Here is a 45,265-nt window from a genome sequence, read left to right as displayed (position 1 = left end):
AGCAGACAAGACAGCTCTGACGAATGCGAATAATGCCTTAGGAAGCGAAATCACAAGTGTACCAACAACAGCTGACAAGCCAGCAAGCAAAGTGACTGCCTATAACGACGCTAAGACAAAAGCAGAAGCAGCTAAGCAAGCAGCGGAAGCTGTAATAGCGGACGATAATGCGACACCAGAAGCTGTTCAAGCAGAGCTAGCGAAAGTAAACGCAGCCAAAGACGCGTTGAAGAAAGCAGAAGATGCAGTAACCGCAGCAGCTACAGAAACAGCGAAAGCTAAATTAGCAGAAGACAACGCGAAGTTAGATGAAGCCGTAAGTACAGAAGGTAAGACACCAGAAAGTATTAAAGCTTACGAAGCCGCTAAGAAAGAAGCAGAAGCCGAAGTTACAGCAGCTAAGCAAGCAGCAGAAGCCGCAAAAGCTAAAGGTGCCGATGCGACAGCAGCAGAAGTTCAAGCAGCGCAAGAAAAAGTAACCGCAGCTCAAGGTAAGTTAGACAAAGCGAAAGAGAAGTTAGTCGATAAAGCAGACAAGACAGCTCTGACGAATGCGAAAGAGGACTTGGAAGCAGCCCTTACTCCAGGAGCATCAACATCTGGTAAGACAGAAGCAAGTAAGAAAGCTTATGAAGACGCGAAGGCAAAAGCTCAAGAAGCTGTAACCGAAGCTGAAAAAGTGATTGCGAACGCGAACGCAACGGAACAAGACGTAGCGGATGCGAAAGCGAAAGTGGATGAAGCGAAGAAAGAACTTGATAAAGCCAAAGAAGGCTTGGTAGATAAACCAACTTCTGTACCAAGTAATGATGGTAACACTAACAATAGTGCTAACACCAACAACGGTGATAATACCGACAATAGTAGTAACAGCAATACTAGTGGCGACACTAATAACAGTGCTAACACTAACAACGGCGCTACTACCACCCCTGCTGACAGCAATAGCAACAGTGCGACACCAGGTAACAGTGGCAACACTCCAGCCTCTGGTGTGACGACAGACGATAGTAGTAATAGCAATCCTGCTACTCCATCGTCTACTGTTGGACAGGCTCAAGCAAGTACTCCAGTTCAGGAGACTCCAGTTTCTACATCGACTCCAAACAATTCAGGCGATACAACAACTCCTAGCGAGACTCGTCCTGTTGACAAGTCTGAACTTGCTCGATTGGTTGAAGAATTGGAAACTCGTTTGAAAGACTTGGATGGTATTGATCAATCTGTCATCGACGCTGCGAAGATTATTCTCGGAGAGGGTCAAGAAGCCCTTAGAAATGCTAACTTGACAGAGACAGGCTTGAGAGAGATTACTGTCAAGGTCAAAGAAGCACTCGAATCCTTGAAAGGCAAGCAAGCGACTAAGGATGAAGAAGAAACGAAAGAAACAAGGAAAGAGCAAGGTCATCTTCCATACGGTACGATGATTGGCAGCCTTCTCGCTCTTCTTGGTCTCCTTCTCTTCCTCATCGCGCGTCGTAAGAAAGAGTCAGAACTCAAGAAATTGACCAAGGAATTGACTAAGGTTCTGCAAGATGGCGACCTTACAAGTGTAGATGCGAAAGTCCTTGACCAAGCACGAGAAGCTCTCGCTCAAGCAGTTGCCTTCCTAGCCAATGAGAAAGAGTCTGAGCACACAGAAGATGAGTTGATTGAGAAACTCAAAGCTATTCTTGCTCAGTTAAGATAAGCGACATGTGAAATATCGCAGGCGACCATAGAAGTTACTACATTGCTGGATAATAACGATAGGAAAAGTTAGTAGCAAACCTGTAGTGGGAATATACCAGTTTCTAGCGGGGAAATGGTTCTGGGGACAGGACACCGTCTTTTGGATGGGAATGCTTCCTCCTTAGTATCAGTAGAAGTCTTCGATGGCAGAGTAAGATAAAGAAGAAACACGAGACAAGTAAGATAGTTCATGAAATGGAACTGAGAATTGCTGGTGTGGACTCTTGAAGGAAGTAATGGATAGAAAGAAGTTGAGAAGCGTCTTTCTATCCATCTTTCTTTAGGAGTGTATGTAAGCGCTTTAAAAATAGAAAGGGTAATGGAATGGGGAAACATGAAAGTAGAAAAAACAAACCTATTTTATTAGTAGGGAATGGAATCAATAGATTATTTGCAAGCGAGCCAGAAAATGATGATTTCTTTAATGTCGACAAGTTTAGAGGTGAAAAAGAGGCGGAGAAACGTTCATTACATGCTGAGATAAGCGATTCTTTAAGTTTTCCGATGAGGATTTCAGTAAACTATGAGGGGAAAGAAGAAACTGTCGCAGAGGAACTAACTGATTTTTTGAAGGATAAGATGACGATTTCAAAAAGAAAGAAAGAGTTTCTTGAGGACTTATTAACGTTAGAAGTAGAGAATATTTTGACGACGAATTACAGCTTTGAATTTGAAAAAACAATCTGTACTAATCCATCTATTGGAAAAATCTTAAATCTATATGGATATGGGAAGGAGGGTGAAATCAGTAAAAAGGAAAAGGAGCTAGGAATTTACCAGTATATAAAATTAGGTGATCGAAAAAAACTATGGCATATACATGGAATAGCAACCAGAAAAAAGTCTATTATACTAGGACAATACTATTATGGCTATTTGCTTTCGCAGGTGATAGGATATACGTCTGAATTATTAAGGAGATGGAATTCTAAAAATGATTTTTATCATCATTCATGGATTGATTGTTTTGTAAGCAATGATGTTCATATCCTTGGTTTTGCTTTAGATTTAGCTGAAATCGATTTGTGGTGGCTACTCGCATACAAGAAGAAACATTTTGAATTTACAAAGGTATATTTTTACTCTAAAGTTGGAGACTTAGATGTTACTGTGAGAATACTCTTGTGTACATATGGCGGTATTATAAAAGAAATAAATACGGCTGACTATCATGATTTTTATAATCAAGCTATTACTGAAATAAGAAATAGGATAAAAATGGATAGAGATGTTACATAAGAAATTGTAAGAGGTCTGTTCCCTCTTGATAAAATGACTCTCATTTGACTTTTTGCACCAAAAATAGCATCATATTCGGTGCAAAGGAGGCGTGATAGATGAACTATAAGCAGGAAATAGTAAACAGGATAGAAAATTTTGAATCGAATCAAGTTTTTATAGCAAATGATTTCTTTGATATTGCAGGATATGAAACTGTTCGTAGTACATTAAATCGTCTTGTAAAAGACAAAAAGGTTACTCGCATTTTGAAAGGTATTTATTATAAACCAAAATATATAGAACTGATTGGAGAGTATGCAATGGCGTCTGTGGATGAAGTTGCTGATGCTATTGCTAGAAAATATAATTGGACCATTGCTCCATCGGGAAACACAGCCCTGAATTTACTTGGTTTATCTACGCAGGTACCAGCAAAATGGACCTATATATCAGATGGAAGGTATGCCAGTTTTAATGTTGGTAAGGCAAGGATAGAATTTAAGCATAGAAATAATGGAGATATTTCAAATATGTCAACCTTAACTGCAATGGTGATACAATCTGTCAAGGCAATGGGGAAAGAGAACATTACTTCTCAGCAGATTGACTACTTACGGAAAAAATTATCTGAAGAAGAAAAGTCAACATTACTAGCTGAAGGTAAAACTACAAGTGTCTGGGTATATAGTATTATCAAGAAAATATCAGAGGTGTAGGGATGTTTGAGGATAAATAGATTGAGAAAAATAAATCAATTTCTCAGAATGTTTTTAGAAGTCACGGTGTCTATTCTAGCTTCAATCCACTAGAAATTCCATAGATAGAAAACTACATAATCTCTACAGATAGGGCTGATCGAGTTGATGTGAGATGATTTGGCTTTCTAGGGGAATTGTGGATTGCCAAACTGTATCATTGAAATTATTGCTCAAATTTGTTATGATATAAATATGAATAAAAGTAGACTGGGACGTGGCAGACACGGGAAAAAGAGACATGTATTATTGGCTTTGATTGGTATTTTAGCAATTTCTATTTGCTTATTAGGCGGATTTATTGCTTTTAAAATGTATCAGCAAAAAAGTTTTGAGCAAAAAATTGAATCGCTCAAAAAAGAGAAAGACGATCAATTGAGTGAGGGAAATCAGAAGGAGCATTTTCGTAAGGGTCAAGCCGAAGTGATTGCCTATTATCCTCTCCAAGGGGAACAAGTGATTTCGTCTGCTAAGGAGCTGATAAATAAAGACATTAAGGACAAGCTAGAAAGTAAGGACACTCTTGTTTTCTACTATACAGAGCAAGAAGAGTCAGGTTTAAAGGGAGTCGTCAATCGTAATGTAACCAAACAAATCTATGATTTAGTTGATTTTAAGGTTGAAGAGACTGAAAAGACCAGTCTAGGAAAGGTTCACTTAACAGAAGATGGGCAACCTTTTACACTTGACCAACTGTTTTCAGATGCTAGTAAAGCTAAGGAACAGCTGATAAAAGAAATCACCTCCTTTATAGAGGATAAAAAAATAGAGCAAAACCAGAGTGACCAGATTGTAAAAAGCTTCTCTGACCAAGACTTGTCTGCATGGAATTTTGATTACAAGGATAGTCAGATTATCCTTTATCCAAGTCCTGTGGTTGAAAATTTAGAAGAGATAGCCTTGCCAGTATCTGCTTTCTTTGATGTTATCCAATCTTCGTACTTACTTGAAAAAGACGCAGCCTTGTACCAGTCTTACTTTGAAAAGAAACATCAAAAAGTTGTCGCTCTAACCTTTGATGATGGTCCAAATCCAGCAACGACCCCGCAGGCATTAGAGACCCTAGCTAAATATGGTGTTAAAGCCACTTTCTTTGTGCTTGGGAAAAATGTTTCTGGGAATGAGGACTTGGTGAAGAGGATAAAATCTGAAGGTCATGTTGTTGGAAACCATAGTTGGAGCCATCCGATTCTCTCGCAACTTTCTCTTGATGAAGCTAAAAAGCAGATTACTGATACTGAGGATGTGCTAACTAAAGTGCTGGGTTCTAGTTCTAAACTCATGCGTCCGCCTTATGGAGCTATTACAGATGATATTCGCAATAGCCTCGATTTGAGCTTTATCATGTGGGATGTGGATAGTCTGGACTGGAAGAGTAAAAATGAAGCAGCTATTTTGACGGAAATTCAGCATCAAGTAGCTAACGGCTCTATCGTTTTGATGCATGATATTCACAGTCCGACAGTCAATGCCTTGCCAAGGGTCATTGAGTATTTGAAAAATCAAGGTTATACCTTTGTGACCATACCAGAGATGCTCAATACTCGCCTAAAAGCTCATGAACTGTATTATAGTCGTGATGAATAAGCAAGAAAAAATAGGTCTGTCAGATATGTGATAGACTTATTTTTTACAGAAGATAGTACTAATTAGTAAAAAAATTTATGCTATAAATGATAAATAATACTCAATGAAAATCAAAGAGCAAACTAGGAAACTAGCCGCAGGTTGCTCAAAACATGGTTTTGAGGTTGTGGATAGAACTGACGAAGTCAGTAACAATACCTACGGCAAGGCGACGTTGACGTGGTTTGAAGAGAGTATAAAATAGAAGGAGAAGCATATGAATACCTATCAATTAAATAATGGAGTAGAAATTCCAGTATTGGGATTTGGAACTTTTAAGGCTAAGGATGGAGAAGAAGCCTATCGTGCAGTGTTAGAAGCCTTGAAGGCTGGTTATCGTCATATTGATACGGCAGCGATTTATCAGAATGAAGAAAGCGTTGGTCGTGCCATTCAAGATAGCGGAGTTCCACGAGAGGAATTGTTCGTAACTACCAAGCTTTGGAATAGTCAGCAAACCTATGAGCAAGCTTGTCAGGCTTTTGAAGAGTCTTTAGAGAAGCTGGGATTGGAATATTTGGATCTGTATTTGATTCATTGGCCGAACCCAAAACCACTTAGAGAAAATGACGCATGGAAAACTCGCAATGCGGAAGTTTGGAGAGCGATGGAAGACCTCTATCAAGAAGGGAAAATCCGTGCTATCGGCGTTAGCAATTTTCTTCCCCATCATTTGGATGCCTTGCTTGAAACAGCAAAAATTCTTCCAGCGGTCAATCAGGTTCGCTTGGCACCAGGTGTCTATCAAGAGGAAGTCGTAGCTTACTGTCGAGAAAAAGGAATTTTATTGGAAGCTTGGGGACCTTTTGGTCAGGGAGAACTGTTTGATAGCAAGCAAGTGCAAGAAATCGCAGCAAATCACGGAAAGTCTGTTGCTCAGATAGCCTTGGCCTGGAGCTTGGCAGAAGGATTTCTACCACTTCCAAAATCTGTCACAGCCTCTCGTATTCAGGCTAATCTTGATTGTTTCGGAATTGAACTGAGCCAAGAGGAACGAGAAACCTTAAAAATGATAGCGGTTCAGTCGGGTGCTCCACGAGTTGATGATATGGATTTTTAGAAAATCATAAAAAGAATTGTACATTATTCTAATTTTTGATATAATAGTCAACAGGAAAGAAAGTCTTATGGCGTTCTTCAAGCGAGCTTGGGATAGTGGGAGCCAAGTAGAACAAAATCAAGAGCTGGCGCTTTCTGTAGTATTTTCAAAAACAATGAAGTAATAAATTAGGGTGGAACCGCGTTTCTGACGCCCCTAGGTTAAATCAACCTAGGATTGTCGGACGCGGTTCTTTTGCTTATTCAGTCTATTGTGTGAAAGAAAGGAGAGACGTGGAAAACCTTTATCTTGTAAAAGACGATAGTCAACTAGCTGCATTTCGTGATTTTGTAGTAAGAAATACTGAAAAGTTGAAAGATTATCAATCTTTTTTAAAGAATGAACTTGCAGTCTGTGATTTACCGCAAGCCGTTATTTGGTCAAGTTTTAATGCTGCTACACAGATTATTAGGGAAAGCGCTGTTCCAGCCTATACAAATAATAGACGAATGGTTATGACGCCTGATTTAGCTGTTTGGAAAGAGTTGTATTTGTATCAGTTGATGGGCTACGAGTGTTCTGAGCAAACTCAAGCAATAGAAAGTCACTATCATTCTTTATCTGAAAATTTCCTCTTACAGATTGTAGGACATGAGTTAGCTCATTGGTCGGAGCATTTTTTAGATGATTTTGATGGTTACGACTCTTATATCTGGTTCGAAGAGGGGATGGTTGAATATATTAGTCGCAAGTATTTCTTGACAGAAGAGGAATTTTAAGCGGAAAAAATTTGTAATCAATCTCTCGTAGAACTTTTTCAGAAGAAGTATGGTTGGCATTCATTGAATGATTTTGGTTCTTCGACTTATGATAAGAACTATGCAAGTATTTTTTACGAATACTGGCGTAGTTTTTTGACAATAGATAAGTTGGTAGAGAATCTAGGTAGTGTACAAGCGGTCTTTGATTCTTATCATCTATGGGCAAATACAGATAAAACTCTTCCCTTGTTGGATTGGTTTGTTCAGCAGAAATTAATTGAAAAAGAAATATAAAAACTAAAGGAGTAAACAATGTCTAAAAAATTAACATTTCACTGCGTCAGTGGCAGAAACCTCCTTACAGCCGGACTGCTCCACGCTCAGCACTAGAATGCCTGAGCTAGAAGCAGTACTAACTCGTCTTGCCTCGTATGATCGACGAGGCAGACTCGTGTCGCAAGAAATCATTTTTTATTAAGGAGTATTCAATATCTAAGAAATTAACATTTCACTGCGTCAGTGGCAGAAACCTCCTTACAGTCGGACTGCCCCACGCTCAGCACTAGAGTGCCTGAGCTAGACGCAGTACTAACTCGTCTTGCCTCGTATGATCGACGAGGTAGACTCGTGTCGCAAGTAATTTATAAAAAAGGAGTATTCAATGTCTAAAAAATTAACATTTCACTGCGTCAGTGGCAGAGATCTCCTTACAGTCGGGCTGCTCCACGCTCAGCACTAGAGTGTCTGAGCTAGACGCAGTACTAACTCGTCTTGCCTCGTATGATCGACGAGGCAGACTCGTGTCGCAAGTAATTTATAGAAAAAGGAGTAAACAATGTCTAAAAAATTGACTTTCCAGGAAATCATCCTTACTTTGCAACAATTTTGGAATGACCAAGGTTGTATGCTCATGCAGGCTTATGACAATGAAAAAGGTGCGGGAACCATGAGTCCTTACACTTTCCTTCGTGCTATCGGACCTGAGCCATGGAATGCAGCGTATGTAGAGCCATCACGTCGTCCTGCTGACGGTCGTTATGGGGAAAACCCTAACCGTCTCTACCAACACCACCAATTCCAAGTGGTCATGAAGCCATCTCCATCAAATATTCAGGAACTGTACCTTGAGTCTTTGGAAAAATTGGGAATCAATCCTTTGGAGCACGATATTCGTTTCGTTGAGGACAACTGGGAAAACCCATCAACTGGTTCAGCTGGTCTTGGTTGGGAAGTTTGGCTTGATGGGATGGAAATCACCCAGTTCACATATTTCCAACAAGTAGGTGGATTGACAACTGGCCCTGTGACTGCGGAAGTCACCTATGGTTTGGAGCGCTTGGCTTCTTATATTCAGGAAGTGGATTCTGTCTATGATATTGAATGGGCTGATGGTGTAAAATACGGAGAAATCTTCATCCAGCCTGAGTACGAACACTCAAAATATTCATTTGAAATTTCGGACCAAGAAATGTTGCTGGAAAACTTTGATAAGTTTGAAAAAGAAGCTGGTCGTGCATTAGAAGAAGGCTTGGTGCACCCTGCCTATGACTATGTTCTCAAATGTTCACACACCTTTAACCTGCTTGATGCGCGTGGTGCCGTATCTGTAACAGAGCGTGCAGGCTATATTGCTCGTATCCGTAACTTGGCCCGTGTCGTAGCTAAAACCTTTGTCGCAGAACGAAAACGCCTAGGCTACCCACTTTTAGATGAAGCAACACGAGCTAAACTCTTAGCAGAAGACGCAGAATAAAGAGAGTGACAAATTACGAAAATGGGCGAACAGTGTGAGCCCTGAACCAGTTGCCGCAGTGATGAAGGTATCCTTAGTGAAGCTAAGGATACTAGGCAAAATTGGAGACTTTTGGCTCCAATTTTAGCAATGAAACAACGAAGTTGGTTGCTTGCGTGCCAATCACATAAGGCAAACTGGAAAATAAAAAGATATTTTTCGGAGAAAAAACATGACAAAAAACTTATTAGTAGAACTCGGTCTTGAAGAATTACCAGCCTATGTTGTCACACCAAGTGAAAAACAACTAGGCGAAAAAATGGCAGCCTTCCTCAAGGAAAACCGTCTGTCTTTTGAAGCTATTCAGACCTTCTCAACACCACGTCGTTTGGCTGTTCGTGTAACTGGTCTTGCAGACAAACAGGCTGATTTGACAGAAGATTTTAAGGGGCCAGCAAAGAAAATTGCCTTGGATAGTGATGGGAACTTCACCAAAGCAGCTCAAGGATTTGTCCGTGGAAAAGGCTTGACTGTTGAAGATATCGAATTCCGTGAAATTAAGGGTGAAGAATATGTCTATGTTACCAAGGAAGAAATTGGTCAAGCAGTTGAAGCCATTGTTCCTGGTGTTGTAGATGTCTTGAAGTCATTGACTTTCCCTGTCAGCATGCACTGGGCTAACAACACCTTTGAATACATCCGCCCTGTTCACACTTTAACTGTTCTTTTAGATGAAGAAGAGTTTGACTTAGATTTCCTTGATATTAAGGGAGGGCGTGTGAGCCGTGGCCATCGTTTCTTAGGAAAAGAAACCAAGATTCAGTCAGCTTTGAGCTATGAAGAAGACCTTCGTGCACAGTTTGTAATCGCGGATCCACGTGAACGTGAGCAAATGATTATTGACCAAATTAAGGCAATCGAAGCTGAACACAGTGTATGTATCGAAATTGATGCTGATTTGCTGAATGAAGTCTTGAACTTGGTTGAATACCCAACTGCCTTTATGGGAAGTTTTGATGCCAAATACCTTGAAGTTCCAGAAGAAGTTTTGGTGACTTCAATGAAAGAACACCAACGTTACTTTGTTGTTCGTGATCAAGATGGTAAACTCTTGCCAAACTTCATTTCAGTCCGTAACGGAAACGCAGAGCATTTGGAAAATGTCATCAAAGGTAATGAAAAAGTCTTGGTAGCCCGCTTGGAAGACGGTGAATTCTTCTGGCGTGAAGATCAAAAATTGGTCATTTCAGATCTTGTTGAAAAATTAAACAATGTGACTTTCCATGAGAAGATTGGTTCCCTTCGTGAACACATGATTCGTACGGGTCAGATTGCTATTCTCTTAGCAGAAAAAGCAGGCTTGTCAGCGGATGAAACGATTGACCTAGCCCGTGCAGCAGCCATTTACAAGTTTGACTTGTTGACAGGTATGGTTGGCGAATTTGACGAGCTTCAAGGAATTATGGGTGAAAAATATGCCCTTCTTGCTGGGGAAACTCCAGCGGTAGCAGCTGCTATTCGTGAACACTACATGCCTACATCAGCCGAAGGAGAACTTCCAGAGAGCAAGGTCGGCGCAGTGCTTGCCATTGCAGATAAATTGGATACGATTTTGAGTTTCTTCTCAGTAGGCTTGATTCCATCAGGTTCTAATGACCCGTATGCCCTTCGTCGTGCGACCCAAGGTGTGGTTCGTATCTTGGATGCTTTTGGTTGGCACATTGCTATGGACGAGCTGATTGATAGCCTTTATGCTCTAACATTTGACAGCTTGACTTATGAAAATAAGGCAGAGGTTATGGACTTTATCAAGGCTCGTGTTGATAAGATGATGGGATCTACTCCAAAAGACATCAAGGAAGCCGTTCTTGCAGGTTCAAACTTTGTTGTGGCGGATATGTTGGAAGCAGCAAGTGCTCTCGTAGAAGCAAGCAAGGAAGAAGACTTTAAACCATCTGTTGAATCACTTTCTCGTGCCTTTAACTTGGCTGAGAAGGCAGAAGTAGTAGCTACAGTTGATTCAGCTCTCTTTGAAAATGAAGAAGAGAAAGCCTTGGCAGAAGCAGTAGAATCACTTGTTTTGTCAGGGACTGCAAGTCAACAATTGAAACATCTCTTTGCGCTTAGCCCTGTCATCGATGCCTTCTTTGAGAATACTATGGTTATGGCTGAAGATCAGACTGTTCGACAAAATCGTTTGGCAATCTTGTCGCAATTAACCAAGAAAGCAGCTAAACTTGCACGTTTTAACCAAATCAATACCAAATAAAATCTGTTAAACGGATTAAATCTTATCATAAAGGAGAGAAACATGGATCCTAAAAAAATTGATCGTATCAACGAACTTGCTAAAAAGAAAAAAACAGAAGGCTTGACCCCAGAAGAAAAAGTAGAACAAGCCAAACTACGTGAGGAGTACATCGAAGGTTATCGTCGCACTGTTCGTCATCACATTGAGGGAATCAAAATTGTAGACGAAGAAGGGAACGATGTTACACCAGAAAAACTACGCCAAGCCCAACGTGAAAAAGGGTTACATGGCCGTAGTCTTGATGACCCAAATTCATAATAAGTATTCTTTCTTTTAACAAGGATAGGTGAAATAATAATCAAAAGACTAGCAGATACAAACTGCTAGTCTTTTTTAACTAAAAAAGGAACCAAAATGGTTCCTAAAACTATCATTAGTAACTTGCACCAGCTGTAGCGTCTGCGCCACCACCGTGACCTCCAGCATCACTTGAATCAGAAGCTCCAGATGTAGCATCTGCTCCGCCATGTCCTCCAGCAGGAGCTGCAGCATTTCCACCAACTAGACGTTGACCAGTTGTTTCCAAGTACCAATCGAGCCATGGTTGGAAATTGAAGATGATTTCATTGATTCCAGCATATGAACCATCTGGATAGTACATTGCCTTGTAGTTATGTGTATTGATAACACCTTCAGGTGTTCCCGGCACAATTGTACGGACATATTCTTGATCTCCGTTACGTAGTACACCGACAACCCATTCAACGTTTTTCATTCTTTCAGGTGGTAGGGAAGCATGTACTGTTCCTAGTCGGCTACCTGCTTGAACGCGCACACGTTTACCATACATTGTATTTGGATCTTGATGGGCGTTATTATAGTACAAGAATTGGTTATTATCATCCGCATATGTCAACTCAAATGGCATTGCTTTCAAGAACATATCAATTTGGTTAACTGTCAAGATACCGTGGTCTAATTTAACGTAAGTATCTCCTGAAACAGCTCCAACAAGCTCAGCTGCTTTTTCTACCCATTCAGGATCATCAGGGTCAACACCTTGAATTGTAGTTGCGATTGGTTTTGTACAATATAAATCTTCTGGTGCGATTGGTTTTGGTTTTTTCAATTTTGAAACGACTCCCACATATTTTACAAAGTTGTCTAAACATGTTTCAAGGAAATTAACAGTTCCTTCATTTGTTATATTCCCATCAACATCAAAAGCTTCTTTGGCTTTACCAAGAAGGAATTCATTTCCTGGAAGAGTGTAGGCATTGACACCTGGAGCGTCAAGAATCTTACGAAGGTGAACTTGGGCACGAGAAGTACCTTGGTCGTAGTAAGAAGCTCCCACAATCATAACTGGTTTGTTTTCAAATGGATGAACTTCGTATGAAAGCCATTCAAGAACCGATTTTAGAGAAGCTGAGATTGTGTGGTTGTGCTCAGGAGTAGCAATAATGACACCATCAGCACGAGTAATTTTGTTATATAAATAACGTAATTGGAAACTTTCATCCCATTTTTCGTCTTGGTTAAACATTGGAACTTCATCAATTTCGAGAACTTCTAATTCAAATTTGAGTTTGAAGTGACGACGGATGAATTCCAAGAGTTTACGGTTATATGATTGATCGTAGTTTGATCCTACAAGTCCAACAAATTTCATTCTTTTTGGTCTCCTATCTTACAAATTTTCCCAGTCAAAGTCTTCAGCATCTTTGCGAAGTAGGGCTTGTGCGTTGCGCAATTTTTCTGTGATTTTTACAAAGATACGGAAGTCGTCAAAAGTGGCATCCAGTTTTTTAATAACATCAAGATCTACTAGATCTCCACTTGGATTAAAGGCTTGAAGAGAATGTGAAAGCAAGAATTCATCTGGAAGGACACTTGCTTTGATTTCTGGAGCATTCAAGATTTGGCGAAGTTGCATTTGAGCACGTGATGAACCAAGCGTACCGTAAGAAGCACCTGTAATCATGATTGGTTTGTTCAAGAGTGGGTAAATACCATAAGACAACCAAGCAAGAGCGCTCATCAAAACAGCTGGGATAGAGTGGTCGTACTCAGGAGTACCGATAATAACACCATCTGCCTCTTCAATTTTAGCAGCAATTTCCAGAATTTCAGCAGGTACTTGCTTGTCAGCTGGTTTGTTGAAGACAGGAATGTCTTTAATTTCAACAAGTTCAATTTCAGCTTTGTCAGCAAAGTGTTTTTGCATGTATTGAAGCAATTGACGGTTTGTAGAACGTTTTGAATTTGTTCCAACAATAGCAATAAGTTTTAACATGAGATTTCCTTTCTCTTTTTACATAATACGATTTTAAAACTCCATTGAAACAGTTGTCTCTATAGAGTAGGAATTCCTGAAGAACAGCTTAGGTGGCCTTCCTTATCGATGAGGATGGCTTCGATGCCCTTCAAACTTTCGACTTGCCAGAGGATAGAAGCTGGTCTTTCTCCAAAGAGTCGAGTTGTCCAGATTTCGCCATCAACTGATTTATCAGAGATGATTGTGAGACTAGCGAGTTCTGTTTCAACAGGGTATCCTGTTTGGCTGTCAAAAATGTGATGGTAATCTTGTCCATCGACGGTCAGGTAACGTTCATAAATGCCTGAAGTCACGACAGATTGATTGACAACAGGAATGGTCATTAAGTGATTTCCCCTCGGATTGGCTGGGTCTTGAATCCCTATTTGCCAAGGCTGATTTCCTCTTGCCTGATTTTTTCCAATGGTCAGGATATTCCCTCCCAGATTGATTAAGGCAGATGTCACTCCCTCTTCTCTCAGAAATTGGGCAACCTTATCCGCACTGTATCCTTTGGCTAAACAACCAAGATCGATCTTCATTCCTTTCTGTTTTAAAAACACAGTAGAAGTAGAAGAATCTAACTCGATAAAATGAGGATTGATTAGAGGCAGCACCGATTCAATTTCTTGAGGTTGGGCGACTTTGGCATCTGAAAAACCGATGCGCCAGGTTTGAATTAGGGGACCAATGCTGATATTGAGATAGCTAGAGGGTGCTAGGCTATGCTCTAACCCAAGTGAAATCAATTTAAACAGGTCTGGATGAACTTTGACTGGAGCTATTCCAGCTTGATGATTGATTTCCATCAACTCCGATTTCTGACTATTGGCATTGAAGCGGTATTCTAGCTCTCTGAGTAAATCAAAGGATTTTTGGAGCAAGCCATCGGCTCGCTCATCTACTAATGAAATAGTGATAGTAGTCCCCATTAGCCGTTCGGAATGTGAACTTAGAGGCAAGCTACCAACTCCTTTCTCTTATAGAAAATAAGTTGTAATATCAAGTAATTATCTAAATTGAAGCCCTTACATTTTATTTTCATGTTATTAGAATACCATAAAGTTAGACTTTTCACAAATAAAATTTGGAAAAAGTCAAGAAATATGCTCATAAAATTCATGAGGCTTGAAAACAGGATAAATGGAGAATTATTTTTGATAAAAAATCCTGAAATAATAGTAAACCACTTGTAAACGCTAACAGTAAATGTTATACTAGTAGAGTAAATTTAAAATTGAAGGTAGGAATTTTTCTATGAGTAAAATCGTTGTAGTCGGTGCTAACCACGCTGGTACAGCATGTATCAATACCATGTTGGATAATTTTGGAAATGAGAACGAAATTGTTGTATTTGACCAAAACTCTAACATCTCTTTCCTAGGATGTGGAATGGCCCTTTGGATTGGGGAACAAATTGACGGTGCTGAAGGCTTGTTCTATTCTGATAAGGAAAAATTGGAAGCAAAAGGTGCTAAAGTTTACATGAACTCACCTGTTCTTTCAATTGACTACGACAACAAAGTTGTGACTGCAGAAGTTGAAGGTCAAGAACATAAAGAATCTTACGATAAATTGATTTTCGCTACAGGTTCTACACCAATCTTGCCACCAATTGAAGGTGTTGAAATTGTTAAGGGTAACCGCGAATTCAAAGCAACACTTGAAAATGTTCAATTTGTTAAGTTGTACCAAAACGCAGAAGAAGTCATCGAAAAACTTGCTGACAAGAGCAAACACCTTGAGCGCATCGCTGTTGTTGGTGGTGGTTATATCGGTGTTGAACTTGCTGAAGCTTTCGAGCGTCTTGGAAAAGAAGTTGTCCTTGTTGATATCGTAGACACTGTTTTGAACGGCTACTACGACAAAGACTTCACTCAAATGATGGCGAAGAACTTGGAAGAAAACAACATCCGCTTGGCGCTTGGTCAAACAGTAAAAGCTATCCAAGGTGATGGTAAAGTTGAACGCTTGATTACTGATAAAGAAACTTTCGATGTGGATATGGTTGTTCTTGCAGTTGGTTTCCGTCCAAACACAGCTCTTGCTGATGGTAAAATTGAACTCTTCCGCAACGGTGCCTTCCTTGTAGATAAGAAACAAGAAACATCTATCCCAGGTGTATTTGCAGTTGGTGACTGTGCGACTGTTTATGACAATGCTCGTAAAGACACTAGCTACATCGCCCTTGCTTCAAATGCTGTTCGTACTGGTATCGTTGGTGCTTACAACGCATGTGGCCATGAATTGGAAGGTATCGGTGTTCAAGGTTCAAACGGTATCTCTATCTACGGTCTTCACATGGTTTCAACTGGTTTGACTCTTGAAAAAGCGAAAGCTGCTGGTTACAATGCGACTGAAACAGGCTTTAACGATCTTCAAAAACCAGAATTCATGAAACATGACAACCATGAAGTAGCAATCAAGATTGTCTTTGACAAAGATAGCCGTGAAATTCTTGGTGCCCAAATGGTTTCACACGATTCTGCAATCAGCATGGGAATCCACATGTTCTCACTTGCTATCCAAGAGCATGTGACAATTGATAAATTGGCATTGACAGACCTCTTCTTCTTGCCACACTTCAACAAACCATACAACTACATCACAATGGCTGCTCTTACAGCTGAAAAATAAAATTTGATGAACTATCTGGCCTTAAGTTAAGGTCAGATAGTTTTTTAGATAATCTGTCCCCATACAATTTCGATTTTTTTATCTTGTGATTCATTCTAATCTAACTTAAAATGAAATGGTAGCTACCAATACAAATGATGAGGATAAAACAAATGACTGAAAATCGTTATGAATTAAATAAAAACTTGGCGCAGATGCTCAAAGGTGGGGTTATCATGGACGTTCAAAATCCTGAACAGGCTCGTATTGCAGAGGCTGCTGGTGCGGCTGCTGTTATGGCCTTGGAGCGGATTCCAGCTGATATTCGTGCAGCTGGTGGTGTTTCCCGTATGAGTGATCCAAAGATGATTAAGGAAATTCAAGAAGCGGTTAGTATTCCAGTAATGGCCAAGGTCAGAATCGGGCATTTTGTTGAAGCTCAGATTTTAGAGGCTATTGAGATTGACTATATCGATGAGAGTGAGGTTTTATCTCCAGCTGACGACCGTTTCCATGTGGATAAGAAAGAATTCCAAGTTCCTTTTGTCTGTGGAGCTAAGGACTTGGGAGAAGCCTTGCGTCGTATCGCTGAAGGTGCTTCTATGATTCGTACCAAAGGAGAACCGGGGACGGGGGATATCGTCCAAGCTGTTCGTCATATGCGTATGATGAATCAGGAAATTCGTCGCATTCAAAACCTACGTGAGGACGAACTTTATGTTGCTGCCAAGGACTTGCAAGTTCCTGTAGAATTGGTTCAATATGTCCATGAACATGGGAAATTGCCAGTTGTAAACTTCGCAGCTGGAGGCGTTGCAACGCCAGCAGATGCTGCGTTGATGATGCAATTAGGGGCAGAAGGTGTATTTGTCGGTTCAGGTATTTTTAAGTCAGGAGATCCTGTTAAACGAGCGAGTGCTATTGTTAAGGCTGTGACTAACTTCCGTAATCCTCAAGTCTTAGCTCAAATCTCTGAAGATTTAGGAGAAGCCATGGTTGGTATCAATGAAAATGAAATCAAAATTCTCATGGCTGAGCGAGGAAAATAGATGAAAATCGGAATATTGGCCTTGCAAGGTGCCTTTGCAGAACATGCAGAAGTGCTAGATCTATTAGATGTCGAGAGTGTTGAAATCAGAAATTTAGAGGATTTTCAGCAAAATCAGAGTGACTTGTCGGGTTTGATATTACCTGGAGGTGAGTCTACAACCATGGGCAAGCTCTTACGAGACCAGAACATGTTGATTCCCATCCGAGAAGCCATTCTATCTGGTTTACCAGTCTTTGGGACCTGTGCTGGCTTGATTTTGCTGGCTAAGGAAATTGCTTCCCAGGAAGAGAGTCATCTAGGAACTATGGATATGGTGGTCGAGCGCAATGCTTATGGACGCCAGCTTGGAAGTTTTTATACCGAAGCAGAATGTAAGGGAGTTGGTAAGATTCCAATGACTTTTATTCGCGGTCCGATTATCAGTAGTGTTGGAGAAGATGTAGAAATTCTAGCAACAGTTGATAATCAAATCGTTGCAGCCCAAGAAAAAAATATGTTGGTAACTTCTTTTCATCCAGAATTGACTGATGATGTGCGCTTGCACCAGTACTTTATCAATATGTGTAAAGAAAAAAGTTGAGACTGAGTTTCTCAACTTTTTTACATGTAATAAACAATGGCGATGTATTGGAGGGCAGATGCAGCTAGGATAAAGAGATGCCAAATCATGTGGAAATAAGGTTTTTTCTTGGCGTAAAATCCAGCCCCAACTGTATAACAGAATCCGCCAGTTACCATGAGACTCCAGAAAATGGGTGTCGTTTGACTGATAATGGCTGGAATGATAACTAGAACCAACCAGCCCATAATCAGGTAAAGAGCAAGGCTAAATTTCTCATTGACCTTTTTAGCAAAGATTTTATAGAGAATACCAAAGATGGTTGTTCCCCATTGGATGGCAATAATCAGATAGCCAAACCAGTTATTCATTAAGGTCAAGACGACGGGCGTGTATGAGCCTGCAATAGCAACATAAATCATAGAATGGTCGATGATTCGCAAGACATATTTGTGGGTCGAACCATAGGCCATAGAGTGGTAAATGGTGGATGAGAGGAACATGAGAAAGAGACTAATAACGAAAATAGAGACACCGATAGAGGATAAAAATCCGTGTATCTCATAACTATAGGTGGATGAAATAGGCAGTAAGATGAGCATGATGACTGCACCCACAGCATGGGTCACACTATTAGCAATTTCTTCTCCAAAACTGAGTTGTTTGCTGAGTTTAAGACTAGTGTTCATTGGATTACCTCCTCTTCAGTATGATGGATTAAGTCTAGGGTTTGATGATAGAGTTTAACGGTTTGGCAGCTGGTTTGGATAATGGGGTTAGCTGGATCCATTCCTTGGTTCATGTAGTCCACAAAAGCATCGTAGAGTTGGTCTGAACTTGCTTGAGTTTGTAGAGTATTCAGTGTCTGGGCGATTTCTTGAATAGAAAAGACAGATTTGAGGGTTGTGATAGCAATCAAACGGGCAATCTGTTGGCGTTGGTATTTTTTCTTATCAGGTTTTGTCAGGTAACCATGTTTGACATAATTATTGACCATAGATGCTGTTAGGCCTTTGTCTTTATCAGGAGAGATAGGGGCGCAGACCTGATTGACATAGAGTAAAACCTGGTCCAGATAGAGGTCAATATTTGGGATTTCTGCCCATTTGGGGTAGGAAAAGGTAGTTTTCATTTTCAACTCCTTTTTATCTAGTTTTAATAACTAGATTATAAAATAATAAAAACATAAAGTCAAGTTTTAACTGCTTGTAGAAAGACTTAAATTATGCTATGATGGGAGAAACTAGTCAGAAATGAGGAGAAAAGATGGAGATTCGTTTAGCTTTTCCAAATGAAGTAGATGCCATCATGCAGGTGATGGAGGATGCTAAAAAATGTTTAGCGTATGCTGGTAGTGACCAGTGGCAAAATGGTTATCCAAATGCTGATATTATTATTGAAGATATTATCTCAGGTCAAGCCTACGTAGCCTTGGAAGAGGGAGAACTACTAGCTTATGCAGCTGTGACCAAGAGTCCAGAGGCAGCCTATGAAGCCATTTATGAAGGCAACTGGCAAGCTGGGGAGTCAGAGTACCTAGTCTTTCACCGTATTGCTGTGGCAGCAGATGTCCAGGGACAGGGGGTTGCTCAGACTTTCCTAGAAGGCTTAATTGAAGGATTTGATTACCTAGATTTTCGCTTAGATACGCATGTTGCAAACAAGGTCATGCAGCATATCTTTGAAAAACTCGGTTTTAAACAGGTTGGTAAGGTTCCAGTTGATGGCGAACGCTTGGCCTATCAAAAATTGAAGAAATAATGCAAAAGAAGTACGTAAAAATACTCTACTTTTCGCCAATTGGTATTCTATCACTAGTAGCTGATGACCATTATCTGTATGGCATTTGGGTGCAGGACCAGAAGTATTTTGAGAGGGGACTAGGAGATGAAACGATAGAAGAAGTTGTTAGTCATCCCATTTTAGACCCAGTTATTGCTTGCTTAGATGCTTACTTTAAAGGCAAGTATCAGGATTTATCCAACTTGCCCTTGGCTCCAATCGGAACGGATTTTGAAAAGCGGGTCTGGGTCTACTTACAGGGAATTCCTTATGGTCAGACAGTGACCTATGGACAAATAGCCCAAGACCTACAAGTGGCTTCTGCTCAAGCAATTGGTGGAGCAGTGGGGCGAAATCCTTGGTCTATCCTAGTACCCTGTCATCGTGTGCTGGGAGCAGGCAAGCGTCTGACAGGTTATGCTGCAGGAGTGGAAAAGAAAGCTTGGCTCTTGGAGCATGAAGGTGCAGATTTTAAAGATAGAAACAATAGAAAGTGAAACATATGTTAGAATTTATCGAATATCCAAAATGTTCAACTTGTAAAAAAGCAAAACAAGAATTAAACCAACTCGGTGTGGACTACAAAGCTGTTCACATCGTGGAAGAAACACCCAGCCAAGAAGTCATTTTGAACTGGCTAAAAACCTCAGGATTTGAATTGAAACAATTTTTCAACACCAGTGGAATTAAATACCGTGAATTAGGGCTAAAAGATAAGGTAGGAAGTTTATCAAATCAAGAAGCAGCTCAGTTGCTAGCAAGCGACGGTATGTTATTAAAACGACCGATTTTAGTAGAAAATGGAACTGTTAAGCAAATCGGTTATCGAAAAGCTTATGAAGAATTGGGACTGAAATAGTTTTTACTTATCTCTTTGATAGATAAAATATATAACCTCCCTGTTTCAAAGTATGATAAACTAGTAGGTAGACAAAGTCTGTATCTGACCGTAGCAAATAATTTCATTGACGGCAGAAGTATGGTAGAATGAATCATTATCAGGAGAGGATGTTTTTATGAATGTTACAACGATTTTAGCATCAGATTGGTACCAAAACTTGATGCAATTGATTCCGGATGGCAAGCTTTTTAGCCTGCGTTCGGTCTTTGATGGGATTCCAAGAATTGTTCAACAACTTCCAACAACGATTATGTTGACCATTGGTGGTGCTCTTTTTGGCTTGGTTTTGGCGCTTCTTTTTGCCATTGTGAAAATCAATCGTGTCAAGATTTTATATCCCTTGCAGGCCTTCTTTGTTAGTTTCTTAAAAGGGACACCGATTTTAGTGCAGCTCATGTTGACCTACTACGGAATTCCTTTGGCTTTGAAAGCCCTCAATCAGCAATGGGGAACTGGTCTCAATATCAATGCGATTCCAGCCGCTGCTTTTGCGATTGTCGCCTTTGCTTTTAATGAAGCGGCTTATGCCAGTGAAACCATTCGTGCAGCTATTCTCTCAGTCAATCCTGGTGAGATTGAAGCGGCACGCAGTCTGGGGATGACCCGAGCACAAGTTTATCGTCGAGTGATTATTCCAAATGCGGCCGTTGTGGCGACTCCAACCTTGATCAATTCCCTAATCGGCTTGACCAAAGGAACTTCTCTAGCCTTTAGTGCGGGTGTTGTGGAAGTCTTTGCCCAAGCTCAGATTCTGGGTGGAGCTGATTACCGCTATTTTGAACGCTTTATCTCCGTTGCTCTTGTTTATTGGGTAGTCAATATCGGAATTGAAAGCCTCGGTCGTTTCATCGAGAGAAAAATGGCTATTTCTGCACCTGATACAGTGCAAACAGATGTGAAAGGAGATCTTCGTTAATGATTAAGATTTCGAATTTAAGCAAATCCTTTTCAGGACAGACTGTCTTGGATCATCTGGACTTGGATATTCAAAAAGGGGAAGTTGTAGCCTTGATTGGTTCCTCAGGAGCTGGAAAATCAACCTTCCTTCGCAGTCTCAATTATCTTGAAACACCTGACAGTGGCTCGATTCAGATTGATGATTTCTCAGTTGATTTTTCTAAGATCACTCAAGAAGAAATCCTTGCCCTACGTCGCAAGTTATCTATGGTATTTCAACAGTTTAATTTATTTGAACGCCGCACGGCACTTGATAATGTGAAAGAAGGTTTGGTTGTTGTTAAGAAATTATCTGACCAAGAAGCAACCAAGATTGCCAAGGAAGAGTTGGCTAAGGTTGGGCTTTCTGACCGTGAAAACCATTATCCTCGCCATTTATCAGGTGGACAGAAGCAACGGGTTGCCCTAGCGCGTGCGCTTGCTATGAAACCAGATGTATTGCTCTTAGACGAACCAACTTCAGCCCTTGACCCAGAATTGGTCGGAGAAGTAGAAAAGTCTATTGCAGATGCTGCTAAGTCAGGTCAGACCATGATTTTAGTTAGTCACGATATGTCCTTTGTAGCCCAAGTGGCTGATAAGATTCTCTTCTTAGATAAGGGGAAAATTATCGAGTCTGGAACACCGGATGAGATTATCCACCATCCTAAAGAAGAGCGGACAAAAGAATTCTTCGCTAGTTACAAACGGACTTATATTTGATATAATAGATAAAGAAAAACTCAGTTAGCTGGACTAGCTGAGTTTACTCTTTAAAAAAGATAGAAATGAGAGAAATCATGCTACTGCAACTATTTTCTTTATATTTCGAGAGTTTGATCTTGACCACCATCCTCGTCCTGATTTTTTTAGGGATTTGGATTGGACTGAGAGCCATGTCGGGAGTTGATAAGACAGCTAAGGCTCGCCAAGCCCATCTCTATGATATGATTATGATTGGGGTCTTGGTTGTTCCAGTATTATCCTTTGCGGTTATGAGTTTAATTCTTGTTTTCAAGGCATAATCCTTGCTTGATTGACAAGAAAGAGTTAGAATAAAGATAGTTACAACAAGAAAGAAGGAATCTATATGTACGATACTATTATTATAGGTGCTGGACCTGCAGGTATGACTGCAGCCTTGTATGCTGCTCGAAGCAATCTGAAAGTAGCCTTGATTGAAGGTGGTCTGCCAGGTGGTCAGATGAATAATACATCTGATATTGAAAATTACCCTGGATACGCTAATATTAGTGGACCAGAATTGGCAGAAAAAATGTTTGAACCGCTTGAAAATCTTGGTGTTGAGCACATTTATGGTTATGTTGAAAATGTCGAAGATCATGGTGATTTTAAGAAAGTGATTACTGATGACCAAACATATGAAACTCGTACCGTTATCGTAGCGACTGGTTCTAAACACCGTCCTTTGGGAGTACCTGGAGAAGAAGAACTGAACAGTCGTGGAGTTTCTTACTGTGCCGTGTGTGATGGTGCTTTCTTCCGTGACCAAGATTTGTTGGTAGTCGGTGGTGGAGATTCAGCTGTTGAAGAAGCCCTCTTCTTGACTCGTTTTGCTAAGACTGTTACCATTGTTCACCGTCGTGACCAACTTCGTGCTCAAAAGGTTTTACAAGACCGCGCCTTTGCGAATGAGAAAATCAGCTTTATCTGGGATTCTGTAGTTAAGGAAATCAAAGGTGAAAACCGAGTAGAATCTGTCGTATTTGAAAATGTGAAAACAGGTCAAGTGACAGAACAAGCCTTCGGTGGCGTCTTTATCTATGTTGGATTGGACCCTCTTAGCGATTTTGTTAAAGAATTGAATATCCAAGATCAGGCTGGCTGGATTGTGACAGATAACCACATGAAAACTGCAGTTGACGGTATTTTTGCAGTTGGAGATGTTCGCTTGAAAGACCTTCGCCAAGTAACAACAGCAGTTGGAGATGGGGCCATCGCCGGTCAAGAAGTTTACAAGTTTATCACCGAACATAGTTAATCATAAAAAAAGTTTCCAATCAGATGACTGGAAACTTTTTTATAGTCTATTTCGGAAAACTTCGTACATGAGAATGGCTGCAGCAACACTGGCATTGAGACTTTGAACATGTCCATTCATCGGAATGGTAATCATCTCATCAACCTGTTTTTTGATGTTGCTAGAGATGCCTTTTCCTTCATTTCCGATGATGAGGGCAATTTTCCCTTTTGTATTCCACTTGTGGCAAGGAGTCCCATTCATATCTGTTCCAAAGGTCCAGAAGCCTTCATCCTTGAGTTTGTCTAGAGTTTGACTCAGATTGGTCACTCGGGCGATTGGAACATGCTCAATAGCACCTGTGGCCGTTTTGGCAACGACAGGAGTAACTCCGACAGCACGGTGCTTGGGAATGATGACTCCTGAAACATTGGTCGCATCAGCGGTTCTTAAGATGGAGCCTAAGTTGTGAGGATCAGTTAACCCGTCCAGAATCAATAGCAAAGGATTTTCTTCTTGACGCGTTTTGGCAAGAATGTGATCTAGCTCGCTATAGGCAAATTCAGATACTCGTAGAACAAAACCTTGGTGGACAGCACCTTCAGTCATCTCAGAGAGGGATTTTTTTGAAGTCCAGGAAATGGACACCTTCTTTTCTGTAGCCAGTTCTTTGACTTTCTCAAGATTCTTACCTCGGAGATCTTCTTGGAGGTAAAGTTTGTTTCCTGTGTTTGCAAGTAGAGCTTCGGTAACGGCGTGAACGCCATAGACAATATCATTTGTTTTCATGCATCTATTATAACACAAAACCCCGTCTTGCAACGGGATTTTCTTTATTCCAGAATCAGTAAACCATCTTTAACTGCAAATGGGTCTTTTTCATTGATACGATCGTAAAACATGATTCCGTTGATGTGGTCAATTTCATGCTGAACAACAATGGAGTTGTAGCCTTTGAGTTTGATGCGGTGTTTTTCTCCATCTTTGTCAAAGTAGTCAACAGTAACACGAGCATGGCGCACCACATAGCCAGGCACGTTGCGGTCAACAGACAGACAACCTTCTCCTTCGCCAAGAGCAGCATCTTGAACCGAGTGAGAGACGATTTTTGGATTGTACATAATGGCTTGAAGGTCGTAGGCTTCCTCTGGAGTTTCTCCTTCTTCAACAATATTAGGCACCAAAACAGCGATAATGCGTTTTGAGATATCTAATTGAGGAGCAGCAAGTCCAACCCCACCGCGTAGCCCCATCTTTTCAGCCATGACAGGATCTTGGGAATGTTTGAGGAATTGCATCATCTTTTCGCCTAGGATGATTTCCTGGTCAGATAGGGGGAAAGTGACTTCCTCAGCAACCGCGCGTAGAGTTGGATTCCCCTCGCGGATAATATCGTTCATATCAATTAAGTGAGCAGCTTTTGTAATACGTTCTATAGCAGACATTTTCTCTCCTTTCATTACCTCTACATGATAACATAAAATGACAAGGATTGAAAGTATTACAGCCTTTAGGATTTATAGAAAATAAATAGGAAGTTCAATTCAATTGTGAAAGAAATCCTTATCTGTGTTATAATAAGAAGAAAAGGCTTGCATAAGAAAGTAGGGAGAATGAAGATGAAAAGAAGACAAGATAGAAATCAGGGTGGTTTAGCTTTTTGTTTTATGAAGGGCTTGGTAAACTTTTTTAGGAGTTATCGCAGGTGGAGCAATAAAGGATTTGTGGCGGTACTCTTGCTAGCAGTTGCTTTATCAATGGGCTTGGTCTTGTTGTTTGAAAGTTTCCAAGGAATCCCTTTAACCAGTCAAAAACGAGATACTATTTCTCAAGAGGGGACTAAGCAAAAGTCTCAGGAGCAGGAAGAGGAAAAAACTGCCAGAATTATGGCCAATGGGGATTTGCTCTACCACGATGGACTTTTCTTTTCAGCTAAAAAAGAAGACGGTACCTATGACTTTCATGAGAATTTTGAGTATGTGACTCCTTGGCTTAAGCAAGCAGACTTAGCTATTGGTGATTTTGAAGGAACCATCAATAAGGATCATTATTTAGCAGGTTATCCTCTCTTTAATGCTCCTGCTGAAGTTATGGATGCCATTAAGGATGCAGGTTATCATGTGCTGGATTTAGCTCATAATCATATTTTGGATTCGCAAATTGAGGGAGTTATTTCAACGGCCGATATTATTGAGAAAGCTGGAATCACTCCAATCGGAGTTTATACGCACGAGCCACGTGATCAGGCTCCGCTGGTCATTAAGGAAGTGAATGGTATCAAGGTTGCACTGTTAGCCTATTCCTATGGTTTCAATGGCATTGAGCAGTATATTTCTCAGGAAGACTATAATCGTTATCTTTCAGATTTAAACGAAGATAAGATGAAGGCTGAAATTGAACGGGCAGAGAAGGAAGCAGATATCACCATTATCATGCCTCAGATGGGTGTTGAGTATCGCTTGGAACCAACTGAAGAACAAAAGGCTCTTTATCACAAGATGATTGATTGGGGAGCTGATATTATCTTTGGAGGGCATCCTCACGTTGTTGAACCATCTGAAACGGTTGAAAAAGATGGAGAAAAGAAACTCATTATCTATTCAATGGGGAACTTCATTTCCAATCAACGGATTGAATCTATGGGAGATGAAGAAAATGCTAAGTGGACTGAACGTGGCGTTCTCATGGATGTGACCATTAAGAAGAAGGATGGAAAAACAACTATCGGAACAGCTAAAGCTCATCCTACTTGGGTCAATCGAACACCAAAGGGAACTTTTTCACCAGAAGGATATCCCCTATATCATTATCAAACCTATATCTTAGAAGATTTTATCGAGGGTGGTAGTCATCGTGACCAGTTAGACGAAGCGACTAAGGAACGAATTGATACAGCCTACAAAGAAATGAACGAACATGTGGGATTGAAGTGGGATTAGCTTGAATCCAGAGGAAAGTAAATGATGATTAAAGTAATTGCGACAGATATGGATGGGACCTTGCTGGATGCTAGAGGCCAGCTGGATCTCCCACGATTGGAAAAGATTTTAGATCAGTTGGATCAAAAGGGTATTCGTTTTGTCATCGCGACGGGCAATGAAATTCACCGCATGAGGCAACTACTGGAGCACTTGGTGTATCGAGTGGTTCTGGTGGTTGCCAACGGTGCTCGTATTTTTGAAAACAATGAACTGATTCAGGCTCAGACTTGGGATGATGCCATTGTTGATAAGGCTTTGGCTCATTTCAAGGGTCGAGAGTGTCAGAACCAGTTTGTTGTAACGGGGATGAAGGGTGGTTTCGTCAAGGAAGGTACCATTTTTACAGACCTTGAAAGTTTTATGACTCCAGAAATGATTGAAAAATTCTATCAACGGATGCAGTTTGTGGACGAATTAACCTCTGACCTCTTTGGTGGTGTGCTCAAGATGAGTATGGTTGTTGGTGAGGAACGTTTGAGTTCGGTCTTGGAAGAAATCAATGACCTCTTTGATGGCCGTGTTCGGGCTGTATCGAGTGGCTATGGTTGCATTGATATCCTCCAAGCTGGAATTCATAAAGCATGGGGCTTGGAAGAATTACTCAAGCGTTGGGACTTGAAAGCCCAACAAATCATGGCTTTTGGTGATAGTGAAAATGATGTTGAAATGCTTGAAATGGCTGGAATTGCCTATGCGATGGAAAATGCTGATGACAAAGCCAAAGCTGTGGCGACTGCTCTAGCGCCAGCCAACAGCCAAGGAGGAGTTTATCAAGTCTTGGAAAACTGGTTAGAAAAAGGAGAATGAAGTGGCAGTACAGTTATTAGAAAATTGGTTACTAAAGGAACAAGAAAAAATCCAAACCAAGTATCGTCACCTAAATCAGGTTTCTGTTGTAGAGCCAGACATTCTTTTTATTGGGGATTCCATTGTCGAGTATTATCCTCTGCAGGAACTATTTGGGACTGCAAAGACGATTGTCAATCGAGGTATTCGAGGTTATCAGACAGAGCTGTTACTTGAGAACCTCGATGCGCATCTGTACGGTGGAGCAGTAGATAAAATTGTCCTTCTGATTGGGACGAACGATATTGGAAAAGATATGCCTTTGAATGAGGCTCTCAATAATCTCGAAGTGTTCATTCAATCCATTGCTCGCGATTATCCACTGGCAGAGATAAAATTGCTTTCCATTTTGCCAGTCAATGAGGGAGAGGAGTACAAGCAGACAGTCTATATCCGCACGAATGAAAAAATTCAGAAATGGAATCAAGCCTATCAAGAGCTTGCTTCTACCTATATGCAGGTAGAATTTGTGCCAGTTTTTGATAGTTTGACAGATCAGGTAGGCCAACTCAAAAAAGACTATACTACTGATGGGCTGCACCTCAGTGTTGCCGGTTATCAGGTTTTGACCAAAGCCTTGAAAGACTATCTTTACTAAATAGCTAAATAATGTTAAATTTGAGCATAATATCTTGTAAAAAATTCTAAAATCCTTTAAAATAAAAAGTGACGGAGGAATTTATGAATGTAAATCAGATTGTACGGATTATTCCTACTTTAAAAGTTAATAATAGAAAATTAAATGAAACATTTTATATTGAAACCCTTGGTATGAAGGTCTTGTTAGAGGAGTCAGCCTTTCTGTCACTAGGTGATCAAACAGGTCTTGAGAAGCTGGTTTTGGAAGAAGCTCCCAGTATGCGTACTCGTAAGGTAGAGGGAAGAAAAAAACTGGCCAGATTGATTATCAAGGTGGAAAATCCCATGGAAATCGAAGGACTCTTATCTAAGACAGATTCGATTCATCGATTATATAAGGGGCAAAATGGCTACGCTTTTGAAATTTTTTCACCAGAAGATGATTTGATTTTGATTCATGCGGAAGATGACAGAGCAAGTCTAGTAGAAGTAGGAGAAAAGCCAGAATTTCAAACAGATCTGGAGTCAATTTCTTTAAGTAAATTTGAAATTTCTATGGAATTACACCTCCCAACGGATGTAGATAGTTTCTTGGAACTATCTGAGATTGTGCCATCACTTGATTTTATACCAGCTCAGGGGCAAGATTTGACTGTGGATAATACGGTTACTTGGGACTTATCTATGCTCAAGTTCTTGGTCAATGAACTAGATATAGCAAGTCTTCGCCAGAAGTTTGAGTCTACCGAATATTTTATTCCTAAGTCTGAAAAATTCTTCCTTGGTAAAGATCGAAATAATGTTGAATTGTGGTTTGAAGAAGTATGAAGTGGACCAAGATTATTAAGAAAATAGAAGAACAAATCGAGGCAGGGATCTATCCCGGAGCCTCTTTTGCGTATTTTAAGGACCATCAATGGACAGAGTTCTATTTAGGCCAGAGTGACCCAGAGCATGGCTTGCAGACAGAGGCAGGACTCGTTTATGACCTAGCTAGTGTCAGCAAGGTTGTTGGGGTAGGTACTGTTTTCACCTTCTTGTGGGAAAGAGGTCAATTAGATATTGACAGACCAGTAACCGATTTTTTACCTGAAAGTGATTATCCAGATATTACTATTCGTCAGCTCTTAACTCACGCTACAGACCTTGATCCGTTTATTCCCAATCGTGATCTTTTAACAGATTCAGAATTAAAGGAAGCGATGTTTCATCTCAATAGACGAAATCAGCCAGCCTTTCTTTATTCGGATGTCCATTTTTTGCTGTTGGGTTTTATTTTGGAAAGAATCTTTAATCAAGACTTGGATGTGATTTTGCAGGAGCAAGTTTTTAATCCTTGGGGAATGAAGGAAACCAAGTTTAGTCCTGTTGGGCTTGCTGTTCCAACAGTCAGAGGTGTAGAGTCTGGCGTGGTACATGATCCCAAGGCTCGTCTCCTGGGCAGACATGCAGGTAGTGCTGGTTTATTTTCGACTGTAAAGGATTTACAAATCTTTTTAGAACACTATTTAGCAGATGATTTTGCAAGAGATTTGAGTCAAAATTTTTCTCCTTTGGTTGACAAGGAACGTTCTTTAGCATGGAATTTGGAAGGAGATTGGCTAGACCATACGGGATATACAGGTACCTTTATCATGTGGAATCGTCAGAAGCAAGAAGCGGCTATTTTCCTATCGAATCGTACCTATGAAAAGGATGAGAGAACTCAGTGGATTGTAGACCGTAATCAAGTGATGGACTTGATTCGCAAAGAAGAGTAAGGAGAGACATGTCAAATAGTTTAAAAGGGACTTTACTAACAGTTGTGGCTGGTATTGCTTGGGGCTTGTCAGGAACGAGTGGCCAATACCTGATGGCACACGGAATTTCGGCTCTGGTCTTGACCAATTTGCGTCTTTTAGTCGCTGGTGGGATTCTCATGGTCTTGGCTTATGCTACTGCAAAGGATAGAATGCTGGCCTTTTTAAAGGATAGAAAAAGTTTGCTGTCTCTTCTCATTTTTGCTCTGATTGGCCTCTTCCTCAATCAATTTGCCTATCTAACTGCTATTCAGGAAACCAATGCAGGTACTGCAACAGTGCTTCAGTATGTTTGTCCTGTCGGAATTTTGATTTATAGCTGTATCAAGGATAAGGTGGCTCCGACGCTAGGAGAAATTATTTCCATCATATTAGCCATTGGAGGGACCTTCCTGATCGCCACTCATGGGCAGTTGGACCAGTTATCTATGACACCTGCAGGCCTGTTCTGGGGTCTCTTTTCTGCCTTGACTTATGCACTTTATATCATTTTGCCCATAGCCCTGATTAAGAAGTGGGGGAGCAGTTTGGTCATTGGTGTGGGAATGGTCATAGCAGGTTTGGTCGCCCTTCCTTTTACAGGGGTTCTACAGGCCAATATACCGACCAGTCTTGATTTTCTCCTTGCTTTTGCAGGTATTATCCTTATCGGGACTGTCTTTGCCTATACAGCCTTCTTAAAAGGAGCCAGTCTGATCGGACCGGTTAAGTCAAGCTTGTTGGCTTCAATTGAGCCAATATCGGCGGTTTTCTTTGCCTTCTTAATCATGAATGAACAATTTTATCCCATTGATTTTCTTGGTATGGCAATGATATTGTTTGCTGTAACTCTGATTTCGTTGAAAGATTTACTCTTAGAAAAATAAAAAAGACTCTTTGTCCGTGACAGAGAGTTTTTGCCTAGTATTTTATACTCAATGAAAATCAAAGAGCAAACTAGGAAACTAGCCGCAGGCTGTACTTGAGTACGGCAAGGTGACGTTGACGCGGTTTGAATTTGATTTTCGAAGAGTATTAATTATTTTCAAGATAAAATTCAAAACGTTCGCCTACATATTGACTTTTTACGTATTCAAAAGCAGTTCCATCTTCTAGGTAGGAAACCTGAGTCAGACCAAGAATAGCGTGTCCTTTTTCAACTTCCAAATAGTGGGCGATTTTTTCCTTAGCGAGGCGAGCATAGATGGTCTGCTGTGATTTACCAATACGGTAGCCATGTTTTTGCAAGGTTTGGAAGAAATGACTGGTGATTTCTTCTTTTTTAAAGTTCTTAATGAATTTTTCAGGAATAGAAGCAACTTCATAAACCAGAGGAACATTGTCGGCATAGCGAACACGTTCCATTCGGATAATATTCTCCGTTGGAGAAATTCCTAGCTTGGCAACTTCCTGCTCATTGGGAATGGTTTTTCTGTAGGAAATGAGCTGGCTAGAGGGAACTTTACCTTGGGACTTAACAATTTCAGTAAAACTGGTTGTCCCTCTCATCTTTTCTTGTACACGTGTACTGGATACAAAGGTGCCACTTCCTACACGGCGCTCTAAGACGCCTTCTTCGACTAATAGAGATACGGCTTGGCGGAGGGTCATGCGACTAACCGCAAACTGCTCTGCTAAATCTCGTTCACTAGGAAGCCTCTCACCAATAGCCCAACGGTGCTCGTCAATATCCTTTTTAATCTGATCATGGATTTTCATATAAGCGGGTAGCATATTTTTCACTTCATTTCTATCTTTTCTCTATTGTACCTCAATAAACTAGAAAAAGTCAATCTTCGCCTTGTTTAGTTGGTAATTCGCCCTTATTTGTGATAGAATATTGAAAAAAGATATTTCTTTTGAGAAAGGAAAAAGATGAGCAACATTTCAACTGATTTGCAAGATGTAGAAAAAATCATCGTGCTGGACTATGGTAGCCAGTACAACCAGCTGATTTCACGCCGTATCCGTGAGATTGGTGTTTTTTCAGAACTAAAAAGCCATAAAATTTCAGCTGCTGAAGTTCGTGAAATCAATCCTGTAGGAATTATCCTATCAGGTGGTCCAAACTCTGTATACGAAGATGGTTCATTTGATATTGACCCAGAAATCTTCGAACTCGGAATTCCAATTTTGGGAATCTGTTACGGTATGCAGTTATTGACCCATAAACTTGGAGGAAAAGTTGTCCCTGCAGGTGATGCTGGAAATCGTGAATACGGTCAATCAACTCTTACACACACACCATCAGCTCTTTTTGAATCAACACCTGATGAACAGACTGTTTTGATGAGCCATGGTGATGCGGTTACTGAAATTCCTGCTGACTTTGTTCGTACAGGTACATCAGCTGACTGCCCATACGCAGCCATCGAAAACCCAGATAAACACATTTACGGTATCCAATTCCATCCAGAAGTCCGTCATTCTGTATACGGAAATGATATCCTTCGTAACTTTGCTCTTAACATCTGTAAGGCTAAAGGCGACTGGACAATGGATAACTTCATTGATATGCAGATCCAAAAAATCCGTGAAACAGTCGGTGATAAACGTGTCCTTCTTGGTCTATCAGGTGGGGTTGACTCTTCAGTTGTTGGAGTTCTTCTCCAAAAAGCGATTGGTGATCAATTGATCTGTATCTTCGTGGACCACGGTCTTCTTCGTAAAGGAGAAGCGGATCAAGTTATGGACATGCTTGGTGGTAAGTTTGGTTTGAATATCGTCAAAGCAGATGCTGCAAAACGTTTCCTTGACAAACTTGCTGGCGTTTCTGACCCTGAACAAAAACGTAAAATCATCGGTAACGAGTTTGTCTATGTATTCGATGACGAAGCAAGCAAGCTCAAAGATGTGAAATTCCTTGCTCAAGGAACTCTTTATACAGATGTTATCGAGTCTGGTACGGATACAGCTCAAACTATCAAGTCACACCACAATGTGGGTGGTCTTCCAGAAGACATGCAGTTTGAATTGATTGAACCACTCAACACTCTTTACAAGGACGAAGTTCGTGCCCTAGGTACAGAGCTTGGTATGCCAGACCACATCGTATGGCGCCAACCATTCCCAGGACCAGGTCTTGCTATCCGTGTCATGGGTGAAATTACTGAAGAGAAACTAGAAACCGTTCGTGAGTCAGATGCTATCCTTCGTGAAGAAATTGCTAAAGCAGGTCTTGACCGTGATATCTGGCAATACTTCACTGTTAACACAGGCGTTCGTTCAGTTGGTGTTATGGGTGACGGTCGTACGTACGACTACACGATTGCAATCCGTGCCATCACCTCTATTGATGGTATGACTGCTGACTTTGCCAAAATTCCTTGGGAAGTCCTTCAAAAAATCTCAGTACGTATCGTAAACGAAGTGGACCACGTTAACCGCATCGTCTACGATATTACAAGTAAACCACCTGCAACAGTAGAGTGGGAGTAGGAAAAATTACAATAAAAAGGCTTTGAAATCAATGTTTCAGAGCCTTTAATTAAATAATCGCAAACAATTCGCAAACAAAGGAGCTGAGTAAATGACACCTTATACAGATAAAATAATTGATACTATTGCTAAGTATTTACCAAAAAATGAAAATGAATGGGAACTCGTTGGTTTTATAAACAAAAAGAAGGAAATCTACACGTTTGGGAGTGATTCAAAGATTATAGGTAGATTGTTTGAAGTTATAGCTTTTGAAGCATTGCAACGTTCAGCCAATGAATTGGGCTATACTTTACATGAATCTGAAAAACAAACTGTATACCCTGATTTTTATTTTAAAAAGCAAGATGGGCGAAAAATTGCCATCGATATAAAAACTACTTACAGAAGAAGCGAAAATACGAAATTTGGCTTTACTGGAGGTAGTTTTACAAGTTTTATGAGAAATGGAACAAAGAATATTGTAGGTCATTACTCTGATTATGACGGTCATTATATTTTAGGTGTTGTCTATACTCGAGAGACGAAACCAACTACTGGAAAAGTTAATTTTGAGAAATTAGATTCTATAATTCCTGCATATAAAAATATAGAAATGTTTGTTCAAGAAAAGTATAGAATATGTGGTGATAAGAAAGGTAGTGGAAATACCGATAATATTGGAACAATTACTTCAACATCCATTAAGCCTTTTGTTTATGGTGCAGGCCCTTTCTCCGTTTTAGGAGATGATGTGTTTAAAGATTATTGGAAACATTACCCAAGATATACTGATACCCAAAAGGTAAAACAATCTTTATATAATAATCTTGAAGGATATTTTGATTGGCTTTCTAAAACAGATGAACCTAAATCGCTAGAATTAAAACAATTATATTCAGATTATCTATCTCAGTACGAGGAAACATTTGATAAAAAATAGAGCAGTTCGCTCTATTTTTTATATTTCAAAAAGGCTAATTTGCTCTTGTTCAGGATGCACTTCATTTAGGTTTGAATTAGATTCACTTATTACTAGGGCTTCTATCATTTTATTTCGATTAGATTCCTTTGCTCCTAAGTGATAAAAATGTTCAGTAGTTAACAACTTTCCATCCGTCCATTTTTCCATGTGGGTATTTTTTCTATACTGATTTTCGTACCACATACTAAAGGCGTATCCTGCTTTTCCTTTTTGAGTAAGTTCTGCGAGTAATGTCGCGTATTCTTCACTCCAAGAATCATAATATCCATCATATCGATCAATGTACGGAGGGTCTAAATAAACAAAGTCATTTTCTCCCATCATCTCAAATGCTTTAGTGAAAGGAATACAGATAAATTCCCAATCTTTACCCTTCATTATTTTTTCAATCCATGAAACTTGATTTACAATTTTTGTAATCAATGCTTTTTGAAATCTCTCTGGTTTTCGTCCAAAAGGAACATTATAATTACCTTTATTATTAAAACGTATCATTCCATTAAAATTGGAACGTTGTAAAAATAAAAAATCTAAAGAGCTATGTTCTTTATTAAATCTATCTCTAACCTCATAGTAATAAGATGTCTTATCAGCCGGAGTACTAGATAATTTAGTTGCTTCATTTTCTAAAAAAGTTCTAACTGTTTGAGCAGTAATCTTCTTTGATTGAATATCTTTGTAAAATTGAATGATATAGGGATTAGTGTCACTAAAAATAGCCTTCTGTGGTTCTAAATTAAAACCTACTACACCAGATCCCATAAATGGTTCAAAGTATGTTCCTTTACCATCCCACTTTATTGATTCAGCAATAAATGGAACTAATTTAGTTTTTATTCCTTGGATTTTAATAGGTGGTACTTTAGGTGTGATAATTTTTTTAGGTAACAATTGTAATTCTCCTCCCCTACTATATGTATTCTATTATAGCATTTTTTATACTTTTTTCTTCAAAAACTGATTATAAACTTCTCCTCTTCCTAAAATGTAAAGTTAAACGCATAAAATATTTAACACTACAAAAAATAGTCAAATAAATGCATTCTGCATTCAAAATTGGTCTAATCATTGTTAGTTCTCCTTTATATAATTTCAGTGTTGTAATTATTTCACGCCACTGTTATAAAATAAGTGTCGTGTTTTGTCGACACATAAAATTGAAATAAAAAAAATAGGCTTGAAGCCTAAATTTTTCCGTGACGCACTAAAAGAGAACCCCTCACTATCATTCTGATAACAAAAGAAGTGGTTACATAATTTGTTTCTGTATATAGAGGTAAAATCTTTTTTAACTCAGCAATATCATCAATAGTAGTTTGATTTACTTGTAAATCAGTTCGAGTTTTTGGGGCACTTCGTTCTTCAACTTGAGACCCAAATTTTAATACTTTATCCCAGTTTTGTTCAGCAGTAATTTTTTTAGAATCTAAATAAGCTTGATTTACGACAAACCCATTAGTAAGATGAAGATTATCAAATTCTCCAGTTGCTTTTATTTCTTTTTTAGAGCATCGATACTATTTCGTGTTTCTATTGCTAGTCTAACAGCTAATCTTACTATATCACCACCTTTTTATTACTAATACTATTATACAAAAAATGTTGTGTTTTTGTTACACATTAATTTCAACTCTGCAAACAATAGAAATTAATTCTAATAAATTATTATAAAAATAACTAGTATAAATCCTTAATTTTAAACTATATCAAACCTTATCAATTTAGAAAACAATAGAATGGGAATAGTCATCTAAGGACTAATTTATGTAGTTTAATGAACCAGTATCTTTGGGTACTGGTTTTTACTTTTCTAGACTTTTTGACTACCTGTTAAAACTGGGTTAATTTTCGACAGTTTAACAGTTATTATGCAAAGTTTAAAAGATTAGAATTGTCAAAACAATCTGTCTAGGCTTGATTTTATGGCTTATTTACTATAAAATGAGAAGGAAAAACGTCAAACTTTTATATTGCAAATAGGAGAAAACATGACAAAAATATTAAAACGTCCTGAGGTTTTATCACCTGCAGGGACTTTAGAGAAGCTAAAAGTAGCTGTTCAGTATGGAGCAGATGCTGTCTTTATCGGTGGTCAGGCCTATGGTCTTCGTAGCCGTGCCGGAAACTTTACTTTCGAACAGATGGAAGAAGGTGTCCAGTTTGCGGCCAAGTATGGTGCCAAGGTCTATGTAGCGGCTAATATGGTTATGCACGAAGGAAATGAAGCTGGTGCTGGTGAGTGGTTCCGTAAACTGCGTGATATCGGCATTGCAGCAGTTATAGTATCTGACCCAGCCTTGATTATGATTGCAGCGACTGAAGCACCAGGCCTTGAAATCCACCTTTCTACCCAAGCCAGTGCCACTAACTATGAAACCCTTGAGTTCTGGAAAGAGCTAGGCTTGACTCGTGTCGTTTTAGCGCGTGAGGTTTCAATGGAAGAATTAGCTGAAATCCGCAAACGTACAGATGTTGAAATTGAAGCCTTTGTCCATGGAGCTATGTGTATTTCATACTCTGGACGTTGTACTCTTTCAAACCACATGAGTATGCGTGATGCCAACCGTGGTGGATGTTCTCAGTCATGCCGTTGGAAATACGACCTTTACGACATGCCATTTGGGAAAGAACGTAAGAGTTTGCAGGGTGAGATTCCAGAAGAATTTTCAATGTCAGCCGTTGACATGTCTATGATTGACCACATTCCAGATATGATTGAAAATGGTGTGGACAGTCTAAAAATCGAAGGACGTATGAAGTCTATTCACTACGTATCAACAGTAACCAACTGCTACAAGGCGGCTGTGGATGCCTATCTTGAAAGTCCTGAAAAGTTTGAAGCTATCAAACAAGACTTGGTGGACGAGATGTGGAAGGTTGCCCAACGTGAACTGGCTACAGGATTTTACTATGGTACACCATCTGAAAATGAGCAGTTGTTTGGTGCGCGTCGTAAAATTCCTGAGTATAAGTTTGTCGCTGAAGTGGTTTCTTATGATGATGCGACTCAAACGGCAACCATTCGTCAACGGAATGTCATCAACGAAGGCGATCAAGTTGAGTTTTATGGACCAGGTTTCCGTCATTTTGAAACCTATATTGAGGATCTTCACGATGCCAAAGGCAATAAAATCGACCGTGCTCCAAATCCAATGGAACTATTGACTATTAAGGTGCCTCAACCTGTTCAAGCAGGAGACATGGTTCGTGCATTAAAAGAAGGACTCATCAATCTCTACAAAGAAGATGGAACTAGCGTCACAGTTCGTGCTTAATGTAGTTGTTTAGTTTTAAAAAATTATGCAAAGCTCCATATACAACACTTAAACGAGATTAAAGAATGGCGAAATCCCTTGATGTGCAAGGGATTAGCTGTCCTTTTTTATTTTTTAAGTGATAAAGTCGGAGCTAGGTATCCAAAGCCTATCAAATTAAACAAAGAAGTGATGTCGTCGATATTTTGAAAAAAATTGAATAAGCAGAAAACTCTTTATCATTTATGTGGTAGAGGTTTTTTGTTAATAAAATTTTACAAAATGACATTTATATATTGCATTAAGTTGGATATATGATATAATGTTGTTAAAAAGAGGCGCAACTTTTTAAAATTAAAAGGAGGACGCAAGTGGCTAAAAATTTAAAATTAAAATTAGCTCGTGTAGAGCTTGATTTAACTCAAGGTCAACTGGCAGAGGCTGTTGGGGTGACGCGCCAGACTATTGGTTTGATAGAGGCGGGAAAATATAATCCCAGTCTCTCGCTCTGCCAGTCCATTTGCAGATGTTTAGGGAAAACCCTAGACCAACTATTTTGGGAGGAAGAAGATGGTAAATAAATTCATTCATTATCAATTACTTGACGAAAGAGAAGAACAACTAATCAATAAAGCTGGGGCAGAATCCTTTTCCCTCTTCATTGGACTTGTGCTTCTAAGCTATTTGGTGGCTGTATTAGCTCCCTCTCTTTTTAATCCGAATTTTCTAGTCTATACTCTGATAGTAGGAATTTTCTTCTTTTTCAACCGTGCCCGTTATCTGGGAGTGACCTACTATAGTCGTTTTCATTTTACGATTTTGGGTTGTTTTTTCCTAACATTGGCTATTACGGCTCTTTTGATGTTACAGAATTATCAATTCAACATAGAAATTTATCAGCACAATCCTTTGAACGTTAAATACCTGTCTGCTTGGGCAATTACTTATGTCCTTTACCTTCCTTGGGTTTTTATCGGCAATCTTGGTCTGAAGAGCTATGGTGAATGGGCTCAGAAAAAGTTTGAACAAGATATGGATGAACTGGAGAGTAGAGAATAGCTTGTTACTCTTTTCTCAATACAGGTAAAATGTGATATAATAGTACTAATTTATTGAAATGCTTGAAAGTTTTTGAAAATTTTCATGTATTTCTAGTTAAGGAAGTAGGAAAAGTATGTATCCAGATGATAGTTTGACATTGCACACGGACTTGTACCAGATTAACATGATGCAGGTTTACTTTGACCAAGGGATTCACAATAAAAAGGCGGTCTTTGAGGTTTATTTCCGCCAACAGCCTTTTAAGAACGGCTATGCGGTTTTTGCTGGTTTGGAAAGAATTGTGAATTATCTTGAAGACTTGCGTTTTTCAGATAGTGATATTGCCTATTTGGAGTTGCTAGGCTATCATGGAGCATTCTTGGACTATCTCCGCAATTTCAAGTTGGAGTTGACCGTTCGTTCTGCCCAAGAAGGGGACTTGGTTTTTGCTAATGAACCGATTGTGCAGGTGGAAGGTCCTCTAGCCCAATGTCAATTGGTCGAAACGGCCCTTTTGAATATTGTCAACTACCAGACCTTGGTGGCGACTAAGGCAGCTCGTATTCGTTCAGTCATTGAAGATGAGCCTTTGATGGAGTTTGGGACACGTCGGGCTCAAGAAATGGATGCGGCCATCTGGGGAACACGCGCAGCGGTGATTGGTGGTGCCAATGGAACCAGCAATGTGCGTGCTGGTAAACTCTTTGATATTCCTGTCTTGGGGACTCACGCCCATTCCTTGGTGCAGGTTTATGGTAATGATTATGAGGCTTTCAAGGCTTATGCTGCGACCCATAAAAATTGCGTCTTTCTTGTGGATACCTATGACACACTTCGAATTGGGGTACCCGCTGCCATTCAGGTGGCGCGTGAGCTGGGTGACCAGATTAATTTCCTTGGTGTCCGCATTGACTCTGGAGACATTGCCTATATTTCTAAAAAAGTTCGTCAACAACTGGACGAGGCAGGATTTACTGATGCTAAGATTTATGCATCAAATGACCTTGATGAAAATACCATCCTTAACCTCAAAATGCAACATGCTAAGATTGATGTTTGGGGAGTAGGTACTAAGCTGATTACAGCCTATGACCAGCCAGCTCTTGGTGCAGTTTACAAGATTGTTGCAATCGAAGATGAAAATGGCCAGATGCGTAATACCATCAAGCTGTCAAATAATGCGGAAAAAGTGTCGACGCCAGGTAAGAAGCAGGTGTGGCGCATTACCAGTCGTGAAAAAGGCAAGTCAGAGGGCGACTACATCACTTATGATGGCGTAGATGTTGCCAGCATGACAGAAATCAAGATGTTCCATCCGACCTATACTTATATCAAGAAGACCGTTCGTAATTTTGATGCCGTGCCTCTCTTGGTGGATATCTTTAAAGACGGAAAATTGATTTACAATCTGCCTAGCTTGACTGAGATTCAGGACTATGCTCGTAAGGAATTTGACAAGCTTTGGGATGAGTACAAGCGCGTGCTCAATCCGCAACATTATCCAGTAGATTTGGCGCGTGATGTATGGCAAGACAAGATGGACTTGATTGATAAGATGCGCAAGGAAGCCCTTGGTGAAGGAGAAGAAGAATGAGTTTGCAAGAAGCGATTATCCAAGAACTGGGCGTGAAACCAGTGATTGATGCCCAGGAAGAAATCCGTCGTTCCATTGATTTCTTAAAGAGATACCTGAAAAAACATCCTTTCCTAAAAACCTTTGTACTAGGAATTTCTGGAGGGCAGGACTCAACCTTGGCAGGGCGCTTGGCCCAATTAGCTATGGAAGAACTGCGAGCAGAAACGGGAGACGACAGCTATAAATTTATCGCTGTCCGCCTGCCTTATGGAGTGCAAGCTGATGAAGCAGATGCTCAAAAAGCCTTAGCATTCATCCAACCAGATGTCAGTTTAGTCGTCAATATCAAGGAATCAGCTGACGCCATGACGGCAGCAGTTGAAGCGACAGGTAGTCCTGTTTCAGATTTTAACAAGGGCAATATCAAGGCACGTTGCCGTATGATTGCTCAGTATGCCCTTGCTGGTTCCCATAGCGGAGCGGTCATTGGAACAGACCACGCCGCGGAAAATATCACAGGTTTCTTTACCAAGTTTGGTGACGGTGGTGCGGATATTCTCCCTCTTTACCGCCTCAATAAACGTCAAGGAAAACAACTCTTGAAGGAACTTGGTGCAGATCCAGCCCTTTATGAAAAAATCCCAACAGCAGACCTAGAAGAAGACAAACCAGGCTTAGCTGACGAAGTAGCCCTCGGAGTCACCTATGAAGAGATTGACGACTACCTAGAAGGCAAAACAATTAACCCAGAAGCCCAAGCAAGAATCGAAAACTGGTGGCACAAAGGCCAACACAAACGCCACCTACCAATCACCGTCTTTGATGACTTTTGGGAGTAAAAAGGTCCGGGGGACTTTTTAGCTTCTTGCCCTGAAATTAAAAAGCAAGAAAAACCTCCAGTGGAGGTTTTCAGCCTCTCACCTTGAAATAAGAAAGTGAGAGAAGGTTCGGTAACTCGAAGAGTTCGATTTCGTAGTCTCACCCCCGCAACGATGACTAGGTTTGAAAAAGCTTGGGAAAGCGCATTTCAAACCAGACAGCGACTGCGTCAAGAAATTATATGAAAAACTCATTTTCTAGCTGTCACTGAGTTTAATCTTTTTACCCCGAGCATGGAAACAGGTAAGCGAGGAAGGTCCAGTGGACCTTTTTAGCTTATTACCTTGAAATTCAAAAGCAAAACAAGTTTCGATGGAGATTGGACAGAGAAACATCTATCAGAAAGTGAGGTAGCATCATGAAATCTATCGGTACGCAAACATTACAGACAGACCGTTTGATTTTAAGAAGATTTGTGGAAAGTGATGCAGAAGCCATGTTTCAAAATTGGGCTTCATCCGCTGAGAATCTGACCTATGTTACCTGGGATCCCCATCCTGATGTCGAAATTACTCGAAACTCGATTCGCAATTGGGTTGCTTCCTATACTAATCCCAACTATTACAAATGGGCCATTTGTCTAAAAGAAGACCCAGAGCAGGTGATAGGAGATATCAGTATCGTTGCAATAGATGAGAATGATTCTTCTTGTGAAATTGGTTATGTTTTAGGAAAAAACTATTGGGGTCGAGGTTTTATGACAGAGGCCTTAAAAGCTATCTTAGATTTCTGTTTTACTCAAGCAGGATTTCAAAAGGTTAGGGCTCGATATGCCAGTCTCAACCCAGCTTCAGGTCGTGTCATGGAAAAGGCTGGAATGTCTTATCTAAAAACTATTACCAATGGTGTAGAGAGAAAAGGCTATCTTGCGGACCTTATTTATTATGGTATAAGTAGGGAAGAATGTTGAATTCTATTTTCTGTTTCCATCGAAGTCAACTATTTATTGTAAATACAATAATTGGCATCCCAAGTTTATTTACAACTTTAAAATAGCACATTGATTAGTACAAGACAGATGTTCTAGTTCCTTCTTTAAGCTTGTAACTAAGAGGGAGCTAATCGACTAGATTCTCCAGTCGAACAGGTGGTAATACGCTTTTTATAGTGTAATCCTAGCTGTTGTTAAATTTAAAATAGAATCCTCTATCGAGTTAGGGAATTAAATTCCACCAATTTTATTTATGTTTTTCTATCAAAATATCTAACATTAAAATAGTCTCATTCTGATGAGCAAACTATTCGATTGCTACTGCATAGTTGTATAAAGAATGATGAAAGATGAGTGAAAATTATCAAGTTGGAATGTTTGTATCTAAATATATTAGCATGTATTTGGATAAGATGTCTGCAATCCTCTATATATGAGATTGATTACGATATAGTTAAAGTGTTAGTTCAATAATCAATATATCATTCTAAGTTTATTTGATATATGAAATATATTATTTAACATTTGCCAGAAAAGATGCTATACTAGAAGTAGTAAATTTTAGAAGGAGGATGTAATGGCAAAATCTAATACCAATAAGCGCTATGCATTACGTAAACTCGGAAAGATTTTTGGTTCTGTGATAATCGGGCTAACTTTATTTTTAGGAGGAATCCTGAATACAAGTTTTGTTCATGCTGATGGAACAGGAGTGACATTTATTAAAGACGATACCCGCCGTAAAGGAGAGGAACCGGAGACTGATGTTGATGAAGTAGGAAATATTATTGTTAAGGTTCCGGCTAAGGATAGCGTTGAAACAAAAGTAATTCCAATCGAAACAGAATATGAAGCGGATCCAACTCTTGCTAAAGGGGAAAAGAAAGATGATCCAACTCGTCCAGGTAAGGTAGGAACTGAAACCATTACGACTACTTATAAAATCGAAGGTGGTAAGGCAGTAGAAGATAAGAAGACCAGTGAAGTAACAACTGCGATGGTTAAGAAAGTTGTTAAAGTTGGAACAAAGCCGACTGAAACAACTGAACTTACAACTTCTACGGAAGTGAGATATGAAAAGGATCCAGAACATACAAGAGGAAGCCAACCTACGACTATTCCAAGCGAAGATGGACTGAAAACAGTTACGACTAGTTATAAAGTTGATTCTAAGACAGGCGATATTACGGTAGCAGATGTTTCAGAGATGGTTACTAAAGCAGCTACACCTATTATCGTTAAGGTTCCGGCTAAGGATAGCGTTGAAACAAAGGCTATTCCAATCGAAACAGAGTATGAAGCAGATCCAACTCTTGTTAAAGGGGAAAAGAAAGATGATCCAACTCGTCCAGGTAAGGTAGGAACTGAAACCATTACGACTACTTATAAAATCGAAGGTGGTAAGGCAGTAGAAGATAAGAAGACCAGTGAAGTAACAACTGCGATGGTTAAGAAAGTTGTTAAAGTTGGAACAAAGCCGACTGAAACAACTGAACTTACAACTTCTACGGAAGTGAGATATGAAAAGGATCCAGAACATACAAGAGGAAGCCAACCTACGACTATTCCAAGCGAAGATGGACTGAAAACAGTTACGACTAGTTATAAAGTTGATTCTAAGACAGGCGATATTACGGTAGCAGATGTTTCAGAGATGGTTACTAAAGCAGCTACACCTATTATCGTTAAGGTTCCGGCTAAGGATAGCGTTGAAACAAAGGCTATTCCAATCGAAACAGAGTATGAAGCAGATCCAACTCTTGTTAAAGGGGAAAAGAAAGATGATCCAACTCGTCCAGGTAAGGTAGGAACTGAAACCATTACGACTACTTATAAAATCGAAGGTGGTAAGGCAGTAGAAGATAAGAAGACCAGTGAAGTAACAACTGCGATGGTTAAGAAAGTTGTTAAAGTTGGAACAAAGCCGACTGAAACAACTGAACTTACAACTTCTACGGAAGTGAGATATGAAAAGGATCCAGAACATACAAGAGGAAGCCAACCTACGACTATTCCAAGCGAAGATGGACTGAAAACAGTTACGACTAGTTATAAAGTTGATTCTAAGACAGGCGATATTACGGTAGCAGATGTTTCAGAGATGGTTACTAAAGCAGCTACACCTATTATCGTTAAGGTTCCGGCTAAGGATAGCATTGAAACAAAGGCTATTCCAATCGAAACAGAGTATGAAGCAGATCCAACTCTTGTTAAAGGGGAAAAGAAAGATGATCCAACTCGTCCAGGTAAGGTAGGAACTGAAACCATTACGACTACTTATAAAATCGAAGGTGGTAAGGCAGTAGAAGATAAGAAGACCAGTGAAGTAACAACTGCGATGGTTAAGAAAGTTGTTAAAGTTGGAACAAAGCCGACTGAAACAACTGAACTTACAACTTCTACGGAAGTGAGATATGAAAAGGATCCAGAACATACAAGAGGAAGCCAACCTACGACTATTCCAAGCGAAGATGGACTGAAAACAGTTACGACTAGTTATAAAGTTGATTCTAAGACAGGCGATATTACGGTAGCAGATGTTTCAGAGATGGTTACTAAAGCAGCTACACCTATTATCGTTAAGGTTCCGGCTAAGGATAGCATTGAAACAAAAGTAATTCCAATCGAAACAGAGTATCTCGATGACCCAACTCTTGATAAGGGTCAAGAAGTAGAAGAAGCAGGAGAAATTGGTGAAATTACGCTTACTACAATGTATACTGTAGATGAACGTGATGGAACAATTGAAGAAACTACTTCTCGTCAAATTACTAAAGAGATGGTAAAAAGACGTATAAGGAGAGGGACGAGAGAACCTGAAAAAGTTGTTGTTCCTAAGAAATCATCTATTCCTTCGTATCCTGGATCTGTTACATCTAATCAAGGAACAGATGCAGCAGTAGAACCAGCTAAACCAGTTGCTCCAACAACAGGCTGGAAACAAGAAAATGCTATGTGGTATTTTTATAATACTGATGGTTCCATGGCAACAGGTTGGGTACAAGTGAATGGTTCATGGTACTACCTCAACTCTAATGGTTCCATGGCAACAGGTTGGGTACAAGTGAATGGTTCATGGTACTACCTCAACTCTAATGGTTCCATGGCAACAGGTTGGGTACAAGTGAATGGTTCATGGTACTACCTCAACTCTAATGGTTCCATGGCAACAGGTTGGGAGCAAGTTGATGGTTCATGGTACTATCTAAACGATAATGGTTCCATGGAGACAGGTTGGCTACAAAATAATGGTTCATGGTACTACCTCAACAGCAACGGTTCTATGAAAGCCAATCAATGGTTCCAAGTTGGTGGTAAATGGTATTATGTAAATGCATCGGGTGAGCTAGCGGTCAATACAAGTATAGATGGCTATAGAGTCAATGATAATGGTGAATGGGTGCGTTAATAGATTCCTCCCTGCGACAAAATTGATAATAGTATGTCTGAATATATAATTATGTATAAAAAGCTATAGATAAGCTCATCTTATAGCGACTATAAAAAAGTGAACAAGCCTAGTCTTCTGTACATTAGAATTCAGGTTTGTTCACTTTTTGTTTAATACTCAATGAAAATCAAAGAGCAAACTAGGAAACTAGCCGCAGGTTGCTCAACGCACTGCTTTGAGGTTGTAGATAGAACTGACGAAGTCAGCTCAAAACACTGTTTTGAGGTTGTGGATGAAGCTGACGCGGTTTGAAGAGATTTTCGAAGAGTATAAGTCTTTGATTTTGAG

At 39.9% G+C, this 45,265-nt stretch carries 44 protein-coding genes and 2 pseudogenes; 37 read left to right on the top strand and 9 right to left on the bottom strand.

Features of this window, described 5'->3' with window-relative positions; genetic code table 11:
* The 10 genes and pseudogenes from OC530_RS05545 to OC530_RS05500 form a co-directional block, all read left to right on the top strand.
* Positions 1–1,690 (top strand): hypothetical protein (locus OC530_RS05545; protein ID WP_262080309.1); only part of this gene is annotated, 1,690 nt, incomplete at its 5' end.
* Between the two features lie 365 nt (positions 1,691–2,055).
* On the top strand, positions 2,056–2,970 hold the full coding sequence (locus OC530_RS05540) for a hypothetical protein (protein WP_240148972.1): 915 nt from the start codon (positions 2,056–2,058) through the stop codon (positions 2,968–2,970).
* 98 nt (positions 2,971–3,068) lie between these two features.
* Complete coding sequence (locus OC530_RS05535; RefSeq protein WP_173235054.1) at positions 3,069–3,668, top strand: DUF6088 family protein; 600 nt, start codon at positions 3,069–3,071, stop codon at positions 3,666–3,668.
* Between the two features lie 234 nt (positions 3,669–3,902).
* Positions 3,903–5,294, top strand: a complete 1,392-nt coding sequence (pgdA, locus tag OC530_RS05530; protein WP_262080306.1) for a peptidoglycan-N-acetylglucosamine deacetylase PgdA — start codon at positions 3,903–3,905, stop codon at positions 5,292–5,294.
* 103 nt (positions 5,295–5,397) lie between these two features.
* The gene (locus OC530_RS05525; RefSeq protein ID WP_240149964.1) at positions 5,398–5,538 is read left to right on the top strand and encodes a hypothetical protein; all 141 of its coding nucleotides are present in this window, start codon (positions 5,398–5,400) and stop codon (positions 5,536–5,538) included.
* Positions 5,539–5,550: 12 nt separating this feature from the next.
* The gene (locus OC530_RS05520; RefSeq protein WP_262080298.1) at positions 5,551–6,393 is read left to right on the top strand and encodes an aldo/keto reductase; all 843 of its coding nucleotides are present in this window, start codon (positions 5,551–5,553) and stop codon (positions 6,391–6,393) included.
* Between the two features lie 272 nt (positions 6,394–6,665).
* Positions 6,666–7,427 (top strand): annotated as a pseudogene (locus tag OC530_RS05515) (elongation factor Tu).
* Positions 7,428–7,968: 541 nt separating this feature from the next.
* Entirely contained in the window at positions 7,969–8,886 is a 918-nt protein-coding gene (gene glyQ / locus OC530_RS05510) for a glycine--tRNA ligase subunit alpha (protein WP_044814430.1), read from the top strand.
* Between the two features lie 211 nt (positions 8,887–9,097).
* Positions 9,098–11,134, top strand: coding sequence for a glycine--tRNA ligase subunit beta (gene glyS / locus OC530_RS05505; RefSeq protein WP_262080295.1), 2,037 nt, complete (start codon positions 9,098–9,100; stop codon positions 11,132–11,134).
* Between the two features lie 42 nt (positions 11,135–11,176).
* A complete protein-coding gene (locus tag OC530_RS05500) occupies positions 11,177–11,434 on the top strand; it encodes a DUF896 family protein (protein ID WP_050261374.1) in 258 nt (85 codons plus the stop codon).
* Positions 11,435–11,549: 115 nt separating this feature from the next.
* On the opposite strand, the gene OC530_RS05495 is transcribed toward OC530_RS05500, so the two are convergent.
* Genes OC530_RS05495 through OC530_RS05485 form a run of 3 tightly spaced genes read right to left on the bottom strand, consistent with a single transcriptional unit; the run spans position 11,550 to position 14,395 of the window.
* Entirely contained in the window at positions 11,550–12,788 is a 1,239-nt protein-coding gene (locus tag OC530_RS05495; RefSeq protein WP_164226729.1) for an NAD(P)H-dependent oxidoreductase, read from the bottom strand.
* Positions 12,789–12,806: 18 nt separating this feature from the next.
* The gene (locus OC530_RS05490) at positions 12,807–13,412 is read right to left on the bottom strand and encodes an NADPH-dependent FMN reductase (RefSeq protein WP_033677008.1); all 606 of its coding nucleotides are present in this window, start codon (positions 13,410–13,412) and stop codon (positions 12,807–12,809) included.
* A 59-nt stretch (positions 13,413–13,471) separates the two neighbouring features.
* Positions 13,472–14,395, bottom strand: coding sequence for an FAD:protein FMN transferase (locus OC530_RS05485; protein ID WP_112444189.1), 924 nt, complete (start codon positions 14,393–14,395; stop codon positions 13,472–13,474).
* A gap of 295 nt (positions 14,396–14,690) precedes the next feature.
* Between OC530_RS05485 and nox the strand changes: the two genes are divergently transcribed.
* The 3 genes from nox to pdxT all read left to right on the top strand — a co-directional run bounded on the left by nox (position 14,691) and on the right by pdxT (position 17,680).
* The gene (gene nox / locus OC530_RS05480; RefSeq protein WP_262080284.1) at positions 14,691–16,070 is read left to right on the top strand and encodes a H2O-forming NADH oxidase; all 1,380 of its coding nucleotides are present in this window, start codon (positions 14,691–14,693) and stop codon (positions 16,068–16,070) included.
* A gap of 152 nt (positions 16,071–16,222) precedes the next feature.
* Entirely contained in the window at positions 16,223–17,098 is an 876-nt protein-coding gene (gene pdxS / locus OC530_RS05475; protein ID WP_262080282.1) for a pyridoxal 5'-phosphate synthase lyase subunit PdxS, read from the top strand.
* Positions 17,099–17,680, top strand: a complete 582-nt coding sequence (gene pdxT / locus OC530_RS05470) for a pyridoxal 5'-phosphate synthase glutaminase subunit PdxT (protein WP_262080280.1) — start codon at positions 17,099–17,101, stop codon at positions 17,678–17,680. It abuts the gene before it with no gap.
* Between the two features lie 20 nt (positions 17,681–17,700).
* Here the strand turns inward: pdxT and OC530_RS05465 are convergent, their stop codons facing one another.
* Together OC530_RS05465 and OC530_RS05460 are read right to left on the bottom strand one after the other, a co-directional pair.
* Complete coding sequence (locus OC530_RS05465; protein ID WP_262080279.1) at positions 17,701–18,348, bottom strand: hemolysin III family protein; 648 nt, start codon at positions 18,346–18,348, stop codon at positions 17,701–17,703.
* Positions 18,345–18,791, bottom strand: a complete 447-nt coding sequence (locus OC530_RS05460) for a DUF1836 domain-containing protein (RefSeq protein WP_173274808.1) — start codon at positions 18,789–18,791, stop codon at positions 18,345–18,347. The genes OC530_RS05465 and OC530_RS05460 overlap by 4 nt, the downstream gene beginning before the upstream one ends.
* Before the next feature lie 134 nt (positions 18,792–18,925).
* Between OC530_RS05460 and OC530_RS05455 the strand changes: the two genes are divergently transcribed.
* The 7 genes from OC530_RS05455 to trxB all read left to right on the top strand — a co-directional run bounded on the left by OC530_RS05455 (position 18,926) and on the right by trxB (position 23,280).
* On the top strand, positions 18,926–19,420 hold the full coding sequence (locus OC530_RS05455) for a GNAT family N-acetyltransferase (RefSeq protein ID WP_084889303.1): 495 nt from the start codon (positions 18,926–18,928) through the stop codon (positions 19,418–19,420).
* On the top strand, positions 19,420–19,938 hold the full coding sequence (locus OC530_RS05450) for a methylated-DNA--[protein]-cysteine S-methyltransferase (protein ID WP_173274809.1): 519 nt from the start codon (positions 19,420–19,422) through the stop codon (positions 19,936–19,938). The genes OC530_RS05455 and OC530_RS05450 overlap by 1 nt, the downstream gene beginning before the upstream one ends.
* Positions 19,939–19,943: 5 nt before the next feature.
* Positions 19,944–20,300: an arsenate reductase family protein gene (locus OC530_RS05445; RefSeq protein WP_262080272.1), complete on the top strand. Its 357-nt coding sequence runs from the start codon at positions 19,944–19,946 to the stop codon at positions 20,298–20,300.
* Between the two features lie 157 nt (positions 20,301–20,457).
* Complete coding sequence (locus tag OC530_RS05440; RefSeq protein ID WP_001103449.1) at positions 20,458–21,258, top strand: amino acid ABC transporter permease; 801 nt, start codon at positions 20,458–20,460, stop codon at positions 21,256–21,258.
* A complete protein-coding gene (locus OC530_RS05435) occupies positions 21,258–22,001 on the top strand; it encodes an amino acid ABC transporter ATP-binding protein (RefSeq protein ID WP_000590965.1) in 744 nt (247 codons plus the stop codon). The genes OC530_RS05440 and OC530_RS05435 overlap by 1 nt, the downstream gene beginning before the upstream one ends.
* Positions 22,002–22,078: 77 nt before the next feature.
* Positions 22,079–22,303: a DUF4059 family protein gene (locus tag OC530_RS05430; RefSeq protein WP_000926599.1), complete on the top strand. Its 225-nt coding sequence runs from the start codon at positions 22,079–22,081 to the stop codon at positions 22,301–22,303.
* A 65-nt stretch (positions 22,304–22,368) separates the two neighbouring features.
* Positions 22,369–23,280, top strand: a complete 912-nt coding sequence (trxB, locus tag OC530_RS05425) for a thioredoxin-disulfide reductase (RefSeq protein WP_173218668.1) — start codon at positions 22,369–22,371, stop codon at positions 23,278–23,280.
* Between the two features lie 39 nt (positions 23,281–23,319).
* Here trxB and rlmB read toward each other — a convergent pair whose 3' ends face one another.
* Entirely contained in the window at positions 23,320–24,048 is a 729-nt protein-coding gene (rlmB, locus tag OC530_RS05420) for a 23S rRNA (guanosine(2251)-2'-O)-methyltransferase RlmB (protein WP_049497720.1), read from the bottom strand.
* Between the two features lie 44 nt (positions 24,049–24,092).
* Positions 24,093–24,704 (bottom strand): peptide deformylase, encoded by a 612-nt coding sequence (gene def, locus OC530_RS05415; protein ID WP_004260025.1) that lies wholly within the window; start codon positions 24,702–24,704, stop codon positions 24,093–24,095.
* A 174-nt stretch (positions 24,705–24,878) separates the two neighbouring features.
* On the opposite strand from def, the gene OC530_RS05410 reads away from it, so the two are divergent.
* From OC530_RS05410 to OC530_RS05385, 6 genes are all read left to right on the top strand, one after another.
* Positions 24,879–26,198 carry a CapA family protein gene (locus OC530_RS05410; RefSeq protein WP_120164320.1) on the top strand — a complete coding sequence of 440 codons (1,320 nt, stop codon included), beginning with the start codon at positions 24,879–24,881 and terminating at the stop codon, positions 26,196–26,198.
* A 21-nt stretch (positions 26,199–26,219) separates the two neighbouring features.
* Positions 26,220–27,047, top strand: a complete 828-nt coding sequence (locus tag OC530_RS05405; RefSeq protein WP_173213645.1) for an HAD family hydrolase — start codon at positions 26,220–26,222, stop codon at positions 27,045–27,047.
* A 1-nt stretch (position 27,048) separates the two neighbouring features.
* Positions 27,049–27,684: an SGNH/GDSL hydrolase family protein gene (locus OC530_RS05400; protein WP_054362574.1), complete on the top strand. Its 636-nt coding sequence runs from the start codon at positions 27,049–27,051 to the stop codon at positions 27,682–27,684.
* An 83-nt stretch (positions 27,685–27,767) separates the two neighbouring features.
* Entirely contained in the window at positions 27,768–28,493 is a 726-nt protein-coding gene (locus OC530_RS05395; protein WP_173213647.1) for a CppA family protein, read from the top strand.
* A complete protein-coding gene (locus tag OC530_RS05390) occupies positions 28,490–29,425 on the top strand; it encodes a serine hydrolase domain-containing protein (protein WP_173213649.1) in 936 nt (311 codons plus the stop codon). The genes OC530_RS05395 and OC530_RS05390 overlap by 4 nt, the downstream gene beginning before the upstream one ends.
* 8 nt (positions 29,426–29,433) lie before the next feature.
* Positions 29,434–30,330, top strand: coding sequence for a DMT family transporter (locus OC530_RS05385; protein ID WP_262080251.1), 897 nt, complete (start codon positions 29,434–29,436; stop codon positions 30,328–30,330).
* Between the two features lie 148 nt (positions 30,331–30,478).
* Here the strand turns inward: OC530_RS05385 and OC530_RS05380 are convergent, their stop codons facing one another.
* Complete coding sequence (locus tag OC530_RS05380) at positions 30,479–31,177, bottom strand: GntR family transcriptional regulator (RefSeq protein ID WP_262080249.1); 699 nt, start codon at positions 31,175–31,177, stop codon at positions 30,479–30,481.
* 141 nt (positions 31,178–31,318) lie between these two features.
* Between OC530_RS05380 and guaA the strand changes: the two genes are divergently transcribed.
* Entirely contained in the window at positions 31,319–32,881 is a 1,563-nt protein-coding gene (gene guaA, locus OC530_RS05375; protein WP_000065714.1) for a glutamine-hydrolyzing GMP synthase, read from the top strand.
* Positions 32,882–32,972: 91 nt separating this feature from the next.
* Positions 32,973–33,803 (top strand): type II restriction endonuclease, encoded by an 831-nt coding sequence (locus OC530_RS05370; protein WP_173213653.1) that lies wholly within the window; start codon positions 32,973–32,975, stop codon positions 33,801–33,803.
* An 18-nt stretch (positions 33,804–33,821) separates the two neighbouring features.
* On the opposite strand, the gene OC530_RS05365 is transcribed toward OC530_RS05370, so the two are convergent.
* Positions 33,822–34,736 carry a Dam family site-specific DNA-(adenine-N6)-methyltransferase gene (locus OC530_RS05365; protein ID WP_050242102.1) on the bottom strand — a complete coding sequence of 305 codons (915 nt, stop codon included), beginning with the start codon at positions 34,734–34,736 and terminating at the stop codon, positions 33,822–33,824.
* 1,097 nt (positions 34,737–35,833) lie between these two features.
* Here OC530_RS05365 and OC530_RS05360 point away from each other — a divergent pair.
* The 9 genes and pseudogenes from OC530_RS05360 to OC530_RS05320 all read left to right on the top strand — a co-directional run bounded on the left by OC530_RS05360 (position 35,834) and on the right by OC530_RS05320 (position 45,229).
* On the top strand, positions 35,834–37,120 hold the full coding sequence (locus OC530_RS05360) for a U32 family peptidase (RefSeq protein WP_262080242.1): 1,287 nt from the start codon (positions 35,834–35,836) through the stop codon (positions 37,118–37,120).
* 350 nt (positions 37,121–37,470) lie between these two features.
* Positions 37,471–37,680 (top strand): helix-turn-helix transcriptional regulator, encoded by a 210-nt coding sequence (locus OC530_RS05355; protein ID WP_001107500.1) that lies wholly within the window; start codon positions 37,471–37,473, stop codon positions 37,678–37,680.
* Complete coding sequence (locus tag OC530_RS05350) at positions 37,670–38,158, top strand: DUF6773 family protein (RefSeq protein WP_262080239.1); 489 nt, start codon at positions 37,670–37,672, stop codon at positions 38,156–38,158. The genes OC530_RS05355 and OC530_RS05350 overlap by 11 nt, the downstream gene beginning before the upstream one ends.
* A gap of 115 nt (positions 38,159–38,273) precedes the next feature.
* Positions 38,274–39,734 carry a nicotinate phosphoribosyltransferase gene (locus OC530_RS05345; protein WP_173306961.1) on the top strand — a complete coding sequence of 487 codons (1,461 nt, stop codon included), beginning with the start codon at positions 38,274–38,276 and terminating at the stop codon, positions 39,732–39,734.
* Entirely contained in the window at positions 39,731–40,555 is an 825-nt protein-coding gene (nadE, locus tag OC530_RS05340) for an ammonia-dependent NAD(+) synthetase (protein WP_262080236.1), read from the top strand. The genes OC530_RS05345 and nadE overlap by 4 nt, the downstream gene beginning before the upstream one ends.
* Before the next feature lie 398 nt (positions 40,556–40,953).
* Complete coding sequence (locus tag OC530_RS05335; RefSeq protein WP_262080234.1) at positions 40,954–41,505, top strand: GNAT family N-acetyltransferase; 552 nt, start codon at positions 40,954–40,956, stop codon at positions 41,503–41,505.
* A gap of 598 nt (positions 41,506–42,103) precedes the next feature.
* A pseudogene (locus OC530_RS10240) lies at positions 42,104–42,544 on the top strand (G5 domain-containing protein); the annotation flags it as partial.
* Positions 42,524–44,935, top strand: coding sequence for a G5 domain-containing protein (locus tag OC530_RS05330; RefSeq protein ID WP_398599685.1), 2,412 nt, complete (start codon positions 42,524–42,526; stop codon positions 44,933–44,935). The pseudogene OC530_RS10240 and the gene OC530_RS05330, both read left to right, overlap by 21 nt.
* A gap of 162 nt (positions 44,936–45,097) precedes the next feature.
* Positions 45,098–45,229 (top strand): hypothetical protein, encoded by a 132-nt coding sequence (locus OC530_RS05320; RefSeq protein WP_262080232.1) that lies wholly within the window; start codon positions 45,098–45,100, stop codon positions 45,227–45,229.
* The last annotated feature ends 36 nt before the right edge of the window (positions 45,230–45,265 follow it).

The sequence above is a fragment of the Streptococcus sp. Marseille-Q5619 genome (assembly GCF_946901205.1).
Taxonomy (GTDB): domain Bacteria; phylum Bacillota; class Bacilli; order Lactobacillales; family Streptococcaceae; genus Streptococcus.
The sequence above is the reverse complement of the archived record's forward strand: the minus strand, read 5'-3'. Positions and strand labels throughout refer to the sequence as shown.

Bases quoted from the DNA above. Each gene is read 5' to 3' on its own strand.
- OC530_RS05335 (WP_262080234.1), top strand. From the start codon at position 40,954: ATGAAATCTATCGGTACGCAAACATTACAGACAGACCGTTTGATTTTA.
- OC530_RS05435 (WP_000590965.1), top strand. From the start codon at position 21,258: ATGATTAAGATTTCGAATTTAAGCAAATCCTTTTCAGGACAGACTGTC.
- OC530_RS05430 (WP_000926599.1), top strand. From the start codon at position 22,079: ATGCTACTGCAACTATTTTCTTTATATTTCGAGAGTTTGATCTTGACC.
- OC530_RS05455 (WP_084889303.1), top strand. From the start codon at position 18,926: ATGGAGATTCGTTTAGCTTTTCCAAATGAAGTAGATGCCATCATGCAG.
- OC530_RS05520 (WP_262080298.1), top strand. From the start codon at position 5,551: ATGAATACCTATCAATTAAATAATGGAGTAGAAATTCCAGTATTGGGA.
- def (WP_004260025.1), bottom strand. From the start codon at position 24,704: ATGTCTGCTATAGAACGTATTACAAAAGCTGCTCACTTAATTGATATG.
- nadE (WP_262080236.1), top strand. From the start codon at position 39,731: ATGAGTTTGCAAGAAGCGATTATCCAAGAACTGGGCGTGAAACCAGTG.
- OC530_RS05320 (WP_262080232.1), top strand. From the start codon at position 45,098: ATGAAAATCAAAGAGCAAACTAGGAAACTAGCCGCAGGTTGCTCAACG.
- OC530_RS05385 (WP_262080251.1), top strand. From the start codon at position 29,434: ATGTCAAATAGTTTAAAAGGGACTTTACTAACAGTTGTGGCTGGTATT.
- pgdA (WP_262080306.1), top strand. From the start codon at position 3,903: ATGAATAAAAGTAGACTGGGACGTGGCAGACACGGGAAAAAGAGACAT.
- OC530_RS05535 (WP_173235054.1), top strand. From the start codon at position 3,069: ATGAACTATAAGCAGGAAATAGTAAACAGGATAGAAAATTTTGAATCG.
- OC530_RS05440 (WP_001103449.1), top strand. From the start codon at position 20,458: ATGAATGTTACAACGATTTTAGCATCAGATTGGTACCAAAACTTGATG.
- OC530_RS05450 (WP_173274809.1), top strand. From the start codon at position 19,420: ATGCAAAAGAAGTACGTAAAAATACTCTACTTTTCGCCAATTGGTATT.
- OC530_RS05360 (WP_262080242.1), top strand. From the start codon at position 35,834: ATGACAAAAATATTAAAACGTCCTGAGGTTTTATCACCTGCAGGGACT.
- OC530_RS05540 (WP_240148972.1), top strand. From the start codon at position 2,056: ATGGGGAAACATGAAAGTAGAAAAAACAAACCTATTTTATTAGTAGGG.
- OC530_RS05465 (WP_262080279.1), bottom strand. From the start codon at position 18,348: ATGAACACTAGTCTTAAACTCAGCAAACAACTCAGTTTTGGAGAAGAA.
- trxB (WP_173218668.1), top strand. From the start codon at position 22,369: ATGTACGATACTATTATTATAGGTGCTGGACCTGCAGGTATGACTGCA.
- nox (WP_262080284.1), top strand. From the start codon at position 14,691: ATGAGTAAAATCGTTGTAGTCGGTGCTAACCACGCTGGTACAGCATGT.
- OC530_RS05525 (WP_240149964.1), top strand. From the start codon at position 5,398: ATGAAAATCAAAGAGCAAACTAGGAAACTAGCCGCAGGTTGCTCAAAA.
- pdxS (WP_262080282.1), top strand. From the start codon at position 16,223: ATGACTGAAAATCGTTATGAATTAAATAAAAACTTGGCGCAGATGCTC.
- OC530_RS05460 (WP_173274808.1), bottom strand. From the start codon at position 18,791: ATGAAAACTACCTTTTCCTACCCCAAATGGGCAGAAATCCCAAATATT.
- OC530_RS05380 (WP_262080249.1), bottom strand. From the start codon at position 31,177: ATGCTACCCGCTTATATGAAAATCCATGATCAGATTAAAAAGGATATT.
- OC530_RS05405 (WP_173213645.1), top strand. From the start codon at position 26,220: ATGATGATTAAAGTAATTGCGACAGATATGGATGGGACCTTGCTGGAT.
- glyQ (WP_044814430.1), top strand. From the start codon at position 7,969: ATGTCTAAAAAATTGACTTTCCAGGAAATCATCCTTACTTTGCAACAA.
- OC530_RS05330 (WP_398599685.1), top strand. From the start codon at position 42,524: ATGGTTAAGAAAGTTGTTAAAGTTGGAACAAAGCCGACTGAAACAACT.
- OC530_RS05500 (WP_050261374.1), top strand. From the start codon at position 11,177: ATGGATCCTAAAAAAATTGATCGTATCAACGAACTTGCTAAAAAGAAA.
- OC530_RS05345 (WP_173306961.1), top strand. From the start codon at position 38,274: ATGTATCCAGATGATAGTTTGACATTGCACACGGACTTGTACCAGATT.
- pdxT (WP_262080280.1), top strand. From the start codon at position 17,099: ATGAAAATCGGAATATTGGCCTTGCAAGGTGCCTTTGCAGAACATGCA.
- rlmB (WP_049497720.1), bottom strand. From the start codon at position 24,048: ATGAAAACAAATGATATTGTCTATGGCGTTCACGCCGTTACCGAAGCT.
- guaA (WP_000065714.1), top strand. From the start codon at position 31,319: ATGAGCAACATTTCAACTGATTTGCAAGATGTAGAAAAAATCATCGTG.
- OC530_RS05445 (WP_262080272.1), top strand. From the start codon at position 19,944: ATGTTAGAATTTATCGAATATCCAAAATGTTCAACTTGTAAAAAAGCA.
- OC530_RS05495 (WP_164226729.1), bottom strand. From the start codon at position 12,788: ATGAAATTTGTTGGACTTGTAGGATCAAACTACGATCAATCATATAAC.
- OC530_RS05490 (WP_033677008.1), bottom strand. From the start codon at position 13,412: ATGTTAAAACTTATTGCTATTGTTGGAACAAATTCAAAACGTTCTACA.
- OC530_RS05370 (WP_173213653.1), top strand. From the start codon at position 32,973: ATGACACCTTATACAGATAAAATAATTGATACTATTGCTAAGTATTTA.
- OC530_RS05410 (WP_120164320.1), top strand. From the start codon at position 24,879: ATGAAAAGAAGACAAGATAGAAATCAGGGTGGTTTAGCTTTTTGTTTT.
- OC530_RS05395 (WP_173213647.1), top strand. From the start codon at position 27,768: ATGAATGTAAATCAGATTGTACGGATTATTCCTACTTTAAAAGTTAAT.
- glyS (WP_262080295.1), top strand. From the start codon at position 9,098: ATGACAAAAAACTTATTAGTAGAACTCGGTCTTGAAGAATTACCAGCC.
- OC530_RS05350 (WP_262080239.1), top strand. From the start codon at position 37,670: ATGGTAAATAAATTCATTCATTATCAATTACTTGACGAAAGAGAAGAA.
- OC530_RS05390 (WP_173213649.1), top strand. From the start codon at position 28,490: ATGAAGTGGACCAAGATTATTAAGAAAATAGAAGAACAAATCGAGGCA.